Genomic DNA, 56580 nt, shown 5'->3' with positions numbered 1-56580 from the left:
AACCACTACGTTCGGTGATAGTCGCGAAATACTCCTCAGCGATGGAATCCCAGTCGAAATGTGCGTTGACGTACTTCCGTCCCGACGCTCCGAAGTCCCGTCGCTCGTCGGGATTATCACGAAGCCGTTCGGCCGCGGAGACCAGTTCGTCGCTGTCGTCGGGTTCGATAGCGATTCCGGCATCGGCATCCGTGAGAATTCGCTTCGCCTCCCCTCGAACGCCGAGAATAACCGGAAGTTCGGCTGCCATGGACTCCAGAAGCTTCGACGGGATCACGGTCTCGAAGATCTCGCGAGGCTTCAGATGGACGAGAGCGACATCCGACTTCTGAAGGATGTATGGGACCTCTTCCTTCGGACGACGCCCAGTAAAGGTCACGTTGTCGAGGTCGGCTGCTTGAGTTTCGAGCGACTCCCGCTCCGCTCCGTCTCCGACGATCACGAACTGAACGTCGTCAAGGTTTGGAGCGGCGTCCAACACGATCGAGAGGCCATGAGCTCGACCGATCGTGCCGACGTACGAGATCGTGAACTCTTCATCGAGATCCTCCAACACGGACGTTTCGTTTTCCTCGACATCGTAAAACGCCAAGTCGATCCCGTTCGGATGGAACGAGATCTTCGATCGATCGACGTCACAGTGCATAATAGGGTCGATGAACGCCTTCGACACGACGACGAGATGATCTGAATGCCGGTAGAGGAACTCCACAGTACGTTCTAGAGACCAGATCACGAGCTTGTTGTCGAAGTCGCTGACGGCCAGGATAGATTCAGGCCATAGATCGCGAACCTCGAACACGAACGTCGCTCGTTTGACACGCGCGATGACCCACGCAGAGACGCCCGTGAGCGGTTGCGGCGACGTCGCGATCACGACCGACGGAGAGGTGTATCGAATCCCGACGAGCATCGATATCAGCATGAACCAGACGAACTTCAGACTTCGACGAAGTAGATTTCCACTTGACGATGTGATGGTCTTCGTGTAGTAGACGTCGATGTCGTCTCGTTTCTCGTGTCGTAACCACTGGTTCTCGTAGCCGTCGTAGATATCTCCCTCCGGATAATCCGGTGCGCTCGTCAGAACCGTCACGGACGCCTCCTCCGACCACCGCTTCGACAGTTCGTCCCATCTCGTCTGGGACGCCCCCGTTTCCGGCGGGAAGTACTGTGTTACGACGAGGATCGATTCGGATGCGTCCGTCATGCTTCCAAACCACCGTCTCGCTGATCTATCTGTGTCTCGACCCGCGGCAGCGACTCGTCCGCCCGCGTCGTGAGCACGGTCACGTCGTGACCCATCGCGGCCTGGTCTCTCGACATCGCGTGGACGTGGTAGTCCCCGCCGCCCTTCGTGTCGGGATAGATCCACGGCGCGACCCGGAGGATTCGCATTACGCCTCCCTACCGAACGCCCGCAGACAAACGTACCGGTTCGGACCGCTCCCGAGCCGCACCGCCCGCGTGCGGTCCGACCGCTAACCTGACGGCTTCGCGGGGACGCCGGATCCGTCCACGACGTGTACGGCGACCTCCCGTGTTCGAACGACACGAACACACCACGGTTTCGAGCGAAGAGGACCGGAGGAACGCCCGGAAACGCGGAATCCGACGATCTCCAACTCCGGTGAACGACCCCGTCGAGGACCGACCACCGAACCGCTTCACGGCGGAGAGAGCCCACGGATTCACTCGCGGGGTACCGACATCGAAGTTACTTTGCTGATTCGACGAGTGGCGCACATAATGGCCACCTACGAAGCGTTTGACCAGGGCGTAGAGGTGAACGGTCGAACGGTCCTGACGATCGTCGAGAAGGCAATGGGACGCTTCTCTGACGCCTATCGGGAGCGGGCACTCTACGCACTTGCTGCCGAAGGGATCACCGATCCCGAGCCCGGCGTGTGGTATCCGCAACAGACCTGGTTGAACGCCTTCGAGACGATCGCTGAGGAGTTACAGCCGCACGTCCTCGATCGGCTCGGCGAGCAACTCCCGACCGTCGCTACATGGCCGAACGACTTCGATACCGTTCCCGACGGACTCCAGTCGATCGATACGGCCTACCAACGGAACCACCGCGGTGGCGACATCGGCTACTACGAGTTCGAGCAGACGGAGGATCGGGCCGGCGAACTCACGTGTTACGATCCGTACCCCTGTCCGTTCGACCGGGGACTCGTCCGTGGCGTTGCCAAACGGTACGCGTCCGTCGACGCGTTCGTCTTCATCGAAGAGACCGGTGAGACGTGTCGTCGTGACGGGGACGATGTCTGTACGTACACCGTGTACTGGTGACTAGCGATCGTAGGATTCGAGCGCGTCTCGGAGTTCCGCGGCGGTGAACTCCGACACGAGCGAGAGTATCTCCTGGAGGTCTTCGTAGGTGTCTCGAAGCTCTTCGATCCGTTCGGCCTCGGGTTCGCTGTCGTCCGGTAGCTGTGCTTGCGCGCGTTGAATCGTACGGAGCGTCGTTTGGATCTCCCGTTGGACGTACTGTTGGAACACGTCCTGGAGGATGAACCAAACCTCCCGCTCGGCCGTATACTGCACGCGTCGTCCGCCGCCCTTCGACGACCGACGACGGATGAGCCCGACCCGAGTTAGCGTTCGGGTGACGTTGCTGATCGTCGATTTCGCGTACCCGGTCTCATCGACGAGTTCCGGGATCGAGAGCGGCTCTTCGAAGAAGTACAACACGCCATAGATACGGCCTGCACTCCGGCTGAGACCGTAGACTTCCGCCGACTGCTCCATCGACTCGATTACGCGCTCACGCGCGACGGCGCGCTCGTCCTCACTCATAGGTGTCTGTCGTCCCCACTACGTGATGGGCAGTCCGTCGAGTCATACGTCGAGTACGTATTTCGTAAGCATTAAACGATTTGATTTGTTTGTTCGGAGTAAGCCGAATAAACTGAACAACCTGGTTCCAGCTTATCAAATCTATGGCAAGCGCCTTCCCACATCAACCGCCAGTCACCCACACTCCTCGTGAGCGAACGAACATCGTCATCGACCGAAACGAGACGACCGACGTACTCCAAATGCTGTCCTCCAGGTCAGCACAGGAGATCTTGGGGACGCTCACATCGGAACCGAAGACGGCCTCCGAGATCGCCGAGTCGGTCGACCAATCGGTACAGAACGTCTCATACCACCTCAACCGACTTTGTGAAGCGGAACTCGTCAGACCGATTGAAACGTGGTACTCCGAGAAGGGTCGAGAGATGACGGTCTACGCGCTCGCCACCGAACGACTCGTCGTTCGGTTTCACGACGACTCCGAGTGACCGATCGGATACGCTCGAGAAACAGGAACCGTGCGACGATGACGCTCGATCTGACGTCTACCGTTATCGGTTCGAGCATCGCTGTGACCGCCCTGAGCATCACGATGGTCGGATGTTCACGCCGGCACGGAATGCTCGATGACACGGTGTCGTTCCCGGTACCCGTCGTCTCGTTGACATCCTCCCCGCGCTGAAGCGCGAGGATTCCCACGGCACTGCGCCGCTGAGTTGGGATATTGTGGGTTACGACGTGACCTGTTCTTGAGGCGCGAATGCGCCAGTTTCCGTGTAACGGCACTGATCGCCGTCTCGGTTCTCACCGCTGGGGACACGCCTGCGGTTTTAGTTGCCGTCGCCGGGGCGGCCCTCGTGGACGTCGGCTGTACCGTCAGCTACGTTCAGCGGTCGATCGACCGTTGACTCCCGTTCACGTTCGCCGACGACGATCGCGGAAGGCGAGCCGATGGACGACGGCGACACGTCGGATCGTATCCGCAATTCCAGCTCGGAGTTAGCGGGGTCGCCCGTCGGTCCGGTATCGCGGCACTCGGCGTCGAGTCCGTTCTGCTTGGTGGTGGACCACGCCAGGACGACTGGGACCTATCGACGCGCGTGTGCTCCCTGATCGAGATCGCCACCGCGGGTCGAATCCCGATCGGGAGCGTAGACGGACGATACTCTCACTCCGAGACGGTCGTACTGAATCGTCAGATATCCGGTCGTGAGGGCGGCGATGAGTACGACCGCCCCGACGTTGATGAGCCCTGAGACGCCGACGAGTCGTGTCGGACCGGTGAATTCCGGACGGAGCACCGTGGAAGCGATCGCCGCGGTCTCCGGCCGGACGTTGCTCAACCCGTAGACGTTGTTGAACGCGAGGTTCGTCGCGAAATGAAGACCGACTGGAATCGCCAGCGAGTCGGTCATGACGTACGCACTACCAAGAACCGTTCCCATCAACACCCAGAACCCGAGCGCCGGCAACGAGGTCGCCTGATCGACGTGAACGACGCCGAAGAGCAGCGAGGACGCAACGAGTCCAGCCAGTACTGCGCCGCGGTCGGAGACCCGTCGTGTACGGAATCCCTCCGCGGCGTTTCTCAGTATGAGTCCTCGAAAGAGCAGCTCCTCCCAGACGCCGACGAACAGGAACTGACCGACGAACGCGATCAGAGCCAGGCCGAAGGGGAGCGCGTTCTCGGCGGTGCCCGGCGACAGCACGGCCGAAACGTGTGCCCACCCCGCGGTGAGATGTACCGCGAGCGCCAGTCCCCACGCGAGGAACGCGACGACGACACCGACACCCGCGTCCCGTACCCATTCCGGTCCGACGTCCAAGCCGTACTCGGTGAGTCGGCGGCGATCGACGTACCGAGCCCAGATCGCGGCCACGGAAAGCACGGTACCAACCGCGAATAGGTTCCGAGCGAACCCCAGTGCCGATGGCGGGAGATCGCTGTTTGCGAACAGCAGACGTGGAAGCACCTGTGAGCCGGTTGCGACGAGCACGAACGCACCGAGAATCCGCCAAAGCGCACGGAAGCGGCGTTCTGAGCGGTTCCAGAACGGGACGAGTAGCATCCGCGTAGCTCGGTCGGAGGGGGCGTCCGCATCGCGGGGCATGTTCGACTTCGGCATCGATACCGAACCCGACGCGAACCGTCTCAAAGAACGCGACCGCCTGGTTTCAGGGAGTGAAGCCAGCCACAAGCGAAACCACGCACCGAACGGTTATGGGAAACGGGATAGATGTGGCAGACGTTGTGTCGGACGGATCGGACGCGGCGACGCTCGCAGCCCTCCTCGCGGACGACTGTGCCCGGCACATTCTCATCGAAACGAGAACCGATCCCTGTTCGGCGTCCGAGCTCAGTACGCGACTCGACGCGTCGGAGCCGACGATCTACCGCCGACTCGAACGCCTCAGAGAACACGACCTCGTGTCGGAAGAGATCAAGCCGGTTACGGACGGGAAGAACTACAAAGTGTACCAAGCCCAACTCCACAGCCTCACGCTGGAACTCACCGACGAGGGCTTCGAAACGACGGTCGCCCGTCGCGAGCGGATGGCCGACCGATTCACGCGCTTCGTCGAAAACAGATGACCACACGTGAACTACTGCTCCAGTCGATCGATCTCGATACGCTAAGCCGTATTCGAACCTACAGTGAATTGATCTCCGTCGCGCTCGGCTTGGCGATCAGCTACCTCGCGTACCTCGGCTATCGCCGGAATCGAAGCCGACCGATGCTGTTCATCGCGCTCGGATTCGCGCTCATCCTCGGTGTCCCAGGCGCCGCTCTCGTGATCCTGCGATTCTGGCTCGGCGTGCCGGTACCGATCGTTAATAGCGTCGGGCAACTGAGTGAACTCGCGGGACTCCTGGCGATCCTCTACGGACTGTGGATGCCGCGACGCGCCTGACCCAGCGATTACGGATGAGACGAGGAAACACGTCCCATCCGTCGTTGGGCCGTTCGGACGGTTCAGGTCGCGTCCCGTCAGGGCCGTCGCTCTGGGGGTGAGAGCCGTCCGTGACTGTGCTCGTATGTAGCGAGCCGTTCGAGGCGGTCGTCCGTTGGTGGGTGTGTTCCGAAGAGCCATCGTTCGAGGCGGAAGTCGTGTGCGAAGCCACCAGTACGACGGCGCTGTGTCGCCCTCTGGGCCGAGCGTGACCGTTTCGAGTGCCGCCGGTTCAAGCGGGAGGATCGACGACGATCGCGGCCCACCCCGGACTCTCGACGTCCGCGAGTCGGGACCCGAGTCCGTTCGCGGGAACGACGGGAAGTGAGACGACCGCCATCACCGTCGCGTCCCGGTTCGTGGCGTGGGCGAGTTCGTGGGCGAGTACGGCTTCCAGTTCCGCGGTGTCGTCGAGGGAGGTGACACGGCCGGGCGGCCACCGACCACGACGAGCGGGCGAACCGGAGTCCCGTGACGTGGCGGCGTCCGTGGGTGGAGACCCGGAACTCCCGTCGCGCGGGATTCCTAGGGTTCAGGAACGGGAGGATGTCAACCGAGCCCCGAATTGGGAAGGCAGAATCCTTATGATTGCCTGAACTGAACTGTCGGATCATGAAAGCCGTCGTACTCGCGGCCGGGAAGGGCACGCGCCTCCGACCGCTCACGGAAGACAAACCGAAGGGGATGGTCGAAGTGAACGGCAAACCCCTCATCACCCACTGTTTCGACCAGCTCATCGACCTCGGCGCGGACGAGCTCATCGTCGTCGTCGGCTACATGAAGGAGGTCATCATCGACCACTACGGCGACGAATACGAGGGCGTCCCGATCACCTACACCCACCAGCGCGAGCAGAAGGGGCTCGCGCACGCGCTCCTCACCACCGAGGAGCACATCGACGACGACTTCATGCTCATCCTCGGCGACAACGTGTTCCAGGCGAACCTCAAGGACGTGGTCCGCCGCCAGCGCGAGGACCGCGCGGACGCCGCCTTCCTCGTCGAGGAGGTCCCCTGGGAGGAGGCCTCCAGGTACGGCGTCTGTGACACCAACCAGTACGGCGAGATCACGGACGTCGTGGAAAAACCCGAAGAGCCCCCGAGCAACCTCGTGATGACCGGCTTCTACACCTTCTCGCCCGCGATCTTCCACGCGTGTCACCTCGTCCAGCCGTCGAACCGCGACGAGTACGAGATCAGCGACGCGGTCGACCTCCTCATCCAGTCGGGCCGCACCATCGACGCCATCGGCCTCGACGGCTGGCGCATCGACGTCGGCTACCCCGAGGACCGCGAGGAGGCCGAACGTCGCCTCAGCGGGGACGCCGAGGCCGCCCCCGACGAGTCCGCGGAGGAAACCGTCGAATCCGACGCGTAGCGCGTCGGCGACGGGAGCGACTCCGCGGGAGTTCGAATCGTCTTCGCCGTCGTCCGTGAACGCGCGAGGCTCCCACGGCACCGAGTCGCTGATCGGGGCGGTTCCGTCTACGGCTCCCCGGTGTAGTCGGGAATCACGTCGGTGAAGAGTTCCTCACAGCACTCCCAGAGGAGTCTCGGGGGAGACGCCGCTTCGAACACGACTCCTTCGTATTCTGGCGTTTCCATCGGAGCCGTCCGGTACTGAAAGTGCACCGCGCCGAGGTCGTCGTGATCCTCGTCTCGATGCCACCCGCAATGGAACCCCGCGTTCGGATCGGCGTAGTCGATCCTGAACTCGTCGTGGGGCGGAGTGAGCTTCCAGTGGACCTCGAGCTGCGGTGGCTCGGGTCCGGTCGGCGGGACGACCCGCTGTGGATCGACCTCGGCGGCGAGGTACCGTTTCTGGATCGCGTCCGGTTCGAACCGGACGGAGGCGACCTCCGTCTGGCGTACCAGCACGTCCTTGAGCGTCCGATAGAGGGCCTGATTCTCCGTTCCGGCGGTCATGCGGACGCGGAGCGCCGGTCGTCGGGGAAGCGATCGTAGAGGCGGAGCGCGTCCTCGACGAGACGCCGGCGCGTCTCGAGGTGGTCCCACTCACGGGCCGCTCGTCGACGGTCGCGTTCGTCCGTGACGTCGTCCGTCCGGCCGAGGCTCGCGCGGAGTTGGTTGGCCGTTTCGACGTCGTATTTCGCCTTCCACGTCCGGATCTGCTCGTTCATCTCCTCGAGGCTCGCAGCGAGCTCGTCGGGTGAGTGTTCGTCGTAGAGTTCGCGCATCTCGAGGAGGTACTGACCGATCAGGTCCGGCTCGTACGTCGTCCGCTGACCGCGTGTATCCGAGCGGAGTTTACCGTCGTCTACGAGACGGGAGAGGTACTTCGTCGCCGTCTCGTGGGCGACTTCGGCCTCCGTGGCGATCCAGTTGGCCGTTCGAGGTTCGCCGACGGTGAGTGCGACCGCCTCGACGCGCTCGGCCGCCGACTGACCGTTACTCCAGCTTCGGGGCGGTTGGTCGTTCATAGCCCTCTATACAGTATCTATGTAGAAATAAGTTGAGGTGATTCGAATAATTCTATATCCTGTGGTCGGCTCACCGTTCATCTCGTCGGGCCCTCGAACCGCGACGAGTACGAGGTCTCCGACGCGATCGACCTCCTCATCCAGTCGGGTCGCACCATCGGCCTCGACGGCCGGCGCACCGACGTCGGCTATCCCGAGGACCGCGAGGAGGCCGAACGTCGCCTCAGGGGGGACGCCGAGGCCGCCCCCGACGAGTCCGCGGAGGAGACCGTCGAATCCGACGCGTAGCGCGTCGGCGACGAGACGAGCGATGTCACGGATTTCCGTCTCGTTACTCTATAAGTGAGCCGCGCACGACCCTCCACGCCATGTACGACGCGATCGTCGTCGGCGGGGGCATCGTCGGCTCCTCGGTCGGCTATCACCTGGCGCGCGCGGGAGTCGAAACGCTGCTCGTTGACCGCCGCGATGCGGGTCGGGCGACGAGCGCCGGCGCGGGCATCGTCTCGCCGGGCACGAGCAGCCGCACCGACGACGACGACTGGTTCGCGTTCGGGACCGACGCCGGCGACTACTACCCCGAGCTCGTCGACCGTCTCTCGACCGACGGCGTGAGCGACACGAGCTACGGCCGGGTGGGCCTGATCGCCGCCGCGGTCGACGACGACGAGCTCGCCCCCTACGAGGAGGCGACCGCCCGGATCGAGGCGCGTCGCGACGACCTCCCGAACGTCGAGGAGATCGACCCCGCGGCGGCGACCGAGCGCGTCCCCGCCCTGGCGGAGCCGCAGCGGGCCTTCCACGTCCCCGACGCCGCGCGCGTGAACGGGCAGGCCTTCGCGAGCGCGCTGCGCGAGGCGGGCCGGACCCACGGCCTCGAGACCGCCGACCGCGACGTGACCCGGATCCGAACCCGAGAGCACCCCGGTAGTCGAGACCCCCGCGTGACCGGCGTCGAGACCGCCGACGGTTCGCGGATCGACGCGGACCGGGTCGTGGTCGCCGGCGGCGCGTGGTCGCCCGCCTTGGGCGACGACCTGGGCGTCGACGTCCCCGTCGAACCCAAGCGCGGGCAGATCGTCCACCTCGACCTGCCGGACGCCGACACCGGCTCGTGGCCGGTCCTGAAGGGCTTCCGGCACCACTACGTCGTCCCCTGGCCGGACGGCCGCCTCGTCGCGGGCGCGACCCGCGAGGCCGGGAGCGGCTTCGACCCGCGGGTCACGGCCGGCGGCCTGCGGGAGGTCCTCGACGAGGCGATCCGGCTCGCCCCCGGCCTCGCCGACGCGACCGTGATCGAGCACCGGGTGGGGCTTCGCCCCGTCTGTGCCGACGGCGTCCCCGCCCTCGGTGCCGTTCCAGATGTCGAGGGCGCGCACCTCGCGACGGGGCACGGCGCGACCGGGCTCACGCTCGGCCCCTACAGCGGGAAGGTCGTCGCCGACCGGATCACCGAGCGGATGCCTGTCCCCGACCGCGTCAGCGTGGCGCGGTTCGCGGACGCGTCGAACTGACGGTGGGTGCCCGAGAGACGATCCGAGCCGGTTCGCTCGCGGGGTCCCCCAAAACTAAGATATTACCAAACTTGAGGCGAGAATGCCCCTTCCTCCACGAGCGAGTATCGCGAGCGAGTAGGGAGGGGATGAATCGCCGCACACCAGTACAAACCATTAAATCGACATATCTCTAATCAAGAGACAGCGATGGAGTACAGTCACCGCTACCACGCCTACCCAACACAAGAGGTAGCGGAGCGGCTTGACTACCACATCGACGTTCATCGCCAAGCGTATAAAACGGTCCGTGGCGTGGAGCTGTCGGGAACCCCGGAGCGAACTCGTCGAGCCTTGGTCGAAACCGGTCCGGTGTCGGTCACACGGGACGGTGACGAGACGATGACCGAGTACGCGGCCGTCGTGGACGAGTTCAGCATTCACGACGGCCTCGTCGTCGCCAGCCATCGGGCACACGACACCGAGGCGGTCATCACAGCCGACGGGGTCATCCGCGACGCCGGCGTGACGACGCTCTGGGAGTGAGCCATCGAAACCGAAGTGGTAATCCATCGACCCCGACAACGCCCGTTCATGAACGGTCAACGCGTCCTCGTGACGGGCGGCGCGGGCTTCATCGGCTCGAACCTCGCGAACCGCCTCGCCGCGAACAACGACGTGATCGCCGTCGACGACACCTACCTCGGCACGCCCGAGAACCTCGACGACGACGTGGAGTTCGTCGAGGCCTCGGTGCTGGACGACGACTACCCCGCCGACGTCGACGTCGTCTTCCACCTCGCCGCGCTCTCCTCGCGTAACATGCACGAGTCCGACCCCCAGCGCGGCTGCCGCGTCAACGTCGAGGGGTTCGTCAACACGGTCGAGCGCGCTCGCGAGGAGGGCTGTGACACCGTCGTCTACGCCTCCACCTCCTCGATTTACGGCAGCCGCACCGAACCCTCGCCGGTCGACATGGACGTGGAAGCACACACCGCCTACGAGGCCTCCAAGCTCGCCCGCGAGCGCTACGCCGAGTACTACGCCAACCACCACGACATGAACGTGGCCGGCCTGCGCTTCTTCTCGGTGTACCAGGGCTTCGGCGGCAACGAACAACACAAAGGCGAGTACGCCAACACGGTCGCGCAGTTCGCCGACGCGATCGCGAACGGCGAGGCTCCCGAACTCTTCGGCGACGGCACCCAGACGCGGGACTTCACGCACGTCTCGGACGTCGCGCGCGCCTGCGAGCTCGCCGCCGACGAGAAGCTCACGGGGGTGTTCAACGTCGGCACCGAGGAGGCGTACTCCTTCAACGAGATGGTCGCGATGATCAACGACGCGCTCGGCACCGATATCGATCCCGAATACATCGAGTGCCCCTTCGACGGCTACGTCCACGACACCATGGCCGACTACTCCGCCTTCCACGACGCCACCGGCTGGGAGCCCCAGATCGGCTTCGAGGAGGGCGTCGAACGCGTCTGTCGACCCTACCTCGAGGACGCGACAGAGACGAACTAACGGGACTCGGCCGACGCCGAACGAGTACCGATCCGAACAACGTCAACTCGCCCGTCGAGCACCATCCGTGATCCCGCGAGAACCACAGTGAATTAACACACTCGAGCAAATCTCAACGGACGAGATGTACTCGTCGACGGATCCAACGGAACCACGAATCACGGATCTGTCGTCGATCGAGCCGGAGAACGTCAAGTTTCGGAACACGGAATTCTTAAAAAGCGACCGACATCGCTACGACAACCCACGTGACGTGTCGTTTATCGAACAGCGCCGGAATATATGGCGTGTTCGGAACGGGGACATTCGAAGGATCCTCGACGAATTCCCGACCGATCGACCACTCCCGGAGCAGTGCGCACTCTGGATGCATGCCGTCGTCGGGAAGCACTTCTTCGAGGACGCCAATCATCGTACTGCGATCGCGCTCCTCCGAAAGCTCCTCCGTGACAACGGGATCGATCCTGGATCGTGGCCGACCGATCGTATCGAGCACGTTCGCGACGAATCCCACGACGTGCGGAGGGAGATTCCAGCGATACGTCTCGACACGCTGTACCAAAAGGACGAACTGTACGAGGTCTGGTATCGGTTCTTCACCGATGTGCTTCCGAACGAGTACCGTTGAGTTACTCCGGGTCGTCCTCGTCGTCGTCATCTGCGAGCGCGTCGTACAATTCGGCGTGTTCTTCGACGTCTTTCGCCATGTCTCGCTCACTCTCCCAGTTCATCGTGCGTAACGATAGGTCGTGTAGTCATAAAAAGCGTTGCTGACGGACGGTTTAACGCTCTCATTTACTAGAGATATCCACGGGAAAGCCCCCAGTCCGAGGAATTTCTACCGTATATACGGAGATCCGCCGACATCCGTTCCGAAGAAGGACGGATCAGTCCACTCGCGTCGCCGTCACTCCTCGCCGACCTTCCCGTCGCGCCGGTCGCGCTCCCCCGCCTCCGGGTCGCGCTCTGCGGGGTCGCCGTGGCCGCCGCCGCCGGGCGTCCGGATCGAGACGGTCGACCCGGCCGCGACGTCGATTGAGGCCTTCGCGGGCACCGGCTCGCCGTCGACGAGGTTCTTCCCCATAGCTCCGTCCGCGCCGCCCGCCAGCCCCGCGGGGGCCGTCCGCCGGCGCTCGGTCAGAAGCGAGACGGTGGCGTCGGTCTCGACGGTGACGGTGCGTTCGAGCCCCAACCCGCCGCGGTACCGGCCGTCGCCGCCGCTCGCGGGACGCAGCGCGTAGCGCTCGACGCGGAGCGGGTACGCGGCCTCCAACGCCTCGACGGGCGTGTTGAGCGTGTTCGTCATCCCGACCTGGACGCCGTCCATGCCGTCCTTGCCGGGTCGGGCCCCGAACCCGCCGCCGATCGTCTCGTAGTAGGTGAACTCGCCCGAGCGGTCGCCGATGATCAGGTTGTTCATCGTCCCCTGCCCGCCGGCGGGGACGACGTCGGGGACCGCCGGGGCGAGCGCAGCGAGCGTGACGTCGGTGACGCGCTGGCTCGTCTCGACGTTGCCGCCGACGACCGCCGCGGGCGGGCGCGGGTCGAGAAGCGACCCCTCGGGCGCCGACACCGACACCGGCTCGTAACAGCCGTGGTTCGGCGGGATCTCCGGGTCGGTGATCGCCCGGACGACGAAGTAGACCGCGCTCTTCGCGACCGACAGCGGCGCGTTCAGGTTGCCCGCCACCTGCGCTGCGGTCCCGGAGAAGTCGACGGCGATCGACGCGCCCTCGACCGTCACGGTCGCCTCGATCGGCACGTCGTCGTCGGTGACGCCGTCGCCCTCGAGGACGTCCCGCGCCCGGTAGGTGCCGTCCGGGAGGTCGGCGAGCTCGGCCTCGACGCGCTCTCGGGAGTAGTCGATGACGGCGTCGAAGGCGTCGATAAGCGTCGACCCGTGTTCGTCGAGCAGCTCGCCGACCCGCTCTTCGGCACGCGCGTTCGCGGCGCGTTGCGCGCGGAGGTCGGCCTCGCGCTCGTCCGGCGTCCGGACGTTCGCGCGGATCAACTCGTACACCGCCTCGTTCGGCTCGCCGCCGTCGACGAGCCGGACCGCGGGCAGCCGGAGCCCCTCCTCGTATATCTCGCGGGCGCCGGCGGGCATGCTGCCCGGCGCGCTGCCGCCCACGTCGGCGTGGTGCGCGCGCGACACCGCGAAGCCGATCACCTCGCCTTCGGGGGCGATCGTCGACACCAGCGTGACGTCCGGGAGGTGCGTCCCGCCCGCGAACGGGTCGTTGAGGACGAACACGTCGCCCGGCTTCGGGTCCAGTTCGAGTACCGTTTCCACCGCGTCCGGCATCGCGCCGAGGTGGACCGGGATGTGTTCGGCCTGCGCGACCATCCGTCCCGACGCGTCGAAGAGCGCGGTCGAACAGTCCTGTCGCTCCTTGATGTTCGGCGAGTACGCCCCTCGGATGAGCACGTGGCCCATCTCCGTCGCGACGCTCTCCAGCTGGTTCCGGAGGATCTCCAGGGTCACCGGATCGATCCCGTCGACTCCGCCGTTCTCTCCGTGAGTCACGTCGTCGCTCACGTCCCGTTCACCTCCGCTATCAGCGCGCCGTCCGCACGGACCCGCACGTTCCAGCCCGGCGGGATCACGGCCGTGCTCTCGTCGCCCTCGACGACCGCCGGACCCGCGATCGTCTCGCCCGACGGTAACCGCTCGCGGTCGTAGACGGCCGCCCCGTGTATCCCGTCGTCGACCTGGGCCCCTCGAACGCCGTCGTCGGTCGTCTTCCCGACCTCGCCGACCTCGCCGAATGCCGCCCGACGGGTCCCCTTCCGCGCCTCGCCGGCGGTGGCGTACTCGAGCGACGGCGCGCTCCGGGAGACGGTCGCCGTCGCGCGGCAGTTCACGAGCGCGACCGGCTCGTCCGCCCGGTAGCCGTACGCGGACTCGTGGGCCGCCGCGAACGCCTCGCCGGTCGCGACGGGGTCGAAGGGGCGCTCCACGTCGACGGTGAGCTCGAAGCTCTGGCCGGCGTACCGGAGGTCGGCGGCGTACCGCACGGTCGCCGCGTCGGGGTCGCTCACCTCGGCGAGCAGCGCCTCGGAGAGCTCCGCGTACACCTCCTCGACGGCGTCGGGATCGACCGCCGAGAGCGGGCGCTGGTACGTCCGCACCGCGTCGCGCTTCTCGTCGGCCGCGAGCAGGCCGTACGCCGAGAGGACGCCGGAGGCACGGGGGACCACCACCCGGCCGATGTCGAGACCGTCCGCGATCGCGATCGCGTGCATCGGTCCCGCGCCGCCGAACGCGACGAGCCCGAACCGTCGCGGGTCGTACCCCCGTTCGACGGTCACCGACCGGATCGCGCGCGTCATGTTCGCGTTCGCGACGCGATGGACGCCGCGGGCGGCCGCGAGCGGGCCGTCCATGCCCGCTTCCTCGGCGAGATCCGCGAGGGCGTCGCGGGCGGCGTCCGGGTCGAGCGACAGCTCGCCGCCGAGGCTGGTGCTCGCGCCGACGTACCCCAACACGAGGTTCGCGTCCGTCACCGTCGGCTCCGTTCCCCCCTTGCCGTAGCAGGCGGGGCCGGGGTCGGCCCCCGCGGAGCGCGGCCCGATCCGAAGCGCGCCGCCGGCGTCGACCCACGCGATCGACCCGCCGCCCGCGCCGACCGTCTCGACGTCGACCATCGGCGTCCGGATCGGCCGGCCGTTGATCTCGCCCTCGGTCGTCCGCGCGGCCGCGCCGTCGCGGACGAGGCTCACGTCGCTCGAGGTGCCGCCCATGTCGAAGGTGACGAGCCCGGCCTCGTCGAACTCGCCGGCGCGCTTTCCGCTCTCCCCACCTCCGTCACCACCGCCGCCCGCGGCCGCCATCGCGCTCGCGCCCACGACGCCCGCGGCGGGCCCCGAGAGGACGGTCGTCACGGCGTTTCGCCTGACGGTGTCGGCGTCGGTGATCCCGCCGTTCGCCTGCATGATCCGCGGCTGCGGGACGCCGCGGTCGCGCGCGCGCTCCGTGAGCCGGCCCACGTAGCGGTCGATCGCCGGACCGACGTAGGCGTCGACGACGGTCGTCGACGTCCGCTCGTACTCGCGGAACTCCGCGAGCACCTCGTGGGAGGCCGACACCGGTACGTCGAGTTCCTCCCGGAGCGTCTCCGCCACGCGCGCCTCGTTCTCGGGACGCGCGTAGGCGTGGAGCAGCGAGACGGCGACGCTCTCGACGTCGGCCTCGCGGATCGCCGCGGCGACCGCGCGCACCTCCTCGTCGTCGACGGGGCGTTCGATCCCGTCGGCGGTCGCGCGCTCGTCCACCTCGAAGCGGCGGCGTCGGGGGACGAGCGGCGCGGGCTTCTCGGCGTCGAGGTCGTACAGCGACGGCCGGTCCTGTCGGCCGATCTCCAAGACGTCCCGGAACCCCTCGGTCGTGACGAGCGCGGTCCGCGCGCCGTTCTCCTCGAGGAGGGCGTTGACCGAGACGGTCATCGCGTGGGAGAACTCCGCGAGGCTCTCGGGGTCGATCCCGGCCTCCGCGCAGGCCTTCTCGATCCCGGCCATCACGCCCACGCTCTGGTCGTCGGTGGTCGGGACCTTCGCGGTCACGAGCGCGCCGTCGAGCGCCAGCGCCACGTCGGTGAACGTGCCGCCGACGTCGACGCCGATCCGTCGCTCCGCCATCTACGCCACCCCGGCGGCGGTCGGCCGCGCCGCCGTGCCCAGGATCTCGTCGCTGTGTCGTATGTGTTCCATGTGGATCGCTTCGGGTTACGGGAGGGTTCCACCGGCGGGTGGAAAATCCTGTCGAGCGGCTCGTGTCTCGGTCGAGAGGACGCGGTAACGTCGAAGTTCGGTTCCGTCGATCACTCGCGTATCGTCTCGACCACGTCCGCACCAACCTTCCATATCTGACGGGTGACGAGTTTCATGTCGTACGAGAACGACTGGCGTTTCACGTACTGGAGGTCATACCGCAGCTTCTCCTCCGGTTCGGTGCTTTTCGCGCCGTTCACTTGGGCCAATCCGGTCAAGCCGGGCTTGACGAACCACCGTTTGCGCCAGGATCGCTCCTGTGCCTCCAGAAGCGACTCCTCGTCGGTCCATACCGCCCGCGGACCGACCACGCTCATGTCGCCGACGAGGATCGACCACAGCTGCGGGATCTCATCGAGGTGCGTCTGTCGAAGGAACCGGCCCACCCGCGTGATCCGGTCGTTCGACTCGTCGTCGACCGGTTCGACCGACTCGCTTTCCGGAATCATCGACCGGAACTTGTACACGTCGAACGTCTCGCCGAACACTGCCGTCCGTTCCTGGCTGTAGAGGATCGATCCGCCGTCGTCCAGCTTGATCGCGGCCGCGATCGCCACGATGACCGGACTCAACGCGACCAGTCCGACCAGCGAGAACGCCACGTCGAATCCGCGTTTCAGGACGTGGTCTTGAACGTCCCACGGCTCGATGTCGACGTCGACGAGCGTCCCCACGTCGTCGTCCGCGGTCAACACCCGGTCGGCGTGCTCGCGGTGGACCTTCGCCGCGACGCCGTGTTCATAACACGCGTCGAGCGCGCCGAAGAACTCCGCGCGGTCGGTGTGCTCGAAGGCGAGCACCGCCGTGTCCACGTCGTACTCGACGAGCACGTCCTCGATCCGAGAGAGTCCACCGAGCCGGTCCAATTCTCGGATCCGACCCCCACCGTCCGCGACTGCGGTCGCGATCGCACGCGATTCCTCCGATCCCGCGACCGCGTCGATCGAACTCGTCGGACAGAGGTATCCGAGGAGAGGGAGGTCCACGTCGCCGGCGAGCCGCTCGATCTCCGCGGGGTCGTCACCGACGACGATCACCCGATCCGTCTCGGCGGTCGGCCGGCGGCGGATCCACACGAACCACGCGGGGAGGACGACGAGCAGCACCGGCGTGATCGCGATGAGCGTCGTTCGTGGGAGTCGGTAGGTGTAATCGAAGTAGCCCACGGCCGCGAGCGCGAACATCGCGACCATGACCCGCTTCTGTACGAGCGCGACGGTATCGAGGATGCGCCGCGGGCGCGGCTTGTACAGCGGCACGAACGCCGCGGTGACGACGACGACCGTCGTGACGACCTCGAAGATCAGCTCTGCGCCCATCGGCGCGTCCGCCGCCAGCCGGCCGACGACCGGAAGCCGGCCCAACAGCGCGTGAACGGCCACGCTGTTCGCGACCGCGACCGCGACCGCGGTCAACGCCGCGACGCCCGCGACGCTTTCAAGCCGATACCGCCATCCGGAGAGCATCGCCGACACGTACCGGCCGAAATGATAAAAATACTGTGAAGTCGCGGGTGTATGCGACGCCGGGAGCGGGAGGCGGTCCGCGACTCCGCACGCGGACCGGAACTCCCCGGCCGTCGTCCCCGCTTCAGCCGTCGACCGCGACGCGCTCGCCGCCGGAGACCGCTCCTTCGGGTACGGCTACCGTCCGGTTGCCGGTCGTGGTTCCGTTCCCGGCCGCGGCTCCGTCCTCGTCGGACCCCTCACCGACCTCGACCGTGTACTCGCCGGGATGGGCGACGACGACCGCGTAGCTCCCGTTTCCGTCCGTCGTCGTCCGCCGCTCGTAGGCGAACGATTCGCCGGCAACGGAGACGGTCGTTTCGACCGTCACCGTCGAGTCCGGCTCGGCCTGGCCGGCGACCGTCGCGCCGCTCACGGGCCGAAACACGTTGATTCCGCCGTCGTCGGTGACGTACTCCAGCCGGAAGCGCCCGGAGCCGTTCGCCGCCGCGGTGGCGCTGCCGCGCGCCTCGAACAGCTGGGCGTATCCGGAGTCGGGGGGCGCGTCGGCGTCCTCGATCTCGGAGATCGCCACGTATCCCACTCGTCCTTGGAACCGATCGGCGTGGGCGTCCGGATTCGGATCGCGGATGAGCGGCTCGTAGTTGCTCTGTGCGTAGCCGTAGGAGCTCGACTGGCCGTTCACCGCGTAGTTGAACATCCGGTTTCGGCCCCACTCGTTCAGGACGTAGTCGGGGCCCTCGCGCTCGTCGGCGTCGGCGTCGATCCACTCGATCGCCTCCACCTCTTCGTCGGTCGCGGCGACGTTGTCCATCACCGCCGGCACCATGAAGAGGCTCAGGCTGGCGACCAACAGCACGGTCGCCGCGGCGTAGCCGACGTCACGCCCGGAGACGCCTTCGGGACGGAGGTCGAGCCGGACTCGATCGGATCGCTCCCCGAAGGGCGTCGGCCGCGCCGCCAGGTCGATGACTGACAGCAGGTAGACGATCCCCACGCCGGAGAGCACCGCGACGACGGCCGTCGCCTCGCCCGCGAAGCGGATCTGAACGAGCCCGAAGCCGACGAGCGTCGAGGCGTAGCCGACGACCACGAGCCACCGTGGCTCGTGGTCGCGCACGCACCGTCCTGCGACCCACGCGAGCACGGGCAGCGCCACGAAGAGGAACCAGCCGAAGTGGTCGATCGGTCCGAAGATCACGCCGTAGTCGGCCGCGAAGAGGCTCCGCGTCTCGGTTATTCCCTCGCGTCCGAGGAGCGACCCGACCGTCCGCTCCGCCAGCCGGTCGGCCACGTCCGGAAGGAACCGGTTCAGCCCGAACCAGATCGGGAGGACGCTGACTGCCGAGAGAGCGAGATGAACTCCCGGATGTATCCCGAAGTGTCCGAGGACGGCCGCAGCGACCGCGACCAGCGCCACGCCGACCGCGACCAGAAGCGGCGCGTACACCGCGACCGGCTCCTGCCACCCGGCGGCGGTGTGGAGCCGGTGAGCGAGCAGAAACCCGAATCCGAGCGCGCTCACGACGGGCGTGGCGGCGACGAGCGGGTTCCACCCGGCCCGCATGTCCGAGGCCGCCCGCAGCGTCGCGTACACGGCGAGCCCGACGAGGAGGATCGGCGATCCGTTCCAGTGGTGTGCCATCGCGGCGAAGACGACCGCGAGCCCGGCGACCACCCCCCACGTCGCCGGCGAGGCGAGGTGGTCGAGGCGCGCGCCCGGGTCGCGCGTCTCGTGGTCCCGTGCGAGCCACGTCACGCCGACGATGGAGAGCGTGAGCCAGACGTAGTCGATCGCGTGGTGATCGAAGAAGCCGATCCCCGAGTAGAGCGCGTGTCCGGGAAGCAACGCGAGGACGACGACGGAGGCCACCGCGATGCGCTCGTCGTTCGTCGTCCAGACCGCGATCAGGTAGACGCCGAGTCCGACGACGAGCGCCGCGATCACGGGGATCCACGCCACGATCGCCGCGGCCCCCTCGGCCCCGCCGCCGAGGAACTCCGTCATCCACCAGCCGAGCGTGTACGCGAGCGGCTCGCCGTTCACGCGTCCACCAAGCACCCCGGCGATGGCCTCGAACGCGAAGCGGTCGGGGTCGGCCTCGGCCAGCCGCTCGACCCAGTAGAGGTAGTGGTACGGGTCGTTGCCGGGCAACACGACGCGACCGCCCCGGAACACGCTCCCGACCGTGACGACCCGAAACGCGAGCAAAAAGAGGAACGACGCGAACAAGCCGCCGAGCAGATCGCGATGAATCGCCGCGCGCCAGCCGCGGAGCGCCCCGCGGATCGTCCCGTCTCCGGCACCGCCGAGTCCGGTCACCGCGTCCGTGAGTCCACCCGATCCAGCCGCGTTTCCCACGCCGGAGCCGCCGGACGGGTCCGTCTCCCCATCCAGCGCGGCCCGGACCGCGTCCCGATCGGCCACCTGGTACTCGTCACCATCGCGCTCGACGATCCCTCGCGAGACCAGCTCGCCGAAGGTGCCGGAGTCGACGTCGACGTCGTCGAACGCCCACGGTCCGGACTCGTCCGCCGCGAGGACCGCTTCGAGCGCCGACTCGACCGCCGGTCGCTCCTCGAGGAGCTCCCGCGCCGCCGCGTGCGGGTCCGCCATTACCCGACCCTGTGCGGGCGATCGGGTAAAACCCTCCGTTGTCGCCGCGTTCACCGCCCGCTCGTCCCGACTCGCGTCTCGGGATCGGACGTTTTAGGTCGACGCCTCCGCCACCGGGCGTACATGGCTCGGATCCGGCTGCCGTTGATCCCGCGGGGCGTCCGCTGGGCCGCGGTCGCGCTCGTCGCGCTCGTCATCCTCCTCTACTCGGTCGTGCCCGCGCCGGGCAGCGGCACCTTCCGCACCGGCCCCTTCGGACTGCTCGGCTACTCCACCTGGCTTCACCTGCTCGCGTACGGCGGGCTCGCAGCCACGTTCGCGTACACCCTCCACGACACGCCCCGACCCGACTGGCAAGTGCTCGCGCTCGTCTTCCTCGCGGTCGCCGCCTACGGGGCCGGGATCGAGCTGCTCCAGTCGACGCTTTCGGGCCGCTACGCGACCTACGGCGACGTCCTCACCAACGCCTCCGGCGCCGGCCTCGCGGTCGTCGCCTGGCGGATCGCGACCCGGTACGTGCGGTTCTATCGCGCGCGCCGCGTCGCGGACCTCCGGGTTCCGGTGGAGTAGCGGGCGAGAGGGTCACTCACCGGCGTCGTGAGACGATCGATATCGGGGCGGTTCGGCCCGGTCGAGAACATCGGCGAGAGGGATTCAATCCTCGAGATGCTGCCGTCGAAGCCGATCGATGTATTGTGCGTCCCATCCCTTGGTCTCGACATAGTATGTGAGTGCGGCCGAAACGTATTCGAGGGGGAGAATCTCCCGAGTCGCGAACGTACAGAGGACGTGCGGCGTCGTGAAGAGGACGTTCCGATCGTCGAGCGCGAGGGTGACGAGGAGGTAGTTGGTCGTGTTGAACTCGTCGGTGATGAACAGACCCGCCTCCAACTCGTTAGCCAGCCAGATACAGTCGGACTCCCCGCGATCGAGGCCGTAATCGAGCGGATCGTCGACTCGATCGTCGACGTCGTGGGTCGTCAGATGGTGTGCTGCCTGGAACACGAGGTCGGCAGCTACAGACAGCAGGTCACCGCTCCCCGTCGCATCGGTGAGTTCGCCGAGGACGCTTGCGGGAACGTGAACGTCGTACGCGGTGAGGAGTGTTTTGAGGGGATCCGCTCCGGACGGTGCCCTCGGACGGCGGTCAACGACGGGGAGCGCCAGATTCAACAACACGTTGGTGTCGACGACGGCGACGGCTTTCTCCGGCATCCTCAGGCGTGCGACTCGTCGTCCGAAGATTCGGACGAGGCAGAATCCGTCCATTCCGGGATCTCGCCGTCGTAGAAGGCATCGTCACTCGGGAGATCGTCTTCGAGTCGAGGCTCAAGAGGAGTCCGATCGATCGATTCGCGGAGGAGCTTCATTCGGAGTGCTTCCTCACGGCCGAGAACCGTTTCGACGGTCTCGTAGTCGACGCGGCCGTCGTAGTAGGCGTCACCGAGACGCCGGCGGAACTTCTCGTCGTTCGCGAGCGCTTCGAGTTCCTCCTCGAGGGCATCGATGAGGAGGCGCGTCCGTGAAACGTCGAGGATCTCGACGACGCTGTCGGCCCGTTCGATGAGGGATTTCGGGGCGTTGAAATCGACGCGAGTTTTTTCTTCGGCCATCGGCCTATGTGTAGATCCTACACACACATAGGTTCGTCGCCACCCCTCTCGTCACGAGTAGGAGAGAACTGGTCCGACCGAGCACCGCCGCTGGTCGGGGTAGCGTCGCGATAAAGAAGTTCCGCGAATGACCGGCGCGGAGCCGGTGGTTACTCGAGCGAGGTGGCTGCCTTAGTCGCGACGCCGCGTCGCGAGCAGGGCAGCGGCGACGAGGGCGACGAGAGCGACGAGCGCGCCGAAGCCGGGCGTGCTGTCGTCGGTCTCCTCACCGTCGTCACCTTCACCGTCGTCGGCTTCGCCGTCGTCGGCCTCACCGTCGTCGGCCTCACCGTCGTCGGCCTCACCGTCGTCGGTCTCGCCGTCGTCGGTCTCGCCGTCGTCAGTCTCGCCGTCGTCGGTTTCGCCGTCGTCGGTCTCACCGTCGTCGTCACCGCCGTCGTCAGCCTCTTCGACCGTCAGCGTGGCCGTCTGGCTGTCGTCGTCGGTGAAGACGCCGTGCTCGTAGTCACCGGGGTCGAGACTGGACGTGTCGATGTCCGTGAACTCGACCGTGGTGTCCTCGCCGCCGTCGAGCTCGACGTCCTGATCGGCGACCGCGTCACCGTCGACCTGGAACTCGACCGTCTGCGTGGCCGAGTTCTCGCCGGTGTTCTCGATCGTCGCGGAGACGTCGATCGCGTCACCCTGCGTGACGGTCACGTCCTGCGGGTCGAGGTCGGAGACTTCGAAGTTAGCGGGCTCGCCGACCGTCTCGACGATCCGCATGTCCGAGTCGGCGATGGAGCTACCGGCGACACGGAAGCTGACCTCGCCCGTGTCGTTGACGGACTGAGCGCTCACGTCGAACTCGCCGCTGAACTCGCCGTCCTCGTTGATCTCGACGTCAGTCGTTTCGACGAACGAGGGCGTGACGCCCTCATCGGACTGGATGCGCACGCTGGCGTCCGAGCCGGGTGCAACGTTCGTCATGCCGCTGACGGTGGATTCCTCGCCGAGTGCGACCTGGACTTCGTCACCGTCGACGTTGTCGAAGGTCGCGTCGCGGTCGGCGATCGTGAACTCGGCCGTCGACGTCTGCGTCACGTCGTCCTCGGCCGGGAAGTACGGGAAGGCAGCCTCGTCTTGGTCGCCGCCAGCTCCACCGAGGATACCGTTACCGTCCTCATCGAATTCGAACCGATTGTCCTCGTCACCCTCGTACTCGATCTCGGCCGTGAACTCGGCGTCCGGATCGAGGTCGCCGTCGAAGGTGCCGCTGGAACTCGTGTCCGCGATGATGTACATCTGCCCGTTCTCGTTGTCGACGAGCACGAGGATGTCGTTCTCAGATGCGTCAGCGAGATTGAGCGATGTCGCGTCCTGGTTTCCGGTCGCGTCGTCGGCCTCGATCTCGATGTTCACACCTTCACCCGTGCGGGTGTCGATCTCGTCGAGGGTGCCCGCGCTGAACCCGTCGTCGAGCGCGTCGAAGTCCTCGATCTGGACCATGTGGCCGTAGATACCGTTCGCCTCGGCCTGAATGACCAGGCGGTCATCCTCGGCGATCTCGTCCGTCTCGTTCACGGTGTCGAGAACGTCCTGAAGCTCGGTGTCGTCGTCAGCGTTCCCGGACGGGGCCGTCCACGTCTGGATGTCGCCGACGCCGGGCTCCGTCAGTTCGAGCGTCGCGAGGTCGACCTCGTTGTCGAGCTCGGATTCCTCGTCGTCGTTCACGATGAAGACGTCGTTCCCGTTCGCAGCAACCTCGTAGTTCGTGGGCTGGAGCGGCCGGACCAGCTGGTCCGTTCCGTCTTCCTCATCATCGATCAGATCCAACTCGTTGAGGTAGTCGTTGAAGTTGCCCTCATCGCCGAGGAGGTTTTCGTCCTCGTCCTGGTAGACGGGCGCATCGTCCCCAAGTCCACCATCAGAGTGGATCTCACTCTCGACGATGTCCTCTTCAGAGTCGTAGACATCATCGTAGTCGGCACTGGTACCGAGCGTCCGGGTGTTGACCTGGAAGGTGACTTCGCCGTCATCGTCGTCGTCCTCCACGTAGAGGACATCGATGAATCCGGATTCTTCGTCACCGATCTGGACGTACGCGTCGTCGGTGTCTTCGAGCTCGAGCGTCATGTTCGCGATGTCACCCGCAGCCTGGGTGTAGACACCCTGACTGAAGTCACCGGTCGTGTCTTGCTCGTTCACCGTGATGGACGCGCTGTCCTCTGCTTCGGTGTCACCGACTTCGAAGGTGAACTCGTACTCGTCCGTGTCGACGCCATTGAACGAGACGTCCTGGGCGGTGTCGCCCTGATTATACAGAGCGACCTGCTCGTCAGCATCTTCCTCGTCGGTATTGTACGCGACAACACCGAACGGATTAGCATCCGTTTCGACGAGTTCGGTCAGGGTGACACCGGTATCTTCGTCGTCAACTTCGATTTCTTCGTCAGGGTTCTCAAGAACCGGGTTACCAGCGTCGTCGACAGACACCTTATCACGCGCAGCGATGAGGTAGTCACGGACATCCTGTACAGTGACTTCCTCGTCTGCGTCGAACTCGTCAGTAATGTACCCATCATCGTTAACATCCACGTTCTCACCAGTAACGAAGAGGTTAACGAGTTCCGTTTCACTGAGATCGCCGTCAGCACTCGCGTTCATCGAGTACGCTCCACGGTCGGAGCTGATGTCGAGCTCGGTCACTGCGTTCGAACCTTCGTCAGTGACTTCCTCGTCGTCGAACTCAGTGGAGAGGTCCTGTACCGTGACCTCGAAGGTTTCACTCTGCTCAGGGTTCGTCGCGAGATCTCCGGCACCACGGACGAAGTAGTCGTCAGCTTCGAGATCGTCCGTGTCGATCTCGACGACAGCATCGCCCGCATTAGCTGCATCTCGCACATCCTGCGGGAAGTCCTCGGTTAACTCTTCGATCTCAAGCTGCTCGACCTGCTGGCTGTTTGTGACTGTGTCACCTTCATCGTCGTAGTTAGTAGCCCGACGCAGGTTGACAGTATTGCTTACAGAGTCGTCGTTATACGCGGAGTCTACCGAGTCACCGACGAGGTAGACGTTCTGACCCTGGAAGACGACACTTCCTTGGACTTGGTCTCCATCAATATCGACATAGCCGTCGTTGGCTCCGAGGGCCGCTGCGGACCCGGCAAAGCCAGCGAAGCCAACCGCAGTCACGGAGAGTACCATGACCAGGCTGAAGAAGACCGCGCTAGCCTTCTTGCGTGTGTTTGTTTCGTTTGTCATTGTTGTTGTGTTTCGTTCTGCGTCGCATCAGCGGCTTTCTCCTGACCTCCGTGACGCGCCCGGTCGTCGTCGCCTACCACGTCTCGTTGTGCGGCCGGACTCGGTCGGGGAGTACTCGTCCACTGACGCATTTCGGATAGGGGTTGCGACCGTGTGTTGTAGGGTTCAGTATAAATGCTTTGTGTGAACTCGTCGGGGTGTGTGAACGCGACACAAGGCAGTCTGACGGTGGTCAGACGCTCGTTTTCGGTTCTGAAAACGGCGCGTTAGAACCGTTCACATCAGTTCCGCAGGTGGACGCGTCAGAAACGACATCGATCCGAAGCGTCGAGCAAAAACGAGCCCGACGCTCGACCCGCCATCCTCACTCCTTCAACAGCGGCCGCGAGGAGTTCGTCACCACGAGCAGGCTCGACAGGCCCATCGCGACCGCGGCGAAGAGCGGGTTCAGGAGGCCGGTCACCGCGAGCGGGACCGCGACCGCGTTGTACAGGAACGCCCACCCGATGTTCCCCTTCACGCGCCGGCCCGCCGCCCGCGACAGCGCGAAGACCGTCTCGACGGACGCGAGGTCGTCGTCGACGATCGCCACGTCGGCCGCGTCGGCCGCCATGGCCGTGCCGCCCCCGAGCGCGATGCCGAGGTCCGCGGCCGCGAGCGCGGGCGCGTCGTTCGTGCCGTCGCCGACCATCACGGTCCGCCCGCGACCCTTCAGCCGCTCGACCGTCTCGGCTTTCCCCTCCGGGGGAACCCCCGCGAACACCGACGAGACTGCGTCGTGCTCGCGGAAGACGGTCGCCGCGCGCGCGTCGTCGCCCGTCAGGACGACCACCTCGACGCCCGAGTCGGCGAGCGCGGTCACCGTCTCCTCCCACCCCTCGCGCAGCTCGTCGCCGACGACGACGACGCCCTCGGCCGCGCCGTCGCGCCCGACCGCGACCGGGACGCGTCCCACGTCACGGGCGACCGCGACCGCCTCGCGGACCGCCTCCGGCACCGCCCAGCCCCGCTCGTCGAACAGGTCCGGGTGGCCGACGACGACCTCGGTCCCGTCGACGACGCCGGAGACGCCCCGCGCGTGGCTCTCGAAGCCCTCGACGGTCGGCTCGTCCGCGTCGGACGCGTCGGAGGGCGCGGCGTCGCGGTCGGCGTCGTCGGTCGCTCCCTCGGCCACCGTTCCGCCGTCGGCGGAGACGGCTCCGCTCCCGGCGTCTCCCCCGTGGCCGGTCCCGTCCGCCCCGTCCGCCCGCGCCGCCGCGATCGCCCGCCCGACCGGGTGCGCCGAGCGCGACTCGAGCGCCGAGGCGAGCGCGAGCAGGTCGTCGTCGACGTCGCGCTCGAGGAGCCGCATCTCGCCGGTGGTGAGCGTGCCGGTCTTGTCGAAGACGACGGTGTCGGCCCCGCGGATCCGCTCGAAGACGGTGTCGTCGAAGACGACGATGGAGCGCTCGAGCGCGTCGCGGAGCCCGGCGGCGACCGCGAGCGGGGTCGCGAGCCCGAGCGCGCACGGACACGAGACGATGAGCACCGTGAGCCCGACGAGCATCGCGGTCGCGACCCCGTTGCCGAGCGCGAGGTTGGCCGCGGCGGCGACGACCGCGATCGCGAGCACCACGGGGACGAAGACGGTCGCGAGCCGGTCGGCGAGCTTCTGGACCCCGTGGTTCCCGCTCTGGAGGTCCCAGACGAGCTCCGCGACGCGGTCGAGACTGGAGCTCGCGTTCTCGCCCACGGCGACCGTCAGCGACCCGTCGGCGACGACGGAGCCGCCGACGACCGCGTCGCCCGGCTCCTTGCGGACGGGCATCGACTCCCCCGTCACGACCGACTCGTCGACCGCGGCGTCGCCCTCGAGGACCTCGCCGTCGACCGGGACCCGCTCGCCCGCGCGGACGAGGACGCGGTCGCCCGGCTCCAGCGCGTCGAGCGCGACCTCGGTCGGCTCGCCGTCGGACCCGTTCTCGTCGTGTTCCCCCTCTCCCGCCCGGCCAACCCGCCTCGCGGTGTCGACCTGGACCGCGGTGAGATCGGAGAGCAGCTCGGTCGCCCGCCGTTTGACCGAGGACTCGTAGTGGTTGCCGACGGTGACGATCACGATTATCGCGACCGTCACGTCGTAGTAGATGGAGGGGTCGGGAAGCAGCGCGACCGCCAGCGTGCTGTAGAGGTACGCGCTGACGGCGGCGATCGCCACGAGCAGGTCCATGTTCGGCGATCGCGTTCGCGCGCTCACGTACGCCCCCCTGAGGATCGGCTTGCCGGTGACGAGGAGGACGATCGTCGTCAACACGCCGATCACGATGAAGAAGTACGTCCCCGACGTCGACGACATCGCCTGATTGAGGTACTCGAGGGTCCGCTCGTTGTAGAAGGGGAACGCGAAGTACGTCGGGTAGATCAACACGACGTACTGGAGCATCACCGCCATCCCGACGAGCACGCCGATCGCGAGTCGCGCGGTCGCCATGTTGCTCGACTGCCGCCGCGAGAAGGCGTCGTCGCGGGAGTACGCGCTGTAACCGAGCCCGCTCACGGTGTCCGCGAGGCCGTCCGCGGAGACGCTCTCGGGGTCGTGGTCGATCCGAACCGTGTCGGTGACGTAGCTGGCGCTCGCGGCGCTCACGCCCTCCGTGTCGGTCGCGACCGTCTCGATGAACGCCTCGCAGGTCGCACAGTGCATCCCGTCCACCTCGAGGAACGTCGCCTCGTGGTCGGCCGGGACGGCGTCGTCGCCGGCGGCGTCGTCCGAGGCGTCGCCCCCTTCGCCGTTCCGGTCCCGCCGCGCCGCGACGTCCTCGGCGTCCACGTCGACGTCGCCGAGCGCGTCGTACACGTCCCGACAGCCGACACAGCAGAAGCGGTTGCCGTCGTCGTCGACGACGTCGACGCCCTCGGTCGGGAGGTCACAGAGCGTACAGTCGGGAGCGGCTCCGGCGGAGCGATCGGCGGGTTCGGCCACCTCAGCCACCCCCATGGCCGGCCGTTCCGCTCGTTCCGCCCGTCCAGTCCATCCCTGCCGTCCAGTCCATCCCTGCCGTCCAGTCCATCACGGTCATCGCGCCCATCCCCGCGTCGAGCGGGTTCCAGAACGGAAGCCGCGGATGCGGGACGTGGATCCCGAGCGACAGCAGCCCGTGCGCGAACAGGACGTACCCGAGCGCGAGGAACGCGACCCCGAGCAGGCGGTGGACCCGCCGGCGGTGGACCGCGTCGACGCTCCCGATCAGGGTACCGTAGAGGAACACCGCGGGCATCGTCCCGACGCCGAGCGCGGCCAGCGCCAGTCCGCCCGACAGGGCCGACCCGCTGGCGAACGCGTACAGGTACGCCGGGTAGAGGATCGGGCAGGGGAGGAGGCCGTGGACCGCGCCGAGCGCGACGATCCCCGGTCCGTTCGCGAGCCGGTCGACGCGGCCGGTCAGCCACCCCGTGACCCGCTGGAGGCCCGGAAGGTGGACGCCGCCGGTCGCGCCGCCGAGGACGTACCGGATCCCGACGGCCATCACGAGCGCGCCGACCCCGAGGCCGACGACGCCGCGGATCGTCCCCGCGGTGCCCGTGATCGTCGCGGTCGTCACGAGGACGACCCCGCCGAGCGCGCCGAGCGCCGTCCCTATCAGCGCGTAACTCGCCGTCCGGCCGAGGTTGAACAGCGCGTGCTGGCGCACCTCGTAGGTGGTGAGGTGGCCGCCGCGGGCGTCGCGGTCTGTCCGGGTCGTCGCCGCGCCGCTCGCGCCGCCGTCCGCCGCGCCCGACCCGTGCCTCCCGCCGTCGGTCCGGCCCGCGTCTGGGTCCATCCGGGCCGCGTACGTCGTCACGAGCGGCCCGCACATCCCGATACAGTGGGCCCCGCCGAGCAGGCCGATCGCGAGGAACAACAGGACGTCGACGCCGAGCAGACTGGATGGGTCCATCGCGTGGTCATCGTGGGTTGGGCGCGCGTGCGCTAATGGGTTTCGTCGGCTCCGACCGGCCGGTGACGGGGAGTGCCGTCAGCCGGTTCCCCGACGCCGGGTCACCCCTCGACGACCACGGCTCCGACCATCCCGCCCGTCTCGTGGGGAATACAGACGTAGTCGTACCGACCGGGGACCGAGAACGTGTGTGAGAACCGATCGCCGTTCTCGAGGCGGCCGCCGAAGTCCGACCACGCCTCGCGGGCGGCGGCCTCGGTCTCGAACCCGCCGGAGGCGAAGTAGTCGGCCTCCTCGGGGATCGCGTCCTCGTAGGCGGTCACGGTGTGTCCGCGGACGCTCGTGTTCTCCCAGACGACGCGGTCTCCGACTTCGACGGTTATCTCGTCCGGAACGAACCCGGTCGCGGTCATCCCGACGTCGTACTGGTCCGCGAGACAGCCGGCGAGCGAGAGCGAGGTCCCGACCGCGACGCCGGCCGCGCCGGCACGCTCCAGGAACCGTCTCCGGTACATACTCGCCCTCGGAGTTTCGGCCGTTTCAATACCGCGGTTGGCCCCGTCGAACGGGAACCGCTCCCGACGACCGCCTCGCAGTCCCCGACTTCCGGTCGAACACCACACTGGTTGGGTACATCGGTTAAGCCGTTTCCCGCTAACCTGAGGATACCGTATGATAGAGATAGCCGCGGCTGACCTGACGGTGGCGTCACAGGCCCTCCCCTTGGAGATGACACAGACCGAGGTGTATCGAGAGATACGAGCCGATCAGCTGTTGAACCTCTCCTTCTGGGCGAACATCGCGCTCGCGGGGCTGTCGATCCTGCTTTTCGTCTACATGGGTCGAACCGTCGAGGACCCGCGCGCACAGCTCATCTTCGTCGCGACGCTCATGGTCCCGCTCGTCTCCATCTCGAGCTACCTGGGACTGGCCTCCGGGCTCACGGTGAGCTTCCTCGAGATGCCGGCCGGTCACAGGCTCGCCGGCGAGGAGGTGCTCACGATGTGGGGGCGGTACCTCACGTGGGCGCTGTCGACGCCGATGATCCTGCTCGCGCTCGGGCTGCTCGCCGGGTCGAACGTCACCAAGCTGTTCACGGCGATCGTGGCCGACATCGGGATGTGCGTCACGGGACTGGCGGCCGCGTTGACCACGTCCTCGTACGCGCTCCGCTGGTTCTGGTACGCGGTCAGCTGCGCGTTCTTCGCCGTGGTGCTGTACGTTCTCCTCGTCGAGTGGTCCGCCGACGCCGAGGCGGCCGGCACGGCGGACATCTTCGACACGCTGAAAGTACTGACCGTGGTGTTGTGGCTCGGCTACCCGATCTTCTGGGCGCTCGGCGCGGAGGGGTTCGCGGTGCTCGACGTCGCGATCACCTCGTGGGCGTACAGCGGCATGGACATCGTCGCGAAGTACGTCTTCGCGTTCCTGCTGCTCCGGTGGGTCGCCGGCAACGAGACCGTCGTCGCGGGGATGGCCTCCGGGCTCGGCGCGGCGACGCCCGGCGCTGCGCCCGCCGACGACTGAATCGGTCGTCCCCCGCGAGTCACTTCCCCCAGAAGGGGTCCCGCTTGCGGCGCGTGTCGAGGTACCCCGAGAGCGCCTCGCGCTCGTCGGCGGTGATCTCCTCTCTGAGCTCCTGTTCTAAGATCTTCGCGTGTTTCTCGGGCAGCTCCGTCCAGAGGGTGTCGCCCTCCGCGATGTCGCGGCCGACGGTGGGGCCGTCTATCGCGATGCTCACGCGCTCGCCGGCGCGGGCCTCGTCGACGTCCTCGCCCTGCTTCTGGATCCCCGAGAGCCCGCCGACCCGCTCGAACTCGTTACCCTCGAAGTAGCCCACGTTGCGGTTGTTCTGGAGCGTCCCGGAGATGACCTCGACGCCGACGACCGCCGGGTCGTTCTGTCTGAAGGTGTGATCGGGCAGGATCCGGAAGCGGGCGGGGCGAACCACCTTGTCGAGGACCGTCTCCTGTTGGGCGCGTTTGCGCTCCTCGACGTACGTCTCGTAGTCCTCGATCAGCTGGTAGATCACGTCGTTCGTGAACAGCTTGACGTCGGCGCTCTCGAGCTCCCGCTCGGCGTTCGCGAGGAGGTCGACGTTGAAGCCGAGGATCGCCTTGTGTTCCTCCTGGTTGGCCGTCTCCGCCACGGCGATATCGCGCGGGGCGATGTCGCCGACCTCGGCGCGGAGGATCGGAACCTCCGCCTCCCGGAGCGCGTTCGCCATCGCCTCCAGCGAGCCGAGGGTGTCGGCTTTGATCACGACGCCGTCCTCCGCGGTGTCGACCTCGATCTCCGCGAGTTCGGCTTTCACCTCCGCTATCACCTCCTCGACCGGGCGGTCGCGGACGACCCGGACCGGCGCGCCCGCCATCGCGTCGTCGAGGTCGGGCGCGGCGATCTTCACCCCCGCGGCCGCACCGACCTCCGCGACCTTCTCGAACTTCTTCTCGGTGCGGATCTCCTCGAGCGGACGGGGCTGTAACAGCGCACGCACCTCCGTGACGATCGGATCGTTCTGTCCGCCGACGACGATCCGATCACCGTTTTTCACCACGCCGTCGTACACCACGGTGTCGATCGTGGCCCCGAACCCCCGCTCGTCTTTCACCTCGAGGACGGTCCCCTCGCCGGGACCGAAGACGTCGATGGCCATCTCCTCTCTCATGAACCGCTGGGAGAGGCCCATCAGCACCGCGAGCAGGTCGGGGATCCCCTCGGCGGTCAGCGCGGAGACGGGGACGACCCCGATGTTCTTCTGGAAGTCCTGGACCCGCCAGTAGAGGTCCGCGGAGAAGCCGGCGTCGGACAGCTGACCGATGATCTCGTAGAGCTTCTCGTTGAGCATCGACTCCGCACGCTCGGATTGCGCTTCGAGGCTCCGCTGGATCGGCTCGCCCTCCTGGGGGTTCCAGCCGGGCGTCGTGTCCACCTTGTTGGCGGCGACGACGAAGGGGGTCCCCGTGCGCCGGAGGATGTCTATCGCCTCCTCGGTCTGTGGCTGGAAGCCGTCGTTGACGTCGACGACGAGCACCGCGATGTCGGCGAGCGCGCCGCCGCGCGCTCGAAGCGTCGAGAAGGAGTGGTGGCCGGGCGTGTCGATGAAGAGCAGTCCGGGGAGATCGAAGTCGTCGGGATCCACGAGCTCGCCCGCCATCGTCGAGATGGTCGCGAGCGGGATGTCGGTCGCGCCGATGTGCTGGGTGATCGCGCCGGCCTCGCCCTCGCTCACCGCGGAGCCGCGGATCTTGTCCAGGAGGCTCGTCTTGCCGTGGTCGACGTGGCCGAGCACGGCGACGATCGGCGTCCGAAGGGTGTCCGTGTGTGTGTCGTCAGTCATGAGAATCGCCCCGAGAAGGTCGTTGTCTTCCGTTCGGCTCGGGCGTCAGTTAAGTGTTTCAGGACGCGCCCGCGGCGACCCCGCGATCCGTCGGCCGTCCGTCCGACGCCCCGTGGCGTTTAATACCGTCGACCGGAAGTGTGCGCACATGGCGAACATCCTGGCGGAGAACCTCTCGGGGAAGGCGGTGATGGGGTCGGACGGGACCGAGCTCGGCGATCTGTACAACATCACGATGGACCTGAAGTCGGGGCAGCTCCACCACCTGCTCGTGAGCCCGCACGAACAGCTCAACCCCGAGCGCGTCACGTTCGACGTCGACGAGACGGGGCGGCTCCTGGTGCCGGTCGCGAACGTGCGGGCGGTGAAAGACTACATCGTCGTCGGCCGCTGATGAGAGTTCTCGACACGTCCGCGTTCATCCACGAGTACACCACCGACGACCCCGTGGTCTCCGTCCCGGAGGTCCACGACGAGCTCCAGGGGGAGACGGCGCTCCGCTTCGACGCGATGGAGGGCTCGGGGATGACGATCCACGTGCCGGCCCCGGAGGCGGTGACGAACGTCCAGCGCGCGGCCCGCGGTTCCGGCGACGCCGCGGAGCTCTCGGAGACGGACGTGCGGCTGATCGCGACCGCGCTCGAGCTCGACGCCACCCTCGTCACCGACGACTACGCGATGCAGAACGTCGCCGAGCGACTCGATCTGGGCGTGGAACCCATCGCCCGCGACGGCATCACCGAAGAGCGCGAGTGGCGGTTCCAGTGTGTCGGTTGTAGTCGGACCTTCGAGGAGAACCGCGAGCGCTGTCCGATCTGCGGCAGCGACCTCACGCGCAAGAACCCGGCGTAGCGGGTGCTCGCGGGGATATCCGGGTCGGTACGGCCCCTCTTTTCGCCGAGTCAGTCCGCCGGCTCGGACTCGTCGTCGGCGTCGACGGCCGACGCGACGCTCGCGGTCGCGGGCGACGAAACCGCCTCGGCCGCGGGAACGTCCTCGCCCTCCGGAAGCTCCTCGGCGACGACGTCGATCTCGCTCCGCGGCAGCCGGCCGCGGAGCCGTCGGGCCACCCCCCTGGCCTCCGCGATCTCCACCTCGGCTATCGCTCGGACCAGCGCCGCGGCGCGCTCGGCGCGGGCGCGCCGCCAGGACGCCTCCCGCGCCTGATACGTCCGGATCGCCCGCATGAAGTCCACCTCGGAGAACTCGGGCCAGTAGGGCGTACAGAAGTAGACGGCCGCCTCGTTGCCGTTGGCGTGCCACGGCAGGAAGTTCGAGGTGCGCTCGTCGCCGCCGGTCCGGACGATGAGGTCCACGTCGCGGATCGGCCGGTCGTACAGCCGGCGCTCGACCGTCCCGACGTCCACGTCCGCGGGATCGAGGTCGCCCGCCGCGACCTCGCGGGCGACGCCGCGGGCCGCGTCGAGCAGCTCCGTGCGTCCCCCGTACGCCAGGGCGACGTTGAGCGTGAAGCGGTCGTTGTCGGCGGTCCGGCGCTCGGCGTAGTCGACCGCCTCGCGCACCCGCGGCGGGAGCCGGTCGACGTCGCCGATGGCCCGGACCTGAACGCCCTGGTCGTGGACGCGGTCGGCGTCGGCGAACTCCAGGAGCTTCGTCTCGAGGAGGTCGAAGAGCGGCTCGAGCTCCTCGTCGGGTCGCTCGAAGTTCTCCGTCGAGAAGGCGTACAGCGTCAGTTCCGAGACGCCAAGGTCCGCACACCAGTCGAGGACGCGTTCCGTCGTGTTCGCGCCCGCGCGGTGGCCGTCCGGCGCGTCGTCGCCGCGCTCGCGGGCGTACCGCCGGTTCCCGTCCTGGATGACGGCGACGTGGGTCGGGACCGTCTCCACCCGCCGGTGGAGGTACCGCAGGTACGCGCGTTCGACGGCCGAGCGGAGCCGGTCCAGCATGGCCGGGACAACGCCGCGCGGTCGTATGTAGCTTGTCGTTCGTCCTCGCTGACAGTCGCCCCCGCCGACGGGGCGAAGCGGCGCGTTCCGACGCCGGGCGAAACCGTTATGCTCCGATCGGTGGACGACACGGGCGTGAACGCCGCCTACGTCTTTCGCGTCACGTTTCGGATCGATCCCGAGGGGGCGCGCACCGACCCTGACCGCTTCGAGACGACGGTGGAGGTCCCCGCGGCGGAGCCCGGCGCGGCGGGGTGGCTGCTGTTCCGCGACCGGCTCTGGCGCGGCGAGGTCGGCGACGAGCCGTCGGCCCGCCGGTTCCTCGGCGAGCGGCTGGGGGTCGAGGTGGAGAGCGTCGCGTTCCGCGAGCTCCGGACCGACCGGGCGTACCTCGACGCGCTCGAGGCCGCGATCGACGCGGACCGCTCCCGGTTCAACGCGGAGTCGGTCGACGAGGTGCTTCACAAGTACCTCGGGTCGTCGATCCACGTCCGGGACTGATGCCGCGGCGTCGCCACGACCGTCCGGTTGCCACGACCACTACGACCGTCACGATATATACGGGATCGACCCGTGGGTTCCGGCCGTGAGCCCTCCATCCGACGACGTGGCCGAGACCCGCGATCGGCCGTCCGGCGACGACGGGGACGCGCCGGACGTCGACGCGTCGACACGCTACTGGATCGTCCGCAAGGCGGTCGAGGACGCGCTGATGAACGTGTTCTGGACGATCGTGTTGCTCGCGCTCGCCGTCGTGCTGCTCTGGTTCGGCGGGATCGCGGCGATCGGCGCGGCCGACGGATCGCCGGTCATGATCCCGATCGCGGTCGGGCTGCTCGGGGTGGCCGCCGCCGCGTTCGCCGTCGCGCTCGAGATCCCGCTCCCGTTCGTCGGCGGCGACTGAGCCGTCGATCGATCGCCGGCGGACGGCGAAGTCGCGGGAGGGGGAGCGGGTATCTCGACGTGAGAGGCGTCGAAGGAACGATCCGGGAGTCGCGGGCGCGGATTCTCGAACCCGTCCCACACCGCACCTCACGCCACCTCGGCCTCGTCACCGGCGCTACGCGCCGGGGTACCGTCGGGCCCGCACGACCGGCCCGCACGCTCCACAATACACTTATCCACCGGGAGCTTACCGACGGATCCGATGGTCCTCGCCGAGTACGACTTCCACCTGTTCGACCTCGACGGGACGCTCGTCGACGCCGAGTGGGCGTACACCCGCGGCGTGTTCGACCGGGTCGGCGACCGCCTCGGCCGGCGCTTCTCCGACCGCGAGGCGTACGTCCTCTGGCACGGGCTCGGCGGGTCGCGTGCCGGGACCCTCCGCGGGATGGGGATCGACCCCGACCGCTTCTGGCCGGCCTTTCACGACGTGGAGGACCCGATCGCCCGCGCGGAGGCGACGTACCTCCACGACGACGCGGCCCGCCTGCTCGACCGGCTCGACGCGGCGGGGCGGCCGGTCGGGCTCGTCACCCACTGCCAGCGGTTCCTCGCCGACCCCGTCCTCGACCGGCTCGACCTCGGTTCCCGGTTCGACGCGGTCGTCTGCTGTACGGACGAGACCGGCTGGAAGCCCGATCCGGGTCCCCTGGAGGTCGCGATGGACGCGATGGGCGTCGAGTCCCGCGACCGGGGGTACTACGCCGGCGACGGCGAGAGCGACGTGGGCGCGGCCTGGAACGCCGGGCTCGACGCGGTCCACGTCGAGCGCGTCGGCCACGCCGACCGGGGCCGGTGCGTCCTCGGCGACCGCCGCGTGGAGGCGTTCGACGAACTGTTCGAGGTGGGCTGACGGGAGGGCTCTCCGTACACGGGTCCATCGCCGTGGCGCGCGCGAAACGAGCGGCGGAGCCGCGAGTCGTGCGCGAGGGAGCCCGCGGCCGCCGTCGGCGGCCGCGGCGAGGCTGGGGAGGCGTGAGGTGTGGTCGCGGTGCGGAACGGTTGCGGACGGTTGCGACGCGGACGGTTGCGACGCGGACGGTTGGGGCGCGGGACGAAACGATGCGGGACCGCGGAACCTACGCCCGTGGCTTCCGGGACCGCCCGTGGTGAGTTCGCCGACGCCGACACGGTGACCGCCCGTCCGCGAACGGCGTTCACGGGCATCGACCGAAACCGTCGTGAGGCCGCGACCGGAACGCGGGGTATGACGAAGTGGTTCCACAGCGGGCGGCGGCGCGACTGCTGTGTGTTGGTGTACGAGGCCGGCGAGCTGCGGGCGCAGTCGCTCAAGAGCCGGCTCGAGACCCACTACGACGAGCGGATCGACCCGCAGAGCTTCTACGGGACCCTCACCGCGATGGTCGAGGCCGGCTACCTCACCCGACGACCCCAGGGACTCGCCGACGTGTACGCGCTCACCGACGCCGGCGAGACCGCCCTCCTCGACCACTACGAGTGGCTCTCCGACCGCGTCGAGACCGGGAACGATCGACTCGACGACGACCGACCCCACGCCGACCGATCCGACGACGACCGACCCCACGCCGACCGATCCGACGACGACCGACCCCACGCCGACCGATCCGACGACGTCGGCAGCGACGATTGTGACCTAAAAGGTTAACAATATAGAGGGTGTGGGTTATTACATATGACCGTCGTCAGCGTGTCGATGCCCGAGGAGTTGCTCAATCGGATCGACGAGTTCGCCGACGAACACGGCTACACCGGGCGCAGCGAGGTGGTCCGGGAGGCCTCCCGAAACCTCCTCGGCGAGTTCGAGGACGCGCGGCTGGAGGACCGCCGGCTGATGGCGGTCGTGACGGTGCTTTTCGACTACGAGACGACGAGCGTCGAGGAGCGGATGATGCGGCTGCGACACGAACACGAGGGGCTCGTCGCCTCAAACTTCCACAACCACGTCGGCTCCCGCTACTGTATGGAGCTCTTCGTCCTGGAGGGGAGCCTCTCCGAGATCTCCACGTTCGTCGGGAAGGTCCGCGCCACGAAGGACACCCTCACCGTCGACTACAGCGTCACCCCCGTCGACGAGTTCGACGCGGAGGGGCCGGAGACCCTCGACGGGGCGGGCGTCCACGAGCACGGGCACACGAACGGCGGCGACGGCGGGACCGTCGAGGACGACGCGTAGCGCGGCGGTCACTGCCGCGAGGCGGCCACGTTCGCGATCGCCGTCTCGAAGTCCTCGCCGCTGATCGCGACCTCGTCGGCGTGGTCGTTGGCCGCCTCGCCGTGCTCGTCCGCGACCCGCTCGATCGCGGTCATCGCCGCCTCCCGGCAGACCGCCGCGATCTCCGCGCCGGAGAAACCGTCCGTCCCGTCCGCGAGCCGCTCGAGGTCGACGTCGTCGGTGACCGGCTTCGCGCGGGTGTGGACCGCGAACACCGCCCGCCTCGCCTCGCGGTCCGGCTCGGGCACCTCGACGTGCGTCTCCAGCCGACCGGGGCGCAACAGCGCGCGGTCGATCGCCGACCGGCGGTTCGTCGCGGCGAGCACCACGAGGTTCGGGTTGTCGCTCGCGCGGTCCAACTCCGTGAGCAGCTGTGAGACGACGCGCTCGCCGACGCCGGAGTCGCCCCCGCCGGCCGCGTCGCGGTCGGTCGCGATCGCGTCGATCTCGTCGAAGAAGACGATCACCGGGGCGGCCTGTCTGGCCCGGTCGAAGAGGTCGCGCACCGCCTTCTCGGACTCGCCGACGTACCGGTCGAGCAGCTCGGGGCCGGCGACCTGGATGAAGTTGACCCCGCTCTCGCCCGCGATCGCCCGCGCGAGCAGCGTCTTTCCGGTCCCCGGCGGCCCGTGGAGGAGGACGCCCGTGGGCGGGTCCGCGTTCGCGGCGTCGAACAGCGGACCGTACGTCAGCGGCCAGCTCACCGCCCGCTCCAGCTTCGCTTTCGCCCCGTCGAGTCCGCCCACGTCCCCGAAGTCCGTGGTGGGCTGTTCGGCGACGTACTCGCGCATCGCGCTCGGCTCGACCGCGGCGTGGGCCGCCTCGAAGTCGGCCCGCGTGACGGTCACCGAATCGAGCGCCCGCGCGTCGGTCTCACGGGCGCGCCGGAGCGCGGTCATCGCCGCCTCCTGGGTCAGTCCCTCGATGTCCGCGCCGACGAAGCCGTGGGTCCGGCTCGCGATCCGGTCGAGGTCCACGTCGTCGGCGAGCGGCATCCGCCGCGTGTGGACGTCGAGGATCTGCCTGCGGCCCGCCTCGCCGGGGACGCCGATCTCGATCTCGCGGTCGAACCGACCGCCGCGGCGGAGGGCCGGATCCAGCGAGTCCACCCGGTTCGTCGCCCCGATGACGATCACGTCGCCGCGCGCGTCGAGCCCGTCCATGAGCGAGAGGAGCTGGCCGACGACGCGGTTCTCCACGTCGCCGCCGTCGTCGCGCTTTCCCGCGATCGAGTCGATCTCGTCGAAGAAGACGATCGCGGGGGCGTCCTCGCTCGCGCGCTCGAACACCTCGCGGAGCCGCTCCTCGCTCTCGCCTTTGTACTTCGACATGATCTCCGGGCCGTCGACCGTGATGAACGTCGCGTCCACCTCGTTGGCGACGGCGCGGGCGATCAGCGTCTTCCCGGTGCCCGGCGGCCCGTACAAGAGGACGCCCTTCGGCGGGTCGACGCCGAGCCGGGTGAACACGCCCGGCTCCGAGAGCGGCAGCTCGATCGTCTCGCGCACCAGCTCCAGCTCCTCGTCGAGCCCGCCGATGTCCTCGTAGGTCGCGCCGGCGGTGTGTTCCGCCGGGGGGGGCCCACCCTCGCCCGCGGGGCGACCGTCGGTTCCGGGCGTCGAACCGGCCTCCCGCGTCTCGTCGGACGCGTCGGCACCGGTTCCGGTCTCGCTCCCGGTTCCGGCCCTCGTCCCGGTTCCAGCCCTCGTCCCGGTTCCCCTCCGATCGCCGGCGGCCGGCCCGGATCGATCCCGCGCTCCGTCGGCGTCCGCGTAGGCGACCGACACGTCGGTGCCGCCCGCGACCCGGACGGTGCCGTTCGGATCGGTCTCCCGAACGACGAAGCGGAGGCCGCCGAGCCGCTCCACGTGGACGGCCTCGCCGCGGGAGATCGGCCGGTCGCGGAGGTCGCGGGCGAGCGCGCGCTCGACGACTTCGCGGCTCACGTCCACCGACGCGAGGCGGGCGGGCGCGGCGAGGACGACGCGCTCGGCGTCGACCACGTCGACGGGGCTGACGGTGACGACGTCTCCGACCTTCACGCCGGCGTTCGCGCGGGTGTCGGCGTCGATGAGGACGGAGCCGTCCCGCGCGTCGGGGCCGCCGGGCCACACCTTCGCGACGGCGGAGCGCTCGCCGTCGATCCGGACCGTGTCGCCGCTGAGGAGGCCGAGTCGTTTGCGCGCGGGTTCGGGGAGCCTGGCGATGCCGCGGCCCGCGTCGCGCTTCTCGGCGGCGCGAACGGTGAGCCTGACGCCGGCGGTCTCGTTCATGCGTCGCCTTCCGTCCGCTGGTCCTTTACCCTTACTCGGGGGCGTCCGCCGGTCGCGACGCGCGCCTCCGCCGGCCGCGACGCGCCTCCGCCGACCGCAACCCCCTTACCCTGGCCGGCCGCGAGTGGAGGCATGCAACCGACAGGCGACCTCCGCGGCGACGCCGTCCACGTCGGCGGGGACGCCAGACAGCGGTTCTACGACTCGCGCGGCTACGGTCGGCCGGTGGGCGGGAACGCGATCGAGCTCTCGCGGGTCGAGACCGCCCACCTGCTGTTCCGCGGCGACCTCGCCGGGGTTCGTCTCGCGTCCGGCGCCGACCCCGTCGGGTTCGAGCGGTTCTTCGTCGACAGCGCCGCCGCGACCGACCGCTTCGCGGTGCGCTACCTCGTCTACGCCGACCTCCGCGACCGCGGGTTCTACCTCTCTCCCGCCCGCGAGCCGTGGCCGGGCGGCCGGGCGGACGTGCCCGACGCCGTCGACGTCGTCGCCTACGAGCGCGGGTCGACGCCGGACGCCGGGGACGTCCGCTACCTGGTGCGCGTCGTGGGCGAACGCGAGTCGGTCCCCGCCGCCGGCGTGGCCGGCCAGACCCTCGCCGTCGTCGACGAGGAGAGCGACATCACCTACTTCGAGGCCGGTCGTCCGGACCTGGCGGGCTCGACCGACTACGACCCGCCCGACGACCTGACCGGCGTCCTCCTCTCCGACCGCGTCGCCGTCTGGGGCGCGCCGCCCGACCTCTACGAGCGCGGGTTCTACGGCCAGCCGCTGACTGGGCGGGCGGCCGCCGTCGAGGGGATCGTCCAGCTCTCGCTCGTCGAGGCCGCGTCGCTCGCGGCCGACGGGAGCCTCAGTCTCTCCGAGGTCGTCGACGACGGCGGACGGGACGCGGACGAGGAGTCCGCGAGCGCCGCGGCCGCGGTCGTCGCCCGCGGCCGCGCCGTCGAGGGCGACCGGTTCGACCGCCGGCTCGCCGCCTACCGCGACCTCCGCGAGCGCCGGGCGGTTCCCAAGACGGGGTTCAAGTTCGGCGCGGACTTCCGGACGTACCTCGACGTGGAGACGGTCGAGGACCTCCCGCACTCCGAACACCTCGTGCGGGTGATCGCTCCCGACCACGCGTTCGCGCCGCGCGAGCTCTCGCTCGACGTGCGGCTCGCCGGCGGCGTCCGCAAGGAGCTGCTGTTCGCGCTGGTCGACGACGGCGCGGCCGGCGGGGGGTCCGACGCCGGGATCGAGTGGCTCTCGGTGGGGCGGCTGACGCCGTGAGGTCGGGGGAGCGCCGGCGCGCGCGGGTCGGTGGGTAGCGACGCGCGGGCGTCGTCCCGACCCGCCCGCGAGCCGCTCCCGCGCAAGCGAACGGTTTTTGCGTCGACCGACGGGAGGGGAGGTATGGACGAGGACACCCCCCGCACGGACGGCGGGACCGAGCGCGCCGACGGCGAGCCGAGCGAGGACGTCGCGCTCGACCCGTGGGGGTCGGCGTCGGTCGGCGACTACGCCGACCTGTTCGCCGAGTTCGGCATCGAGGCGTTCGACGACGTCGCCGACGACGTGGTCGACCCGCACTACCTGATGCGCCGCGGCGTCATCTTCGGCCACCGCGAGTACGACGCGGTCGCCGAGGCGATGGCGAACGACGAGCCGTTCGCCGCGCTCTCGGGGTTCATGCCCACCGGCGACCCGCACATCGGCCACAAGCTCGTGTTCGACGAGCTGATCTGGCACCAACGGCGGGGCGGCGACGTGTTCGGGCTGATCGCCGACCTGGAGGCCCACTCGGCCCGCGGGATGTCGTGGGACGAGATCGACGAGCACGCCCGGAGCTACCTCCTCTCGCTGCTCGCGCTCGGGTTCGACCCCGAGGCGGGCGAGCTCTACCGGCAGTCCGACAACCGCGAGGTCCAGGACCTCGGGTTCGAGCTGGGGTCGAAGGCGAACTTCTCGGAGTTCGAGGCGATCTACGGCTTCGACGGCGAGACGAACATCTCGCACATGCAGAGCGTCGTCACCCAGACCGCGGACATCCTCTACCCGCAGCTGGTCGACGAGCCGAAACCCACCGTGATCCCGGTCGGCCCCGACCAGGACCCGCACGTCCGGCTGACGCGCGACCTCGCGACCCGGCTCCGGTACTTCAAGGTGACCGAGGCGTTCGCGAGCTTCGAGCTCGACGACGCGGAGCGGACCTTGGTGCGGGCGGCCTACGACGCGCTGGCGGGCGACGGAAGCGACGACGACGGTGAGGCCGTCAACCGTGACGCCGACGACGTGCGCTGTGAGGACGCCGCCGAGTGGCTCGCCGACTACGAGCCGCCGGCGGTCGACGCCGAGGAGGTCGACCTCGAGGCCGCCAAGGCGAGCGCCCTCGACAAGCTCCGGGCCGGCGGCAAGGAGCCGCTCCGACCGCGCGTCCGCTTTTTCGACCGCAACGCCACCGACGAGGCGTTCGAGGCGCTGATCGGGGCGGTACAGGGAGAAAAGCGCGTCTTCGAGGGCCACGTCGACGCGTTCGAGATGACGCGGGAGGCGGCCGAGTCGCTGGCGCGGGAGGTGGAGATCGACCACGACGGCTTCGGCTTCCGGCAGCCCTCCTCGATCTACCACCGCTTCATGACCGGGCTCACCGGCGGGAAGATGTCCTCGTCGATCCCCGCGAGCCACATCTCGCTTCTGGACGACCCCGAGGACGGCTACGACAAGGTGCGGTCGGCGACGACCGGGGGACGCGACACGGCCGAGGAGCAGCGCGAACTCGGCGGCGAGGCCGACGAGTGCCCCGTCTACGAGCTGTACGCCTACCTGCTCGCGGGCGACGACGACGGCCTCGCGACCGAGGTGTACTCCGAGTGCGTGAACGGCGAGCGCCTCTGTGGCGGCTGTAAGGAGCAGGCGGCCGAACTCATGCGCGAGTTCCTCGCGGAACACCAGGAGAAACGCGAGGAGGCGGAGGAGGTCCTCGAGGGGCTCGACATCGATCTCGACTCCGATCGGCGCGGCACGGGCGGAGAACACTGAGCACGGCCGCTACGCGACTGCCGATCCGGTATGAATGGTGGACGGCCGGGGTAGCCCGACGTTCCGGCACGGGGTATCCCGGTTGCCTCCTCCACCCCGCGACCCGACGAGCGACGGGCGTCCGGCGGTGGGCTGCTCGCTTCCGCGCCTGACCCGTTGTCGCCGGCGAACCGCGACGGACCGCTCCTGCGAGCGGGCGCCGCGGACCGCTGTCCCCGGCGGACGAGGCTTCCACGTTGGCTCTCGGGGCCCGCGCCGGTCTATCCGGACGCGCCCGGTGTTCGGTCCCCGCTGAAGACTACCTCACGGGTGACGAGCGGGGCCTAACCGCCCGACCTAGTCCGCCTCGACATACATGGGTGCCCCATAAGGGCCTTTCGTTCGCGGGACGGGAGGTCGTCCGGGGGCGTCGGCGTCCGGATATCGAGCCCTACCCGAGCAGCTCTCGGGCGTAGACGCCGGCGGAGACCGGGACCGGCAGCGACGCGACGGTCACGGCGAGCGCGTGGTACTCCAGCCACCGGTACTCGCCGAACATCGTCGTCGGCTCGACGGAGAGCCACCAGACCGCCGCGAGCAGGGTCGTCACGCTCCCGAGGACGACGAGCGCGCCGGCGAGCGTCCCCGGATCGACGTTCCCCTGCTCGACGGAGGCGAACACGACCGCGCTCAACAGCGCGAAGAGGGCGATCCCGCCGGCTCCCACGGGACCGGCCGTGTAGTAGCCGGCGAGCTGGGCGTCGAATCCGGAAACGAGCGCGTACGGCACGGCGAGCAGGAGCGCGCTGACGAGGGCGGCGGCGATCCCGACCTGTCGGGAACGGGCGCGAACGTTCATGTCCCGAGATACTCGGTCGGCGCGGTAAAAGGACCGGATCGCGGTCGTGCCCGAGTTCCGGAGTCGCGTCCTCCGACCGCCGAGCCCGCACCGTTTTGACCCCGCGGCGCGGACGGGCGACCATGTCGCTCGACATCGAGACGCCGGACCCGCCGGAGCTGTCCGCCGTCGACCCGAACGAGTACGAGGACGCCGAGGTGGCCGGCGGCGAGTACCGCCGCGACGACCTGTCGGCGTTCCTGCGCGAGGGAGCCTGGGAGGAAGCGTTCGCGGAGTGGGCCGCCGACAGCGACCTCGACGAGTCGGACTGGCGGATAATCGAGGACCTCGGTCTCGTCTCCCGGTTCGACTTCTTCTGGGACTCCTTCGCCGACCGCGTGGGGTATCACGCGCCGGGCGTTCCCGAGGACTGGAAGGAGAAGAACTACCACGCGGACCTCGACTCGTGGGGCTCCGTCTCCGCGATCAACGCCGGGCTCACGGAGCTGGGTCAGGTCGTCTGTGACACCCTCAAAGACGAGTACATCGAGTGGGAGTCGGAGTACGAGGCCCCCGACGACCTCCCGGACTTCGACGCCTGACCGTGTCGGACGACGATCCCGTGGCGTCGCCCGACGTCTCGCCGCCGCCCGACCCCTCGCCGGCGCCCGACGTCTCGCCGCCGCCGATCCCGGACTTCGACGCCGACGCGGCCGACGCGGCCCGCGATCGGCAGGCCGAGCTGACGAAGCCGCCCGGAAGCCTCGGTCGCCTAGAGGACCTCGCGGTCGCGCTCGCCGGACTGACCGGCGACCCTCGGCCGACGCTCGCGGACCCGGCAGTCGTCGTCGCCGCCGCCGACCACGGCGTGGTCGACCGGGGCGTCTCGGCGTACCCGCAGCGCGTGACCCGCGCCATGCTCCGAAACTTCGCGACCGGCGGGGCCGCCGTCTCCGCGATCGCCGAGGTCGTCGGCGCGGACACGCTCGTCGTCGACGCGGGGGTCGCAGGGCCGCCGGTCGAGATCGACGGGGCGGGAGACGGGACGGCCGACGAGGCGACCGACGGGACGGCCGGCGTGGGTGCGATCGAGGTCGTCGACGAGCGGATCGGCTCCGGCACCGACGACATCGCGACGGGACCGGCGATGTCTCGATCGGAGGCGGTCGCGGCGCTGTCGGCCGGGGTTCGAACCGCCCGAACGCGGCTCGCCGACGCCGGGATCGTCGCGCTCGGCGAGATGGGGATCGGCAACACAACGATCGCCGCCGCGCTCACGGCGGCGCTGACCGGGGCGGATCCGGACCGGGTCACGGGGCCCGGAACCGGCGTCGACGAGGAGACCCGCGCGCACAAGGTCGCGGTCGTAGAGCGGGCGCTCGCGGCGAACGGGCTCGACGGCGGCTCCGGTTCCGACGGCGACGAGGCCGCCGACGCAGTCGAGGTGCTCCGCCGCGTCGGCGGCTACGAGGTCGGCCTCCTCGCCGGCGTCGCGCTCGGCTGTGCGGCCGACCGGACGCCCGTCGTCGTCGACGGCGCCGTCTCGGGCGCGGCGGCGCTCGTCGCCGACGCGGTCGCGGGCGACGTGCGGCCGTACCTCCTCCCCTCCCACTCGGGCGCGGAACCCGGTCACGCGGTCCAACTCGACGCCCTCGACCTCGAGCCGCTGTTCGATCACGACCTCCGGCTCGGCGAGGGCTCCGGCGCGGCGCTGGCGCTTTCGACCTACCGCGCCGCCTGCCGGAGCCACGACCGGATGGCGACGTTCGCGGAGGCGGGAATCGAGCGATAGCGGAACGGCTCCGGCGCGGCCCGGCCCTTCACCGATCCCGAAGCCGGCCCGCCGCGCCGGCCGCGAGGAGGGCGAGGACCGCGGCGACGACGCCGAAGCCGGGAACGCCGTCGTCGGCGTCATCCGAGCCGTTCGCGGTTCCGTCCGGGTCGTCGCCGTCGTCGGAGTCGTTTCCGGCGCCGTCGGCGTCGCCCGAGCCGTTCCCGTCCGGATCGGTCCCGTCCGCGACCTCGACGCCCTCGACCGCGACCGGATCGGACGCGACGTCCTCGTTTCGCGCGACGATCGTTCGGTTCCCGGCGGACGATATCGGCACGTCGACCTCCCCGCGGTCGTCGGTCTCTCCGACCGCGTCGCCGTCGACCTCGACCGTCGCGTCGGCGGCCGGCTCGTCGTACGCGTTCCGCACCGTCACGCGGGTCGTCTCGCCGACGAGGACGCGCTCGTTCGCCGGCGTGACGGACAGCGTGGGGGTCCGCCGTGCCGTGACGTTCGTGCTCGCCGGGGACTCCCGAACCCTGATCCGCTTGGGCGTGGCGTCGTATCCGTCCTTCACGACCGCGATCGTGTACGCGGCGTTCACGGGAACGGTGAGCGAGGCCGTTCCCTCGGTCACGCTCACCTCGCCGTCGTACACCGACGAGGACACCCGGATCGCTCCCGTCTCGATCGGCGCGGGCGGGTCGAAGTGATCGTCGAAGGTACGCACGTCGAGCCTCACGGTGTCTCGCTCGAGGGCGACCGTCGTCTCCGCGTTCCGCGACACCGTCACCGACCGCTCCGTCTCGAGGTATCCCGGTTTCACGACGCTGACGTCGTACGTGCCACGCTCGAGGCGGGCCGTCTCGTAGACGCCGTCCGCGTCGGTCTCGCCGCGATCGATCGCTCGCCCGTCCTCGCGGACGGTCACCCTCGCGTCGGCCTGCGACCGGTTCCGATCGTCGACGACGGTCACCGTCGCGGTTCCGCTCCGGGAGACGCCGAGTTCGACGTTCGTCGCGCTCGCGTTGGCGATCCGGAGGGGCCGGTTCCGGACGTAGGTGCCGTCGTCGACGTCCAGCTCGACGCTCGCTCCCTCGGGGACGTCGAGGAGCACGTTCCCGTTGCTCGCCGTCGTTCCCGCCGCGGTCCCCGTCTCGCCGTCGTCGGTCTCCCACGTCGACTCGACGGTCACGCCGCCGACGGCGTCGCCGTCCTCGTCGGCGACCGAGACGGTGAGCGTGACCGGGTCGGCGCCGGCCGCGCCGCCGCTCGCGACGACCGCGATGAACAGTACTGTCGCTCCGACGAGAGCCGAACGCGGGACGTTCATACACGGGACCCAGGGGTTCCGACGGTATTGGTATGGGCTCGTTACCCGGCCCTGTCGCGACGTCGACGCCGCGTTCCTCGCGACTCCACTCTCCGGTTCTCCCCCGATACCGGCCCCGAGTTCGCCGTATTCAAATACGCGGACCGGAACGTATCCGTATGGAGCAGATCGACGACCAGTACGCGCCCGCCGACGTCGAGTCGGCGGTCGCGGAGTACTGGGCCGACGCCGACGCCTACGAGGCGGCGAAGGAGGCGCACGCCGACGACCCGCCCTTCTTCTTCGTCGACGGGCCGCCGTACACCTCCGGACAGATGCACCTCGGGACCGCCTGGAACAAGACGCTGAAGGACGCCGTCATCCGCCACAAGCGGATGACCGGTCACCGGGTCACGGACCGGCCGGGCTACGACATGCACGGGCTCCCGATCGAGGTGAAAGTCGAGGAGGAGCTCGGCTTCGAGAACAAGGGGGACATCGAGGAGTACGGGATGGAGCCGTTCATCGAGCGGTGTAAGGAGTTCGCCCTCGAGAACCGGGCGGCGATGGACGAGGACTTCGAGTCGATCGGCGTCTGGATGGACTGGGAGGACCCCTACGAGACCGTCTCGCCGGAGTACATGGAGGCCGCGTGGTGGGCGTTCTCGAACGTCGCCGAGAACGGCCTCGTCGAGCAGGGGAAACGCTCGATATCGCAGTGCCCGCGGTGTGAGACCGGGCTCGCGAACAACGAGGTGGAGTACGAGGACGTCGAGGACCCCTCGATCTACGTGAAGTTCCCCCTGTCCGACCGGGAGGGGAGCCTCGTGATCTGGACGACGACGCCGTGGACCATCCCGGCGAACACCTTCGTCGCCGTCGACGAGGAGCTCACGTACAACGCGGTCCGCGCCGAGAAGGACGGCGAGGAGGAGCTGCTCTACGTCGCGGCCGAGTGCGTCGGGGACGTGCTCCGGGAGGGTCGATACGACGACTACGAGGTCGAATCAGAGCTCTCGGGCGCGGACATGCTCGGCTGGGCGTACGACCACCCGCTCGCCGACCGGCTCGCCGAGTACCCCGACTTCGAGGGCGCGGGCGAGGTGTACGCCGCCGACTACGTGGAGGCCGACCGCACCGGGCTCGTCCACTCCGCGCCGGGCCACGGGGAGGAGGACTTCGAGCGCGGCACCGAGCTGGGCCTCGAGATCTTCTGTCCCGTCGAGCCGAACGGCGAGTTCACCGATCAGGCGGGCGAGTACGCCGGGCGGTTCGTCCGCGACGCCAACGAGGACATCGTCGACGACCTCGTCGACGACGGCCACATGCTCGCGCACGGCACCGTCGATCACAGCTACGGCCACTGCTGGCGCTGTGATACCGGGATCATCCAGCTCGTCACCGACCAGTGGTTCATCTCGATCACGGACGTGAAAGCCGACCTGCTCGACAACATGGAGGAGTCGGAGTGGCACCCCGAGTGGGCCCGCGACAACCGCTTCCGCGACTTCATCGAGGACGCCCCCGACTGGAACGTCTCCCGGCAGCGCTACTGGGGGATCCCGATCCCGATCTGGGTGCCGGAGGGGGCGGACGAGGGGAGCCTCGACGACGACATGATCGTGATCGGTTCCCGCGAGGAGCTCGCGGAGCGCGTCGAGGAGGACGTCGACCCCGAGACGATCGACCTCCACCGCCCCGCGGTCGACGACCTCACCATCGTCGAGGACGGGACGGCCTACCGGCGCGTGGAGGACGTCTTCGACGTATGGCTCGACTCCTCGGTCGCCTCGTGGGGCACGCTCGGCTACCCGAGCGAGACGGACGCGCACGACGAGCTGTGGCCCGCGGACCTGATCATCGAGGCGCACGACCAGACGCGCGGCTGGTTCTGGTCCCAGCTCGGAATGGGGACGGCGGCGGTCGGCGAGATCCCCTACGAGGAGGTGATCATGCACGGGTTCGCCAACGACGAGGACGGCCGCAAGATGTCCAAGTCCGTCGGCAACATCGTCACGCCCGAGGAGGCGATCGAGCGCGCCGGCCGCGACCCGCTCCGGACGTACCTGCTCAGCCACGACCAGCAGGGCGTCGACCTCGCGTTCGAGTGGGACGGGCTCGGCGAGATCCAGGGCAAGCTCAACATCCTCTGGAACGTGTTCCGCTTCCCGCTCGAGTACATGGAGCTCGACGGCTACGACCCGGCCGACGCCGCCCTCGACGACGGCGAGCTCGAGCTCGTCGACGAGTGGGTGCTCTCGCGGCTCCAGTCCGTCGAGACGGAGGTGACCGAGGCCTGGGACGACTACCGCGTCAGCGACGCCGTCAACGCGACGATCGAGTTCGTCACGCGGGACGTCTCGCGCTTCTACGTGAAGGCGGTCCGCGACCGGATGTGGGAGGAGGCCGACTCCGCCTCGAAGCGGGGCGCGTACGCCACGCTCGCGACCGTCCTCGACGAGGTCGTTCGGCTGCTCGCGCCGATCGCGCCGTACCTGACCGAGCGGATGTACCGGACGCTCGACGGCGAGGCGACCACGGTCCACCAGCTCGCCTACCCCGAGCCCGACGACGACCTGCGCGACCCCGACCTCGAACGCGACGTCGCGGTCCTCCGCGACGTGGAGGAGGCGGCCGCGAACGCCCGCCAGCAGGCCGGCCGCAAGCTCCGCTGGCCCGTTCCGCGCGTCGTCGTCGAGACCGAAGACGACGCGGTCGCCGGCGCGGTCGGCCGCCTCGCCGACCTCATCGCCGACCGCGTCAACGCTCGCGAGGTCCGCGTGACGGACGCCTTCGACGAGCTGGTCGAGACCGCGGAGCCGCGGATGGCCGCGATCGGCCCCGCCTTCGGCGGCGACGCGCAGAAGGTGATGGAGGCCGTCCAGGGCGCGACCCGCGCGGAGATAGAGGGCGGCGAGGTGACGGTCGGCGGCGACCCCGTCGACCTCGACGAGGGGATGGTCGAGTACGTCGCGGAGCCGCCGGAGAACGTCACCGGCGTCGACTTCGACGGCGGGACGGTGTACGTCGACACCTCGCTCACTCCCGCGATCGAGTCGGAGGGGTACGCCCGCGACGTGATCCGCCGGGTCCAGGAGATGCGCAAGGAGCTCGACCTCGACGTCGAGGCGCGGATCAGACTCGGCGTCGCCGTCGACGCCGAGCGCGTCGCCGGCTTCGTCGACGAGCACGCCGACCTGATCGCGGGCGAGGTGCGCGCCGACGGGTGGCTCGAGAAGCCGGACGACGCCGCGGACGACCCGGACGGACTCGTGGAGGAGTGGGACGTCGAGGACGTCACGGTGACGATCGGGATCGAGCCGGTCGCGTAGTTTCGACGCCCCCGATCCGCCCGGTCTCCCGCCCCCGACCCACGACGACCGCGCGGCGATCGACGGCGGCTCTCGCCGACCCCGAAACGTATACCTAGTCCCCTCACCACGGTCCGTGTATGCGTGTTCGACCGGCGCGTCCCGGCGACGCCGAGACGCTTCGGACCACGGTTTCCCGCGCCCGCGAGGCGACGGTGTTCGACGACATCGGCGCGCCGCTTCTGGACGTCTCGGCGGCGGGGGTCAGGGAGGCGGCGGTGGGCGCGGAGTGCTGTTTTCTCATGGAGGACGACGACGACCCGATCGGGGTGGCGATCGCCCATCCCGACGACGAGGGGCCCGAGGCCGAACTCCTCGCGCTGTGGGTTCACCCGGAGCACGTCGGGGAGGGCGTCACCGAGGAGCTGCTCTCGCGCGTCGCGTCGGCGCTCTCCGAACGCGGCGTCGAGACCCTCCGCGCGAGCGTTCCGGACGACCGGCCGAGCGTCCACGAGTTCTACCGTGCCCACGGGTTCGACCGGCGCGCGGTGCGGCGCGGCCCCGCCGGCGACGAGGCGATAGTGGTGGCCGAGATCGAGACGGTCGCGTGACCCCGACGGACTCGACGCGAGGGTACCCTCCGCCATCGATTCGTCTCACCGAGATGACCGCCGCCGGCCTCGGCTCCGCCCTCCTCGTCGCGGTCGCGTACCGCTAGGAAGCGCTCACTTCAGGCGTTCCTGGAGAAACGAGGGGTGTGCGGCGGTGACGCCGTCGACGGCGAGCAGCTCGTCGTTGATGACGTCGCCGAGCTCGTCGCCGTCGGCGGCGCGCACCTCCGCCATCAGCATGTGGTCGCCCGAGGAGGTGTACAGCGCCTCGACCTCCTCCAGCGCCTTCAGCTCGCGGGTCGCGGAGACGTACTTGCCCGAGTCCACGTCCATTCCCACCATCGCGATCGACTGCGTCGAGAGCTTCTTCGGGTCGACGTCGGCCGAGTAGCCGACGATGACGCCCTCCTTCTCGAGTTTGTCGATGTACTTTCGCACCGTTGGCTTCGAGACCTCCGCCCGCTCGGCGATCTCCCCACAGGAGGCCTGTGCGTCCTCCTCCAACACCGAGAGGATACGCTCTTCCGTCGATACGGTACTCATGTGAACTCCTTTGTCACCACGGAAAAAATACCTTGCGAACCCGAAAACGGGAGTCGAGACGCCGAACCGGGCCGGTCAGTTCACTCGTGTTTGCCGACGAACCGGTCGTACGAGCGCTCCCACTCGTACTCGTCGTCCCAGTAGCGCTCGGCCAGCGGCTCCTCCGGCATCTCGCCGATCTGGCGCTTCTCCTGGCCGTAGGAGGGGCGGTCCTCGTCGACGTAGAAGCGGCCGGTGAGGACCTCGCCCTCGTAGAGCGCCTCCTCCGTCGTCCGCATCATCTCGGCGGCCTCGACGCGGTCGGTCTTGTCGAACTCGTAGTCGTCGGAGTCGTTGACGTCGATGTACGGGACGTACTGGCGGGCGTCCTTGTTCCAGGTCGGACACTGCGTCAGGAAGTCGACGTGGGCGAACCCGTCGTGTTCGATCGCCTCGATCAGGATCTCCTTGGCCTGGTTCGGGTTGACCGCGGCCGTCCGGGCGACGTAGGACGCCCCGGCGTTGAGCGACAGCGAGAGCGGCTTGAGCGGCTCCTTGGCGCTGCCGTGTGGCTGGGTCTTCGACTTGTGACCCTTCGGGCTGGTCGGCGAGGTCTGCCCCTTCGTGAGCCCGAAGATCTCGTTGTTGAACACGATGTAGGTCATGTCGTGGTTCTCCCGAGCCGTGTGGATGAAGTGGTTCCCGCCGATCCCGTAGCCGTCACCGTCGCCACCGGCGGCGATGACCTCGAGGTCGGGGTTCGCGAGCTTCGCGGCGCGGGCCACGGGCAGCGAGCGGCCGTGGATCGTGTGGAAGCCGTAGGTGTCGAGGTAGCTGTTCAGCTTGCCCGAACAGCCGATCCCGGTACAGAGCAGCGTCTCCTCGGGCGTGCGTCCGACCTCGGGGAGCGCCTGTTTCAGCGCCTTCAGGACGCTGAAGTCGCCGCAGCCGGGACACCAGGTGGGCTGCGGCTCGACGCCGGGGGTGTACTCGTCGCGGTCGATCTCTCGTTCCTCTCCGATGGCTGAAAACGTGCTCATGGGTTAATCACCTGCTGCTGGGACGAAGGTGGTCTGATGACCGGACGCGTCGCCGTCGCCCTCGACGATCGCCGCCTCGAAGCCGTCGACGATCTCGGCGGGCTCGAACGGGTTCCCGTTGTACTTCAGGAGGCTCGACAGCTTCTCCCCGTGCCGGCCGAGGTTCTTCTGGACGAGCCCGCGGAACTGTCCGGAGGCGGTCATCTCGACGACGAGGACCTCCTCGACGCTCTCGATGAACGCCTCGACCTCCTCGGTCGGGAACGGGAGCATGTCGGAGACCCCGAGCGACTTCACCGAGACGCCGGCGTCGTTGAGCCGGCCGACCGCCTCCTCGACGGTCCCCTGCTGGCTCCCGAACGTGAGGATCCCGTACTCGGCGTCGGCGGGGCCGGCGTAGGAGCTCGTGTCCTCCGTGTCCAGATCCGCGCGGATCGCCTCGAGCTTCCGGGTGCGTCGGTCGATCTGTGCGACGCGGTTGTCGGGCGACTCGCTGATGTGGCCCGTCGGGTCGTGCTCGTTGCCCGTCGCGAGGAAGCGACCGCCCTTCTGGCCGGGGATCGACCGCGGAGTGACGCCGTCCTCGGCGTCGTGTTGGAAGCGGTGGAACTTCCCGTCGGGCGAGTGGGGCTGCTCCGCGAGCTCCTCCTCCGTGAGCGTCTTGCCGAGCGTCGGGTTCGGCTCGCGGTCGAAGTGGCTCTTGGGGACGCTCACGAGCTCCCCGCCGAGCTTCTGGTCGTACAGGAGGATCGTCGGGATCTGGTACTCGTAGGCGAGCCGGAAGGCGAGCCGCGACTGCTCGTACGCCTCCTCGACGGTGCCGGGTGCCAGCACGACCCGCTGGGAGTCGCCCTGGGAGGTGTAGAGCACGTGTTCGAGGTCGGACTGCTCCGGCTTCGTCGGCATCCCGGTCGAGGGGCCGGCGCGCATGGCCTCGACGAGGACGACGGGCGTCTCCGTCATCTCCGCGAGCCCGAGCGGCTCGGACATCAGCGCGAACCCGCCGCCCGAGGAGCCGGACATGGCCTTGACGCCGGCGTGGGAGGCCCCCACGGCCAGCGCCGCCGCCGCGATCTCGTCTTCGACCTGCTCCGAGATCCCGCCCAGCTCCGGGAGGTTCTGGGTCATGATCGTGAACACTTCGGTCCACGGCGTCATGGGATAGCCGGCGATGAACCGGCACCCCTCGTCGATCGCGCCGTACGAGATGGCGTCCGAGCCGGACATGAGGAGCTGCGTCTCCTCGTGTTCGCCGGTCGGAACCGAGACGTCGACGTCGCCGACGTCGTACTCCTCGCGGACCTGGTCGTAGGCCGTCTCGAGGATCTCGAGGTTGGGGTCGAGGATCTTCTCGGGCATCGCGTCGCGCATCAGGTCCTCGACGTGCTCGAGGTCGAGGCCGATCAGCGCGCAGGTCGCGCCGACGCCGGCGGTGTTGCGCATCACTTCCCGACCCATGTCGCGGGCGAGCCCGCGGAGGTCGAGCGGGAAGACGTGCCAGTCGTTCTCCTCGACGCGCTCCTCGAAGTCCGGGATCTCCGAGGGGTCGAGGAGCCCCTCGTCGTAGACGATGACGCCGCCCTCGCGGAGCTCGTCGAGGTTCTCCGAGAGCGGCTTGATCTCTTCGTTCCCGTAGACGGCACCCTCCTGCGGGTTGCGGGCGAAGGAGTCGCCGAGCGCCAACAGGAAGTTGTAGCCGTCACCGCGGGAACGTACCGGGTCCGCCGACGCGCGGATCTCCGTGTACGTGTGGCCCCCGCGGATCCGGGACGGGTAGTGCCGGTGTGTGAACACGTTCAGCCCCGACCGCATCAGGGCCTTCGCGAAGTTCTGGCTGGTGGAAGCGATCCCGTCGCCGGATCCTCCCGATATCCGCCAGATGAGTTCTTCGTCAGTCATATTGTGGATCTTGGCCCGGTAAGGCCCAGTAGCTGAACCTTGTGTCGGTCACCTCTTAGGGCTTGCTATGGATTCACATGAAACGATCATGAACGATCCTCGGAGCGAGGGCCCCTCCTCGGCGCGTACGGGAGTTCCGGGTTTCACGGGGCGGTCGACGTCGGGTCGACGACGATCGCGTCCGACGGCGTCCCGGCGGCGGTCCGCGCCCTTTTAGACCGTCCTCCGCGGAACGGCGGTATGCTCACGTTCATCGGACTCGGCCTCTACGACGAGCGCTCGATCACCGTCGAGGGGCGCGAGGCGGTGCGGTCGGCCGACCGAGTCTTCGCGGAGTTCTACACCAGCAGGCTCGTCGGCGCGGACGTCGCGGACCTTGAGGCCGCCCACGGCGTCGACGTCGAGGTCCGCGACCGCGAGGGCGTCGAGCGCGACCCCGAGCCGATACTCGCGGCCGCCGAGACCGGCGACGCCGCCTTCCTCACCGCCGGGGACACCATGATCTCGACGACGCACACGGACCTCCGCCTGCGGGCCGAAGCGCGCGGGATCGAGACGCGGGTGGTCCACGGCGTCACCGCGCAGTCGGCCGCATCGAGCCTCACCGGGCTCCAGAACTACCGGTTCGGGAAGGCCGTGACGCTCCCGTTCCCGTACGCGCACGGCGGCGACGGCGTGCCGGACAGCGTACGCGAGACGATCGAGGCGAACCGCGAGCGCGGGCTCCACACCGTCGTCTACCTCGACATCAAGGTGGGAACCGGCCCGACCGGACCCGACCCGGACCACGAGGAGTACATGACCGCCGACCGAGCCGCGGGGCTGCTCGCGGACGGCTGGCGCGACGCCCTCGCGGTCGTCGTCGCTCGGGCCGGATCCCCGGACGCGGTCGTCGCCGCCGACCGGCTCTCGGCGCTCGCCGGGCGCGAGTTCGGCGAGCCGCTCCACCTGCTCGTGGTCCCCGGCGACCTCCACCACGTCGAGGCGGAGGCGCTCGTCGGGCTGGCCGGCGCGCCCGAGTCGGTCCTCGAGGAGTGAATCTCCCCCGAGGAGTGAACCGGAACCGCGCGACGACCCTCACGATTAATGATGGTGGCCCCCGTCGACGCGGAACATGACTGACGTACCCGTCGGTCGGCTCATGTCGACGGAGCTCGTGACGGTCGCCGCCGACGCCACCGCGGCGGAGGCGGCAGAACGAATGTTAGAGACGGGCGTGAACTCGATCCTCGTCGTCGACGAGGACGGCCGTCTGGAGGGGCTGCTCACCGGGTGGGACTTCGTGCGGCTCGTCCGCGAGAACGACCCGCACGACGAGACGCTCGTCGGCGAGTGTATGACCGCCGACGTCGTCACCGCGTCCGAGGGCGACTCGGTCGAGGCGCTCGCCGACCTCGCCGACGGCGAGTACAGCCACCTCCCGGTGACCGACGAGGACGGCGTCGTCGTCGGAATGCTGTCGACGACCGATCTCACCAAACACCTCGTCGGCCGGTAGTCCCCGGCGGGGGCGGCGACCCCTTGCGCCATCCGGAAGACCCAACACGCCCCACGGTCGAGGTGTGGTATGGACTTACACGATCGCACCCGAGTCAGCGAGGTCATGTCGACGCCGCTGGAGACGATCGGCGGCGACGAACCGATCCGCGAGGCCGCCCGCCGCATGACCGAACGGGACATCAGCGCGCTCGTCGTCACCGCCGGCAGCGGCTGTATCGTCACCCAGAGCGACATCATCGGCGCGGTCGCCGAGGGCAGAGACACCGAGGAAACGCTCGTGCGCGACGTGATGACGGAGGACGTCGAGACGGTCACCCCGGACCTGCTGATGGAGGAGGTCGCGGCGATGATGACGATGTACGGCGTGAAACACCTCCCGGTGGTCGACGACGACTACGTCGGGATGATCTCCTCGACCGACGTGACCGCACACCTGTCGTAGTGAGCGTCGGTGAATCGATCGTTCCGCTCGCGGATGCTCACTACAGGTGAAGAAGCGAGAGATTCGCGGTGCGGTGGCGCGCCGGTGAGCGCCCGACGGGCGCGAACCGCCCGCGAGGGATGCCGCGAGCCGCGAGCGGCGAGGCTGGGGAGGCGTGAGGTGCGGGTGCGTTCCCGCGAGTGGAACGAGCGGGAGCATGGAAGTCGCAGCCCGCGCAGCGAACGAAGTGAGCGCAGGACCGTCTTCCGGTGGTGCGGTCGGGCGGGGCTCAAAGGGGCAGTCGCGAGGGCGAAGTCCGACGAAGCAAGCACTGAGGGAGCGAGCACCGCGAGCGACCGAAGCGCACAGCGAGTCGCACGAGTCCTCGCGACTGGGGCTTTGGTGGTCGTCACCACCCCAGCAACGATCCGCTTCTATCCATCCAACGCTCCCCCGAAACACCCGTTCTACAAGCAACCGAACTCTAGCGACCGTCTCGTGGCTTGACATCCTCCCCGCGCTGAAGCGCGAGGATTCCCACGGCACTGCGCCGCTGAGTTGGGATATTGTGGGTTACGACGTGACCCGTTCTTGAGGCGCGAATGCGCCAGTTTCCGTGTCAAACAGGAACGCCGATGGCTGTGCCAACCAGCCGTTACTCCTATTCACCGAGAGATTCGGTGAACTCGGAGATACTTTCTGCCGAATGTTTTCTGCACCGTTTACGTCCGCGTTCGCCACTGTACCGCACTCATCGCAGACATACAGTCCGCGTTCAACACGGTTCGCGTCACGCTTTCGACCACAGCACGAGCACGACTTCGAGGTATCCCGCTCAGACACCTTTTCAACC

Annotated in this window: 53 protein-coding genes, 1 other RNA gene and 2 pseudogenes (1 of these 56 only partly in view); 29 read left to right on the top strand and 27 right to left on the bottom strand. The window is 68.4% G+C overall.

Going from position 1 to position 56580, the window contains the following annotated elements; all coding sequences use genetic code 11:
• Both NO889_RS05965 and NO889_RS05960 read right to left on the bottom strand, forming a co-directional pair.
• Positions 1 to 1210, bottom strand: partial view of a glycosyltransferase family 4 protein gene (locus tag NO889_RS05965; protein WP_256411369.1) — the 5' portion only. The gene continues 2 nt to the left of window position 1, outside the view; the window shows 1210 of its 1212 coding nt (coding positions 1-1210); its start codon is at positions 1208 to 1210; only part of the stop codon is in view: it crosses the left edge, with 1 base visible at position 1.
• Positions 1211 to 1221: 11 nt separating this feature from the next.
• Positions 1222 to 1398: pseudogene (locus NO889_RS05960) on the bottom strand (glycosyltransferase family 1 protein); the annotation flags it as partial.
• A 351-nt stretch (positions 1399 to 1749) separates the two neighbouring features.
• On the opposite strand from NO889_RS05960, the gene NO889_RS05955 reads away from it, so the two are divergent.
• Positions 1750 to 2301, top strand: a complete 552-nt coding sequence (locus NO889_RS05955; protein WP_256411367.1) for a hypothetical protein — start codon at positions 1750 to 1752, stop codon at positions 2299 to 2301.
• On the opposite strand, the gene NO889_RS05950 is transcribed toward NO889_RS05955, so the two are convergent.
• Complete coding sequence (locus NO889_RS05950) at positions 2302 to 2808, bottom strand: GbsR/MarR family transcriptional regulator (protein WP_256411366.1); 507 nt, start codon at positions 2806 to 2808, stop codon at positions 2302 to 2304.
• A 143-nt stretch (positions 2809 to 2951) separates the two neighbouring features.
• Here NO889_RS05950 and NO889_RS05945 point away from each other — a divergent pair, with 143 nt between their 5' ends.
• Positions 2952 to 3296: an ArsR/SmtB family transcription factor gene (locus NO889_RS05945; RefSeq protein ID WP_256411365.1), complete on the top strand. Its 345-nt coding sequence runs from the start codon at positions 2952 to 2954 to the stop codon at positions 3294 to 3296.
• 600 nt (positions 3297 to 3896) lie between these two features.
• Here the strand turns inward: NO889_RS05945 and NO889_RS05940 are convergent.
• The gene (locus NO889_RS05940; RefSeq protein ID WP_256411364.1) at positions 3897 to 4688 is read right to left on the bottom strand and encodes a CPBP family intramembrane glutamic endopeptidase; all 792 of its coding nucleotides are present in this window, start codon (positions 4686 to 4688) and stop codon (positions 3897 to 3899) included.
• 302 nt (positions 4689 to 4990) lie between these two features.
• Here NO889_RS05940 and NO889_RS05935 point away from each other — a divergent pair, with 302 nt between their 5' ends.
• Together NO889_RS05935 and NO889_RS05930 are read left to right on the top strand one after the other, a co-directional pair.
• On the top strand, positions 4991 to 5401 hold the full coding sequence (locus NO889_RS05935; protein ID WP_256411363.1) for an ArsR/SmtB family transcription factor: 411 nt from the start codon (positions 4991 to 4993) through the stop codon (positions 5399 to 5401).
• A complete protein-coding gene (locus tag NO889_RS05930) occupies positions 5398 to 5721 on the top strand; it encodes a DUF7521 family protein (protein ID WP_256411362.1) in 324 nt (107 codons plus the stop codon). The genes NO889_RS05935 and NO889_RS05930 overlap by 4 nt, the downstream gene beginning before the upstream one ends.
• Before the next feature lie 271 nt (positions 5722 to 5992).
• Here NO889_RS05930 and NO889_RS05925 read toward each other — a convergent pair whose 3' ends face one another.
• Positions 5993 to 6157: a M48 family metalloprotease gene (locus NO889_RS05925; protein ID WP_256411513.1), complete on the bottom strand. Its 165-nt coding sequence runs from the start codon at positions 6155 to 6157 to the stop codon at positions 5993 to 5995.
• Positions 6158 to 6372: 215 nt separating this feature from the next.
• Here NO889_RS05925 and aglF point away from each other — a divergent pair, with 215 nt between their 5' ends.
• Complete coding sequence (aglF, locus tag NO889_RS05920) at positions 6373 to 7137, top strand: UTP--glucose-1-phosphate uridylyltransferase AglF (RefSeq protein ID WP_256411361.1); 765 nt, start codon at positions 6373 to 6375, stop codon at positions 7135 to 7137.
• 107 nt (positions 7138 to 7244) lie between these two features.
• Here the strand turns inward: aglF and NO889_RS05915 are convergent, their stop codons facing one another.
• Together NO889_RS05915 and NO889_RS05910 are read right to left on the bottom strand one after the other, a co-directional pair.
• Positions 7245 to 7685 (bottom strand): hypothetical protein, encoded by a 441-nt coding sequence (locus NO889_RS05915; RefSeq protein ID WP_256411360.1) that lies wholly within the window; start codon positions 7683 to 7685, stop codon positions 7245 to 7247.
• Positions 7682 to 8200, bottom strand: a complete 519-nt coding sequence (locus NO889_RS05910; protein WP_256411359.1) for a DUF7342 family protein — start codon at positions 8198 to 8200, stop codon at positions 7682 to 7684. Before NO889_RS05910 ends, NO889_RS05915 begins: the two co-directional genes overlap by 4 nt.
• A 78-nt stretch (positions 8201 to 8278) precedes the next feature.
• On the opposite strand from NO889_RS05910, the pseudogene NO889_RS05905 reads away from it, so the two are divergent.
• The 5 genes and pseudogenes from NO889_RS05905 to NO889_RS05885 form a co-directional block, all read left to right on the top strand.
• Positions 8279 to 8488 (top strand): annotated as a pseudogene (locus tag NO889_RS05905) (UTP--glucose-1-phosphate uridylyltransferase); the annotation flags it as partial.
• 80 nt (positions 8489 to 8568) lie between these two features.
• Positions 8569 to 9714: an NAD(P)/FAD-dependent oxidoreductase gene (locus NO889_RS05900; protein WP_256411358.1), complete on the top strand. Its 1146-nt coding sequence runs from the start codon at positions 8569 to 8571 to the stop codon at positions 9712 to 9714.
• 381 nt (positions 9715 to 10095) lie between these two features.
• On the top strand, positions 10096 to 10239 hold the full coding sequence (locus tag NO889_RS05895; RefSeq protein WP_256411517.1) for a hypothetical protein: 144 nt from the start codon (positions 10096 to 10098) through the stop codon (positions 10237 to 10239).
• Positions 10240 to 10287: 48 nt separating this feature from the next.
• Positions 10288 to 11220, top strand: coding sequence for an NAD-dependent epimerase/dehydratase family protein (locus NO889_RS05890; protein WP_256411357.1), 933 nt, complete (start codon positions 10288 to 10290; stop codon positions 11218 to 11220).
• 124 nt (positions 11221 to 11344) lie between these two features.
• Entirely contained in the window at positions 11345 to 11848 is a 504-nt protein-coding gene (locus NO889_RS05885; protein ID WP_256411356.1) for a hypothetical protein, read from the top strand.
• Between the two features lie 279 nt (positions 11849 to 12127).
• Here the strand turns inward: NO889_RS05885 and NO889_RS05880 are convergent, their stop codons facing one another.
• The 4 genes from NO889_RS05880 to NO889_RS05865 all read right to left on the bottom strand — a co-directional run bounded on the left by NO889_RS05880 (position 12128) and on the right by NO889_RS05865 (position 20073).
• The gene (locus NO889_RS05880) at positions 12128 to 13759 is read right to left on the bottom strand and encodes a hydantoinase B/oxoprolinase family protein (RefSeq protein WP_256411355.1); all 1632 of its coding nucleotides are present in this window, start codon (positions 13757 to 13759) and stop codon (positions 12128 to 12130) included.
• Positions 13756 to 15858, bottom strand: coding sequence for a hydantoinase/oxoprolinase family protein (locus NO889_RS05875; RefSeq protein ID WP_256411354.1), 2103 nt, complete (start codon positions 15856 to 15858; stop codon positions 13756 to 13758). Before NO889_RS05875 ends, NO889_RS05880 begins: the two co-directional genes overlap by 4 nt.
• A gap of 182 nt (positions 15859 to 16040) precedes the next feature.
• Positions 16041 to 17456, bottom strand: coding sequence for a sugar transferase (locus tag NO889_RS05870; protein ID WP_256411353.1), 1416 nt, complete (start codon positions 17454 to 17456; stop codon positions 16041 to 16043).
• Between the two features lie 124 nt (positions 17457 to 17580).
• Entirely contained in the window at positions 17581 to 20073 is a 2493-nt protein-coding gene (locus tag NO889_RS05865; protein WP_256411352.1) for a hypothetical protein, read from the bottom strand.
• Between the two features lie 123 nt (positions 20074 to 20196).
• Here NO889_RS05865 and NO889_RS05860 point away from each other — a divergent pair, with 123 nt between their 5' ends.
• A complete protein-coding gene (locus tag NO889_RS05860) occupies positions 20197 to 20643 on the top strand; it encodes a VanZ family protein (protein ID WP_256411351.1) in 447 nt (148 codons plus the stop codon).
• Between the two features lie 84 nt (positions 20644 to 20727).
• Here the strand turns inward: NO889_RS05860 and NO889_RS05855 are convergent, their stop codons facing one another.
• The 3 genes from NO889_RS05855 to NO889_RS16435 all read right to left on the bottom strand — a co-directional run bounded on the left by NO889_RS05855 (position 20728) and on the right by NO889_RS16435 (position 23873).
• Positions 20728 to 21288, bottom strand: coding sequence for a hypothetical protein (locus tag NO889_RS05855; RefSeq protein ID WP_256411350.1), 561 nt, complete (start codon positions 21286 to 21288; stop codon positions 20728 to 20730).
• Positions 21289 to 21290: 2 nt separating this feature from the next.
• Positions 21291 to 21686, bottom strand: coding sequence for a hypothetical protein (locus tag NO889_RS05850; RefSeq protein WP_256411349.1), 396 nt, complete (start codon positions 21684 to 21686; stop codon positions 21291 to 21293).
• Positions 21687 to 21857: 171 nt separating this feature from the next.
• Positions 21858 to 23873, bottom strand: a complete 2016-nt coding sequence (locus NO889_RS16435) for a BGTF surface domain-containing protein (protein ID WP_256411348.1) — start codon at positions 23871 to 23873, stop codon at positions 21858 to 21860.
• Between NO889_RS16435 and NO889_RS05840 the strand changes: the two genes are divergently transcribed.
• Entirely contained in the window at positions 23862 to 24593 is a 732-nt protein-coding gene (locus NO889_RS05840) for a hypothetical protein (protein ID WP_256411347.1), read from the top strand. The two genes, NO889_RS16435 and NO889_RS05840, sit on opposite strands and share 12 nt — an antisense overlap.
• Before the next feature lie 700 nt (positions 24594 to 25293).
• On the opposite strand, the gene NO889_RS05835 is transcribed toward NO889_RS05840, so the two are convergent.
• The 3 genes from NO889_RS05835 to NO889_RS05825 all read right to left on the bottom strand — a co-directional run bounded on the left by NO889_RS05835 (position 25294) and on the right by NO889_RS05825 (position 29358).
• A complete protein-coding gene (locus NO889_RS05835; RefSeq protein ID WP_256411346.1) occupies positions 25294 to 27903 on the bottom strand; it encodes a heavy metal translocating P-type ATPase in 2610 nt (869 codons plus the stop codon).
• Positions 27890 to 28843, bottom strand: coding sequence for a sulfite exporter TauE/SafE family protein (locus tag NO889_RS05830; protein ID WP_256411345.1), 954 nt, complete (start codon positions 28841 to 28843; stop codon positions 27890 to 27892). The genes NO889_RS05835 and NO889_RS05830 overlap by 14 nt, the downstream gene beginning before the upstream one ends.
• Positions 28844 to 28944: 101 nt before the next feature.
• Complete coding sequence (locus NO889_RS05825) at positions 28945 to 29358, bottom strand: plastocyanin/azurin family copper-binding protein (RefSeq protein WP_256411343.1); 414 nt, start codon at positions 29356 to 29358, stop codon at positions 28945 to 28947.
• Between the two features lie 214 nt (positions 29359 to 29572).
• Between NO889_RS05825 and NO889_RS05820 the strand changes: the two genes are divergently transcribed.
• The gene (locus NO889_RS05820) at positions 29573 to 30370 is read left to right on the top strand and encodes a bacteriorhodopsin (protein ID WP_256411512.1); all 798 of its coding nucleotides are present in this window, start codon (positions 29573 to 29575) and stop codon (positions 30368 to 30370) included.
• Positions 30371 to 30389: 19 nt separating this feature from the next.
• Here NO889_RS05820 and infB read toward each other — a convergent pair whose 3' ends face one another.
• Entirely contained in the window at positions 30390 to 32183 is a 1794-nt protein-coding gene (infB, locus tag NO889_RS05815) for a translation initiation factor IF-2 (RefSeq protein ID WP_256411342.1), read from the bottom strand.
• A 148-nt stretch (positions 32184 to 32331) separates the two neighbouring features.
• On the opposite strand from infB, the gene NO889_RS05810 reads away from it, so the two are divergent.
• Positions 32332 to 32577, top strand: a complete 246-nt coding sequence (locus NO889_RS05810) for a PRC-barrel domain-containing protein (RefSeq protein WP_256411341.1) — start codon at positions 32332 to 32334, stop codon at positions 32575 to 32577.
• Positions 32577 to 33035 (top strand): NOB1 family endonuclease, encoded by a 459-nt coding sequence (locus tag NO889_RS05805; RefSeq protein WP_149784758.1) that lies wholly within the window; start codon positions 32577 to 32579, stop codon positions 33033 to 33035. The genes NO889_RS05810 and NO889_RS05805 overlap by 1 nt, the downstream gene beginning before the upstream one ends.
• Before the next feature lie 50 nt (positions 33036 to 33085).
• Here the strand turns inward: NO889_RS05805 and uppS are convergent, their stop codons facing one another.
• A complete protein-coding gene (gene uppS, locus NO889_RS05800; protein ID WP_256411340.1) occupies positions 33086 to 34090 on the bottom strand; it encodes a polyprenyl diphosphate synthase in 1005 nt (334 codons plus the stop codon).
• Between the two features lie 135 nt (positions 34091 to 34225).
• Here uppS and lwrS point away from each other — a divergent pair, with 135 nt between their 5' ends.
• From lwrS to NO889_RS05775, 5 genes are all read left to right on the top strand, one after another.
• Entirely contained in the window at positions 34226 to 34591 is a 366-nt protein-coding gene (lwrS, locus tag NO889_RS05795) for an LWR-salt protein (protein ID WP_256411511.1), read from the top strand.
• An 85-nt stretch (positions 34592 to 34676) separates the two neighbouring features.
• Entirely contained in the window at positions 34677 to 34994 is a 318-nt protein-coding gene (locus NO889_RS05790) for a hypothetical protein (RefSeq protein WP_256411339.1), read from the top strand.
• Between the two features lie 243 nt (positions 34995 to 35237).
• On the top strand, positions 35238 to 35888 hold the full coding sequence (locus NO889_RS05785) for an HAD family hydrolase (RefSeq protein WP_256411335.1): 651 nt from the start codon (positions 35238 to 35240) through the stop codon (positions 35886 to 35888).
• 354 nt (positions 35889 to 36242) lie between these two features.
• Entirely contained in the window at positions 36243 to 36662 is a 420-nt protein-coding gene (locus NO889_RS05780; RefSeq protein WP_256411334.1) for a PadR family transcriptional regulator, read from the top strand.
• A 27-nt stretch (positions 36663 to 36689) separates the two neighbouring features.
• The gene (locus tag NO889_RS05775; protein WP_256411333.1) at positions 36690 to 37190 is read left to right on the top strand and encodes a CopG family ribbon-helix-helix protein; all 501 of its coding nucleotides are present in this window, start codon (positions 36690 to 36692) and stop codon (positions 37188 to 37190) included.
• A gap of 8 nt (positions 37191 to 37198) precedes the next feature.
• Here NO889_RS05775 and NO889_RS05770 read toward each other — a convergent pair whose 3' ends face one another.
• On the bottom strand, positions 37199 to 39502 hold the full coding sequence (locus NO889_RS05770; protein WP_256411332.1) for an AAA family ATPase: 2304 nt from the start codon (positions 39500 to 39502) through the stop codon (positions 37199 to 37201).
• 132 nt (positions 39503 to 39634) lie between these two features.
• On the opposite strand from NO889_RS05770, the gene endA reads away from it, so the two are divergent.
• Positions 39635 to 40774, top strand: coding sequence for a tRNA-intron lyase (endA, locus tag NO889_RS05765; RefSeq protein ID WP_256411331.1), 1140 nt, complete (start codon positions 39635 to 39637; stop codon positions 40772 to 40774).
• 123 nt (positions 40775 to 40897) lie between these two features.
• Positions 40898 to 42523: a tryptophan--tRNA ligase gene (locus NO889_RS05760; RefSeq protein WP_256411330.1), complete on the top strand. Its 1626-nt coding sequence runs from the start codon at positions 40898 to 40900 to the stop codon at positions 42521 to 42523.
• A 35-nt stretch (positions 42524 to 42558) separates the two neighbouring features.
• Here the strand turns inward: NO889_RS05760 and ffs are convergent.
• Both ffs and NO889_RS05750 read right to left on the bottom strand, forming a co-directional pair.
• An RNA gene (gene ffs / locus NO889_RS05755) (signal recognition particle sRNA) lies at positions 42559 to 42870 on the bottom strand.
• Positions 42871 to 42953: 83 nt separating this feature from the next.
• Positions 42954 to 43361 (bottom strand): DUF7548 family protein, encoded by a 408-nt coding sequence (locus NO889_RS05750; RefSeq protein WP_256411329.1) that lies wholly within the window; start codon positions 43359 to 43361, stop codon positions 42954 to 42956.
• A 122-nt stretch (positions 43362 to 43483) separates the two neighbouring features.
• Here NO889_RS05750 and NO889_RS05745 point away from each other — a divergent pair, with 122 nt between their 5' ends.
• Complete coding sequence (locus NO889_RS05745) at positions 43484 to 43942, top strand: DUF7992 family protein (protein ID WP_256411327.1); 459 nt, start codon at positions 43484 to 43486, stop codon at positions 43940 to 43942.
• A 2-nt stretch (positions 43943 to 43944) separates the two neighbouring features.
• Positions 43945 to 45132 (top strand): nicotinate-nucleotide--dimethylbenzimidazole phosphoribosyltransferase, encoded by a 1188-nt coding sequence (cobT, locus tag NO889_RS05740; RefSeq protein ID WP_256411326.1) that lies wholly within the window; start codon positions 43945 to 43947, stop codon positions 45130 to 45132.
• 28 nt (positions 45133 to 45160) lie between these two features.
• Here cobT and NO889_RS05735 read toward each other — a convergent pair whose 3' ends face one another.
• On the bottom strand, positions 45161 to 46444 hold the full coding sequence (locus NO889_RS05735; RefSeq protein ID WP_256411325.1) for a carboxypeptidase regulatory-like domain-containing protein: 1284 nt from the start codon (positions 46442 to 46444) through the stop codon (positions 45161 to 45163).
• A gap of 158 nt (positions 46445 to 46602) precedes the next feature.
• On the opposite strand from NO889_RS05735, the gene ileS reads away from it, so the two are divergent.
• Together ileS and NO889_RS05725 are read left to right on the top strand one after the other, a co-directional pair.
• Complete coding sequence (gene ileS / locus NO889_RS05730) at positions 46603 to 49755, top strand: isoleucine--tRNA ligase (protein WP_256411324.1); 3153 nt, start codon at positions 46603 to 46605, stop codon at positions 49753 to 49755.
• A gap of 119 nt (positions 49756 to 49874) precedes the next feature.
• Positions 49875 to 50345 carry a GNAT family N-acetyltransferase gene (locus tag NO889_RS05725; protein WP_256411323.1) on the top strand — a complete coding sequence of 157 codons (471 nt, stop codon included), beginning with the start codon at positions 49875 to 49877 and terminating at the stop codon, positions 50343 to 50345.
• Between the two features lie 114 nt (positions 50346 to 50459).
• On the opposite strand, the gene lrpA1 is transcribed toward NO889_RS05725, so the two are convergent.
• The 3 genes from lrpA1 to NO889_RS05710 all read right to left on the bottom strand — a co-directional run bounded on the left by lrpA1 (position 50460) and on the right by NO889_RS05710 (position 53806).
• Positions 50460 to 50888 (bottom strand): HTH-type transcriptional regulator LrpA1, encoded by a 429-nt coding sequence (gene lrpA1 / locus NO889_RS05720; RefSeq protein WP_256411322.1) that lies wholly within the window; start codon positions 50886 to 50888, stop codon positions 50460 to 50462.
• A gap of 80 nt (positions 50889 to 50968) precedes the next feature.
• Positions 50969 to 51907 (bottom strand): thiamine pyrophosphate-dependent enzyme, encoded by a 939-nt coding sequence (locus NO889_RS05715; RefSeq protein ID WP_256411320.1) that lies wholly within the window; start codon positions 51905 to 51907, stop codon positions 50969 to 50971.
• 3 nt (positions 51908 to 51910) lie between these two features.
• Complete coding sequence (locus NO889_RS05710) at positions 51911 to 53806, bottom strand: 2-oxoacid:acceptor oxidoreductase subunit alpha (RefSeq protein ID WP_256411319.1); 1896 nt, start codon at positions 53804 to 53806, stop codon at positions 51911 to 51913.
• 240 nt (positions 53807 to 54046) lie between these two features.
• Between NO889_RS05710 and dph5 the strand changes: the two genes are divergently transcribed.
• From dph5 to NO889_RS05695, 3 genes are all read left to right on the top strand, one after another.
• Positions 54047 to 54844, top strand: a complete 798-nt coding sequence (dph5, locus tag NO889_RS05705; RefSeq protein ID WP_256411316.1) for a diphthine synthase — start codon at positions 54047 to 54049, stop codon at positions 54842 to 54844.
• A 76-nt stretch (positions 54845 to 54920) separates the two neighbouring features.
• Positions 54921 to 55304, top strand: a complete 384-nt coding sequence (locus NO889_RS05700) for a CBS domain-containing protein (RefSeq protein WP_256411313.1) — start codon at positions 54921 to 54923, stop codon at positions 55302 to 55304.
• A 69-nt stretch (positions 55305 to 55373) separates the two neighbouring features.
• The gene (locus NO889_RS05695) at positions 55374 to 55748 is read left to right on the top strand and encodes a CBS domain-containing protein (protein ID WP_256411311.1); all 375 of its coding nucleotides are present in this window, start codon (positions 55374 to 55376) and stop codon (positions 55746 to 55748) included.
• A 552-nt stretch (positions 55749 to 56300) separates the two neighbouring features.
• On the opposite strand, the gene NO889_RS05690 is transcribed toward NO889_RS05695, so the two are convergent.
• The coding region (locus NO889_RS05690) for a transposase (RefSeq protein ID WP_256411310.1) at positions 56301 to 56580 on the bottom strand (280 nt) is incomplete at its 5' end.

This window comes from Halorubrum rubrum (genome assembly GCF_024494685.1).
Lineage (GTDB): Archaea > Halobacteriota > Halobacteria > Halobacteriales > Haloferacaceae > Halorubrum > Halorubrum rubrum.
Note: the sequence above shows the minus strand (reverse complement) of the source record. Positions and strands in the feature narration are given on the sequence as shown.

Bases quoted from the DNA above. Each gene is read 5' to 3' on its own strand.
- infB (WP_256411342.1), bottom strand. From the start codon at position 32,183: ATGACTGACGACACACACACGGACACCCTTCGGACGCCGATCGTCGCC.
- uppS (WP_256411340.1), bottom strand. From the start codon at position 34,090: ATGCTGGACCGGCTCCGCTCGGCCGTCGAACGCGCGTACCTGCGGTAC.
- NO889_RS05715 (WP_256411320.1), bottom strand. From the start codon at position 51,907: ATGAGCACGTTTTCAGCCATCGGAGAGGAACGAGAGATCGACCGCGAC.
- NO889_RS05885 (WP_256411356.1), top strand. From the start codon at position 11,345: ATGTACTCGTCGACGGATCCAACGGAACCACGAATCACGGATCTGTCG.
- NO889_RS05915 (WP_256411360.1), bottom strand. From the start codon at position 7,685: ATGACCGCCGGAACGGAGAATCAGGCCCTCTATCGGACGCTCAAGGAC.
- NO889_RS05735 (WP_256411325.1), bottom strand. From the start codon at position 46,444: ATGAACGTCCCGCGTTCGGCTCTCGTCGGAGCGACAGTACTGTTCATC.
- NO889_RS05895 (WP_256411517.1), top strand. From the start codon at position 10,096: ATGACCGAGTACGCGGCCGTCGTGGACGAGTTCAGCATTCACGACGGC.
- dph5 (WP_256411316.1), top strand. From the start codon at position 54,047: ATGCTCACGTTCATCGGACTCGGCCTCTACGACGAGCGCTCGATCACC.
- NO889_RS05865 (WP_256411352.1), bottom strand. From the start codon at position 20,073: ATGGCGGACCCGCACGCGGCGGCGCGGGAGCTCCTCGAGGAGCGACCG.
- endA (WP_256411331.1), top strand. From the start codon at position 39,635: ATGCAACCGACAGGCGACCTCCGCGGCGACGCCGTCCACGTCGGCGGG.
- NO889_RS05875 (WP_256411354.1), bottom strand. From the start codon at position 15,858: ATGGCGGAGCGACGGATCGGCGTCGACGTCGGCGGCACGTTCACCGAC.
- ileS (WP_256411324.1), top strand. From the start codon at position 46,603: ATGGAGCAGATCGACGACCAGTACGCGCCCGCCGACGTCGAGTCGGCG.
- NO889_RS05710 (WP_256411319.1), bottom strand. From the start codon at position 53,806: ATGACTGACGAAGAACTCATCTGGCGGATATCGGGAGGATCCGGCGAC.
- NO889_RS05760 (WP_256411330.1), top strand. From the start codon at position 40,898: ATGGACGAGGACACCCCCCGCACGGACGGCGGGACCGAGCGCGCCGAC.
- NO889_RS05805 (WP_149784758.1), top strand. From the start codon at position 32,577: ATGAGAGTTCTCGACACGTCCGCGTTCATCCACGAGTACACCACCGAC.
- NO889_RS05695 (WP_256411311.1), top strand. From the start codon at position 55,374: ATGGACTTACACGATCGCACCCGAGTCAGCGAGGTCATGTCGACGCCG.
- NO889_RS05745 (WP_256411327.1), top strand. From the start codon at position 43,484: ATGTCGCTCGACATCGAGACGCCGGACCCGCCGGAGCTGTCCGCCGTC.
- NO889_RS05860 (WP_256411351.1), top strand. From the start codon at position 20,197: ATGGCTCGGATCCGGCTGCCGTTGATCCCGCGGGGCGTCCGCTGGGCC.
- NO889_RS05810 (WP_256411341.1), top strand. From the start codon at position 32,332: ATGGCGAACATCCTGGCGGAGAACCTCTCGGGGAAGGCGGTGATGGGG.
- NO889_RS05820 (WP_256411512.1), top strand. From the start codon at position 29,573: ATGACACAGACCGAGGTGTATCGAGAGATACGAGCCGATCAGCTGTTG.
- NO889_RS05780 (WP_256411334.1), top strand. From the start codon at position 36,243: ATGACGAAGTGGTTCCACAGCGGGCGGCGGCGCGACTGCTGTGTGTTG.
- NO889_RS05725 (WP_256411323.1), top strand. From the start codon at position 49,875: ATGCGTGTTCGACCGGCGCGTCCCGGCGACGCCGAGACGCTTCGGACC.
- NO889_RS05785 (WP_256411335.1), top strand. From the start codon at position 35,238: ATGGTCCTCGCCGAGTACGACTTCCACCTGTTCGACCTCGACGGGACG.
- NO889_RS05775 (WP_256411333.1), top strand. From the start codon at position 36,690: ATGACCGTCGTCAGCGTGTCGATGCCCGAGGAGTTGCTCAATCGGATC.
- NO889_RS05835 (WP_256411346.1), bottom strand. From the start codon at position 27,903: ATGGGGGTGGCTGAGGTGGCCGAACCCGCCGATCGCTCCGCCGGAGCC.
- NO889_RS05770 (WP_256411332.1), bottom strand. From the start codon at position 39,502: ATGAACGAGACCGCCGGCGTCAGGCTCACCGTTCGCGCCGCCGAGAAG.
- NO889_RS05955 (WP_256411367.1), top strand. From the start codon at position 1,750: ATGGCCACCTACGAAGCGTTTGACCAGGGCGTAGAGGTGAACGGTCGA.
- NO889_RS05945 (WP_256411365.1), top strand. From the start codon at position 2,952: ATGGCAAGCGCCTTCCCACATCAACCGCCAGTCACCCACACTCCTCGT.
- NO889_RS05930 (WP_256411362.1), top strand. From the start codon at position 5,398: ATGACCACACGTGAACTACTGCTCCAGTCGATCGATCTCGATACGCTA.
- NO889_RS05910 (WP_256411359.1), bottom strand. From the start codon at position 8,200: ATGAACGACCAACCGCCCCGAAGCTGGAGTAACGGTCAGTCGGCGGCC.
- NO889_RS05850 (WP_256411349.1), bottom strand. From the start codon at position 21,686: ATGGCCGAAGAAAAAACTCGCGTCGATTTCAACGCCCCGAAATCCCTC.
- NO889_RS05890 (WP_256411357.1), top strand. From the start codon at position 10,288: ATGAACGGTCAACGCGTCCTCGTGACGGGCGGCGCGGGCTTCATCGGC.
- NO889_RS05855 (WP_256411350.1), bottom strand. From the start codon at position 21,288: ATGCCGGAGAAAGCCGTCGCCGTCGTCGACACCAACGTGTTGTTGAAT.
- NO889_RS05830 (WP_256411345.1), bottom strand. From the start codon at position 28,843: ATGGACCCATCCAGTCTGCTCGGCGTCGACGTCCTGTTGTTCCTCGCG.
- NO889_RS05950 (WP_256411366.1), bottom strand. From the start codon at position 2,808: ATGAGTGAGGACGAGCGCGCCGTCGCGCGTGAGCGCGTAATCGAGTCG.
- NO889_RS05700 (WP_256411313.1), top strand. From the start codon at position 54,921: ATGACTGACGTACCCGTCGGTCGGCTCATGTCGACGGAGCTCGTGACG.
- NO889_RS05750 (WP_256411329.1), bottom strand. From the start codon at position 43,361: ATGAACGTTCGCGCCCGTTCCCGACAGGTCGGGATCGCCGCCGCCCTC.
- aglF (WP_256411361.1), top strand. From the start codon at position 6,373: ATGAAAGCCGTCGTACTCGCGGCCGGGAAGGGCACGCGCCTCCGACCG.
- NO889_RS05900 (WP_256411358.1), top strand. From the start codon at position 8,569: ATGTACGACGCGATCGTCGTCGGCGGGGGCATCGTCGGCTCCTCGGTC.
- NO889_RS05825 (WP_256411343.1), bottom strand. From the start codon at position 29,358: ATGTACCGGAGACGGTTCCTGGAGCGTGCCGGCGCGGCCGGCGTCGCG.
- NO889_RS05870 (WP_256411353.1), bottom strand. From the start codon at position 17,456: ATGCTCTCCGGATGGCGGTATCGGCTTGAAAGCGTCGCGGGCGTCGCG.
- lrpA1 (WP_256411322.1), bottom strand. From the start codon at position 50,888: ATGAGTACCGTATCGACGGAAGAGCGTATCCTCTCGGTGTTGGAGGAG.